Source organism: Legionella pneumophila subsp. fraseri (assembly GCF_000586315.1).
In the GTDB taxonomy this organism is placed as follows: domain Bacteria; phylum Pseudomonadota; class Gammaproteobacteria; order Legionellales; family Legionellaceae; genus Legionella; species Legionella pneumophila_B.
On the sequence record NZ_JFIM01000032.1, the window covers coordinates 1 to 48,118 of the forward strand.

Here is a 48,118-nt window from a genome sequence, read left to right on the forward strand (position 1 = left end):
TTACATACAAGATGTGTAGTAGATTCAGGGACAAGCCAAGGCAAGTAGGCGGGGGCAATTGTCAACACGCCCTAAATTCATCCTATGCCAAATAATAAAGACACTTGAGCATAATAAGTTGGATACAGAGGCAAAGAATCGTTCCAATTGGCAAATCAGCCATTCTCTTTTACCAGGTTAAATCAAATTGTGCCAAGGGAAAATAATTACTTCCTTCTTTATCAGGCCTACTTTCAATTAAATAAAATTTATTAATGGGAACTGGTGTAATGAGAGGAAATTTCATTTGCAACAATTGTTGAAGTTTTGGGCTGAAATTCACCACTCTACCTACAGTCAAATGCCCTCTGAAAGGACGCTTTTCTACAGGATAATTTAAACCACCTATCGCCTGACCGATCATTCGAGACAAATCCCTTAGTCTATCTTGTGGACCTACAGATAATGAAATAAGTCTTGGATTTTTGGGAGAAGGGAACCACTCTAAAACACCCAATTCTAAATCAAATTGCTTTATATGATTAAGTTCATTACTTACTCTTTCAATCAAGACCTGAATATGTTCTGTTTCCAGTCTCTGTAAAAATTGCAAGGTGATATGCAAATGGATTGGCTTTGTCCACCTTATGGAGTGAACTGGTACCATCTGCCTCAATGGCTCCAGATTACTTGAGATATTGTCCTGTACCGATGATGGTAGTGAAATAGCAAAAAAAGCACGTATAGCGTTCATAATATTCGTCGTCTATTGGAAAAATATTGCAATTCACAAAGTAAATTCCGAAAAAGAAGCGTTTTTTCCAAATTAATCATCAAGATCGTTGTTGTTTTTCAACTTTTTGCTGCCTGTCAACAACACCGACTACTTTGTGTAACATCTCTGCCAGTAATTCCGTTATATCATCTATGGTAATAATACCAACGAGCTCATCATCATTATCGACAACAGGTAATCGGCGAACTCCTTTTTCTTGCATAAGCGCTAATGAATCAATAAGGCTATCCTCTTCTCTGGCTAACAAAACTGAGCGAGTGACTATGTCTTGGACTGCTAATTCTTCAGGATTAACATCTAAGGCCATGACTTCTACAACCAGATCTCTATCTGTAACAATTCCAATCGGAACCCGACGTCGTTTAAGCTCTTCGACTAAAACGATATCGCCAACATGATGAGCACGCATCAGTTCAGCAGCTTGTTTTACAGACTCATCACCATTCATCATTACCACATCCCTGTTACAGAACTCTCCAATTCTCATAATGTCCTCCAGGCAAGCTATTAAATCAATATCATCGAGTCAAATATTGTTACTTTTTGAATACGTTAAGTAAGTATAACCCACCCTACTATAATTGTAAGATAGAGGATAAAAACAGGATGAATACCCATGCATGCCATGATCATGGAAAAACCGGGATGTGCATTGCAATATCAAGAAGTCAATAAACCTAATCCAAATGAAAATGAACTTTTAATTAAAGTATCGGCTTGTGGGATTTGTAGAACTGACTTGCATGTGGTCGATGGTGAATTGAAAAATCCCAAAATTCCACTTATTCCAGGCCACCAAATTGTAGGAACTGTTGAACAGATTGGTTCCGCTGTGAGGCAATTTGCGATTGGACAACGAGTTGGAGTCCCCTGGTTAGGTGGCAGTTGCGGGATCTGTAATTTTTGCACTTCTGGCCGGGAAAATTTATGTGATCAAGCCTGCTTTACCGGATATCAAATAGATGGTGGTTTCGCTGAGTTCTGTGTGGCAAATTACCATTTTTGCTTTCCTATTCCCGAGGGGTACCCAGATCATCAGGCAGCACCATTATTTTGTGCCGGTTTAATTGGATATCGTGCCATGTTAAAAGCTGGTAATGCAGATCATTTAGGTCTATATGGATTTGGAGCAGCAGCACATATATTAATTCAAGTAGCTTGCCAAAAAGGAATAAAAGTTTATGCGTTTACAAGCCCAGGTGATCAGAAATCTCAAAAATTTGCATACCGATTAGGCGCTGTCTGGGCTGGAGATTCGACGCAATCACCACCTCATCTTCTTGATGCAGCAATCATTTTTGCACCCGTTGGTGCATTAGTTCCCCTGGCTCTTCGCCATACTGTGAAAGGAGGTATTGTTGTTTGTGCTGGTATCCATATGTCAAATATTCCCAGCTTCCCTTATGAAATATTGTGGGGTGAACGCACTGTTTGTTCAATTGCTAACCTGACTCGCAAAGATGGGGAAGAATTTCTATTCCTCGCCCCTACAATTCCAGTTAAAACAAAAGTTCAAACCTATCCCCTTACTGAAGTTAATCGAGCACTGGATGATTTAAGACATGGCAGGTATAGAGGAGCCGGGGTTATTGTTATGAAATAAAGCTATAATTATCAAAAGCTATTACAACAAACTAAAATCATTGGGGGAATACTTGATTGATTGTAAGGAATATTCAAATCATGAACGCTCTAATGACCAATCTTGAACACCCAGTCCAAATTCCAAGTGGCCATTATTTTCTTAATGGATTGCTCTATATTCCTGAGAATGCTCAAGGAATAGTATTGTTTGTTCATGGCAGTGGAAGCAGTCGATTTAGTGTCCGCAACCAATTTGTTGCGCAATCTTTGAATCAAGCCTGTCTGGCTACTTTATTATTTGATTTGTTAACTCCAGATGAAGAAAACATCGATAATTACACTCGTGAATATCGCTTTAATATCCCCCTGCTTGCATCGCGCCTCGTAGAAGCAACTCACTGGTGTCTTAATGAGCTTCAATCCTTCTGCTTGCCAATTGGTTATTTTGGTGCAAGCACAGGAGGAGGGGCTGCTCTGGTTGCAGCGGCTCAAGTACCAGATAAAATCAAGGCGATCGTATCCCGAGGAGGGCGTCCTGATTTGGCAAGAACGTATTTATCATCGGTTAGCGCTCCTACCCTGTTGATTGTAGGTGAATATGATGAAGTAGTAATTGAATTAAACCGACAATCCCTGGCAAAACTAAACTGTAATAAACTATTAAAAATAGTCCCTGGTGCAACTCATTTATTTGAAGAGCCCGGTGCTTTGAAAGAAGTAGCTCGCCTCGCTAAAAATTGGTTTAGGCAATATTTAACCATACCAAATAAAGACAAAAAATACTAAATTCAATCACTATGAAATAATTTTATAATTATTGAAAATAATTTACCCAGATACTATATTTACATTGATAAGCTGGTGAATATTACTTTAGGTGTTTTTAACAACTAACTGATACTTCAATTTATGGAATAAGGAGGTGACATCATGGGCAGCTTAAGAAAACATCAACCAGGTAAAACAACTGATCTTCTGATGAGTCCATTTTTAAGACTTCAGCAAGAGGTCAATCATGCTATGAGTGATTTTTATAATTTATTTGACCCTCAAAGAAGTGCCAATCTTGAGCAATTCGAGCATATTTCTCTTACTCCGTCTTTGGATATCGTTGAAGACAAAGATAACTTCAAAATAGAAGTAGAAATGCCTGGTATGGGTGAAGAAGATATTAAAGTATCTTTTTGTGAAAACAGATTAACCATTGAAGGAGAGAAAACAACTTCTAAAAAAGATGAAAATAAAAATTATATCAGTCGTGAAATTAGCTATGGGCGATATGAACGCACCATTTCCTTACCGCTATCTGCGGATGTGGATAAAGCAACAGCCTCTTTTAAAAAGGGTATGTTATGGATCACAATACCTAAAAAAACTGCAGCGAAGGAAAATGTAAAAACAATTAAAATTGAAAAAGCAAAATAATTAATCCAATCAGGGTCAGGCTCCAAAGTGATGGAGTCAGCCCCGTTCTCACTTCTTGACTTTATTTTCCCAAAAGGTAGCTAATAACATAAGAATAATACCTATGAGAGCGCCTATCGCTGACCCAATACCCGGTTCTTTTAAACTTCCTATGACGGAACCTAAAATCATTCCAATGGATATTTCAATACTAATCCATAATGAGCTTATTAATACTTCGTGTATGTTATCGCGAGATACTGTTTTTGGTAAAGTAGGTTTTCTGTAAACATGAAAGGTGGTAACCAGGCCAGTAATCGCGCTACCCAAAGCAGCCCCTATAACCACTCCAATAATAGCCCCGGCAACCATATTGAGATCAAAAATACCTATATTAAAACCCAATAACTGATTAGGACATTCCATACATATTTGAAACGCGCGCCCCATGAATCCACCGGAAAATAACCCGGAAGCACCGCCACTCACCCCTCCCAAAAATGCCCCGACAACCATTGCAATGTAGACATTAGGGTTATATATGATGTTCTTTATTGTCTTAATAACACTCATATTCAAATGATATTCTTTAGTTAATTGGTTTATCAAATAGCTTATCTCATTTTTCTTTTATGTCACAAGTTGTATCAAATGCTGAACGCTGAATCGAATCTATTATTGTAAAATTTGAATAAAACGATAAATTGACACTCTTTTGCAAAGATCAAATTAAAAATTAGTTTCATTGATCCGAATTCTTTTTATGATAATTTAATTGAAACAACCCATCGATTGCTCAAATTACTATGAAATTTCCTTTTCAAATAATCGAATTAACGCACCCTGTTTCACCTGATTCCCCTGGCTGGGATCTGGATTGTAGATTTAATCACAGTAATTTTCTTGATTATGAAGAATGTACAACGGAGATAAAATTCAGAGTTCAACAAATACACTCACCTTTGGGGATTGGAACTCATATGGATGCTCCATCTCATTGTATTCCAGGAGCCGCCTCTATTACTGATCTTGATCTGCACTGTAATTATCTGCTCACAGAAAGTGTGCTGATTAATGTCTGTCATCAGGCAGATGAACATTATCAGATTAGCACACAGGATATCCTGGATTTCGAAGCAAGATATAGGAAATTAAAAAAAAATGAGTTTGTACTTTTTTATACCGGGTGGGATAAACATTGGTCTAATCCTGACAAATATCGCAATAATTTGATTTTTCCGAGTATTAGTGCTCACGCAGCCCAACTATTGCTTGAAAGAAATATTGCTGGCATTGGCATAGACACGCTTTCTCCTGATACTGCAGACTCAGGTTATCCTGTGCATCAACTGTTATTACAAGCAGGTAAATACATTATTGAAAACGTTGCCAATGCGAATTACATGCCACCGATTGGCGCCTGGACTCTTGCCCTGCCATGGAAAATAATCAATGCTACTGAATCACCAGTCCAATTGATCGGACTGGTGCGATAATTTATAGTTCATTGATTATTCAGTAGGTTTGCTTCCTTTTAATTAACCCTTATATTGAAAAATTGCCAGGGGTCAGATAAGTCCACTTCTTCAGGATAGAGCTCCCCTCTATTTTTTAAGGGGGTCCAATCCGTGTAATAACCACCGACTTTTCCAAGATACGGTTTGGCAATATCAATAATATATTGATGATCAATTTCCTCTGGTTCTACAATACCCTCATCAGGATGCTCTATTGCCCAGATTATTCCTGAAATCATGCTGGCTACAACTTGTAAACTGGTTGCATTATTATAGGGAGCAATTTGCCTTGCTTCCTGGATAGAAAGGGTTGAACCATACCAATATGCCCCTCTTTTATTACCCATCAACAACACACCCAATTCATCACATCCATCGATGATTTCGTTTAGAATCAGGCGATTCTTGTTTTGTGGTTTCCATTCATTACTTTTTAATTCAAAAATAGAGAGCCTGGCATCGGGACAAGGATTATAGGCATAGTGAACTGTTGGCCTATACAATAATTCAGATCCATTTTTTAATGTTAAAAAATTGGTAAGTGAAATAGTTTCTGCATGAGTAATTAAAAACCCGTGAAAAGCGCCCAATGTTGGAGTCCATGAACGAACCATTACACTAGCGCTCGGGCGAGACAGATAGATTGCACATTGAGGTCCATTACTATGAGAATAAGCATCATGTGGCCAATGAACTTCATGAGTACCCCACCCGATTTCAGCAGGTTGCAGTCCCTCCAAAATCAAGCCGTTAGCAGACCAGGTATTAACGAACTCACCTGGTGATTTTGGAGGGTAAGTTACTTGAGAGTCTTGTTCTGCAACGTGAATTACTTTAATTCCCAAAATCATCGCAAGATTAGCCCATTCTGATGCTTTTTGAGGCCTGTCAATGGTAAGACCATTATCCTTTGCAATATTCAACAAAGCCTCTTTAATAAAATGGGAAACGAGCCCCGGATTGGCTCCGTGAGTAATTAAAGCTGTTTTTTGAGTGTTATCCTTTAAGCGAAGTACTTCTTCTCGCAAAGAATAATTGGTTCGACGATTAAGGGCCAGCTTCTCCATGACAAATTCTTCTTTCCATGGCTCAGTTGCTGCATTGATATACAATGCTCCTTTTTGATTACATAGTATGATCAAGGCAAGACTTGATATGCCGATTGACACATCAATTAAAAAATCGTTTTCTTCCAGTGTACTACCAATTACGTCAAGGTAATTATCAGGAGTAATCTGTTGTAACTTGAATGAAACTCCGTATTTTTGGGCAACCTCAATTCTTGCTCGTTCATCGGCAATGATTGTTACTTGTGATGGTTTAATATCAAATTTATCAAAGATTAAAGGCATTAACGCCTGACCAACGCAACCAAATCCCAATAAGACAAAACGATTTTTAAATAAAATTTTTTTTGTATTATGATTCTTATCCATGATGAATCCTTAACTTCCTGGCCCAGTTTAATCCGAATTTTCAATATTCAACAACTATTCAAGAATAATCATACCCAACAAACACCAAAAACTTTCATCTGGCATACTAATATTGTAGTAGCTATGTGGAATTCAGACAGCCTATTGAGCAAAAAATTAGAGATATCAATTCCCTGGTTGATTTTTACTTACAGGACTTACATGATCTTTAATAAATCCATTAAAATGGAAATTAGAGTTTTACTGGAAAACCAAATGATCCATATTGCGCTTTATCAACCAGAAATTCCACCAAATACCGGTAATATCATTCGACTCTGTGCCAATAGCGGAGCTCAATTGCATTTGATTCACCCATTAGGCTTTACTTTGGAAAATAAGCAAATGCGACGAGCCGGTCTTGATTATCATCAATGGGCTTCAATATTGCATTATGAGAATTGGCAAACCTTCCTGCAGTCTCATTCACAACGACGGTTATTTTGCTCTAGCGCAAAAGGAAAAGTGATGTATAGTGACATCGATTATAAGGAGGAGGACATGGTATTATTTGGCCCGGAATCTTGTGGCTTACCTCAAGAAATCCTAAACCAATACTCAACCATACGGATTCCCATGAGAGAAAATAATCGTAGCCTCAATTTATCAAATGCTGTAGCAATCATATTGTACGAAGCATGGAGACAAATGGATTTCAACATGTAAGCATTGATATGGTAATCCACCTGATAGCAATTGCAGTGATGAAAGAGACCGGTTATGCCAATAGAAGTCTATTATAAACAAGACTACGCCCCACCAAAGTCGAGGCAAAAAGGTTTTGAATGAGGAAGTTTAGATAAAATAAATGACTGAATTAAAAACATTTTTTAACAAAGAGGTTGGGAGGATTTGTAAGTCCTTATAAAGGTGAAACTCCAGCATCCTCAATCACTTCTTCATAAATTAAAACCAGTGCGGCACCTTGATGGACTTCCAGGCTAATTTCAGATGTTTGAGTTCGATTGAAACAGGAGTTTTTTCCGGGAAAAGAAAGAGGCGAGCGCTTTAACTCCCATTTCAGACCATCAGAAGAAAGAACCGCTTCCGGAATCCCTATCAAGGAGATTTTAGTCTGGACAGGTAATATGAAATTAACCTTTAAATTTTCATTAACGACAAAACCTTTGATAGGAGGCGAGTACAAAAGACAGTTTGTTTCCATAAAAATGTTGATGTTATTCAGAATATGATCCAGGTATCCTCCATTTATCCCCACAACGATAGCCGGCAATAGATCATGAGTTTTTAAATAATCCATAGCCTTTTGATAATCCGTACTCCCCTGATCTGGTAAATGCAGAAAAGAATGGTTTTCCAACAAAGCAGGCTGAATAGAGTCCAAATCCCCAGTAATTAAATCAGGAAAAATACCAAGATTACATAACTCATTAGCGGCACCATCAGCTGCAATGACCGGCAGCTTTTTATTATGAAAAAAGTGGGGATCTGGCAAATCACCATTAAGACATAAAATAGAACGATAGTTTTTAAAATTAATTACATCGAGCATCATAACGTCTTTTTAATAAAATCAGCAGAAGGCTCACTATCAAACCCACTACATTGGAACTCGTTACAAAAAATGAGTTTGTGCTGCTTCCATAAATGATCCAAGCCAGCGAACAAACAAGATAATTCACTAACATCATCATGGAAAGATCTTCAGTTGATTTGGTTTTTAAGGATTTAACGATTTGCGGTAAAAGTCCAATAAACGAAGTAATAAAAGCAACTATTCCAGAAAAAATAACAATTGACACATTTTCCTCCGCTCAGACTAATGAGATCAGGTTCAAAGGGTTGGGTGATCCTCTCAGCCAACTTATCAATTGGCACCCCTAATGCTGGACTTATATTTTATCACGAAATGAGCAGACCGCAATTTAATAGCAACAAAATACTCCTTTCTTTTTTTATCAGTTTATGATTAATTAATAATCCTTTAGTTCAAAGAAAGAATTAAGCTCCTCAAATAATTCTCAAATCGGTATTTGACAATAACTCATACAGCAGCTGGAGGCATCACTATGACAGTAGAACTTATTCGAAATGGAGAGACAGATACCAATGATTATGAGGAATATCTGGATTCTTTTGGATACGAAACATTAGAAAAATCCTTGAAAGAAGATGCCAAGTCTATATGCCAATTCTTTTGTAATGAAGAGCTGGTTTTACAAGGTTTAAAAAAATTGGTGACACAATTTTATCAGTTTAACCAACCTGAGAAAAAAACATTAAGACAATTTTTTGATGACTGGGGAAGTAAAAATCATTTTAACCACGAAGCTCAGCCTAATGATAAGATACCTTATGAAACCAGCCCCAATTTCCATTTCCCTAATCACACTCCAGTTTTATGCGGTGAATTAACTGCAGACTTATTCAATAACGTTCTTCTAAAACAGGGTTACTTATCTGCTGATCTTGGCGCAGGCCCCAAGCATGGGAAATGGGCGCATACCATTCAATTTTTTATTCTGGAAGAAGCCAGAAAAACCGGACAATTAAAGCTTCACAGCAATACAGTCTGCGAATTCATTAAAAAAATCTCTCAAATCCATGGCCCATACGAATCATTCAGTTTATGGAGCATTCTCTTTGATTCATTTGACGAAACCTTTACCTGCCCTAATATAATTACTCAAACTTTGACATCACCATGGGATAATTCGAAAGAGGCTCTATTTTTAGCTGATAAATTAAACCATTTCCAAAAAAAATTTGAAAAAGCCGCCTCTGCTGAAAATAATTACAATGCGTATGCCAATAAAAAATACATGAGCAGAATTGATAAAGCGAACTATGTCAAATACAAAGACAAATGCGCAATACTGTGGTTTGCGCCACAGGATAAAAAAACCATCCCCAAACCTTCCTGCCAAGAAGAATTGAAACAAAATCAATTAAGCTTTTTAAAATTAAGCTTATTATAAGAGGATATGACTTTATATCGATAAACTTAAATAAAACATCCCTGGCTTGGATAGCAACTCTTTATCAAAGCAGAAAAATTGTTTTAAATCGATATATTTTGTCATGGCAGATTTGAATCACTGGAAATATTTTCAGAAAAAACTATAGATGCTCACACAAAATCTCAATCTATTTTTATTATAAAAACGAATCTAATTCAATAAATCAGTTTATATAAACGCCTTCACTAGAAAACATTTTTCGCCTTGACCTTGGAGTTTTTCCTAAGTCCTATTATATTTAATAGTATAATATTTAATCTATTTTGGATTAAATAAACCAGGGAAAACGAGATTATGAGCAAATTCCTCGTGTTTATTGGATCAATATTATTTTTTTCTTCCGTTTTAGCAGGAGATATCCCAGAAGTAGACATACAAGATCAACAATCTGATCAGGAACTATGCGCCCAAAAATTTTATAATCAATGCATCAATAAGTGCGAAAAAACAAATTATGGTGATTGCACTCAAGCCTGTGAAGAAAATGCTAAAAATCAATGTCTTTACGCAGGTGAATAACAATGGCTTGCATTGAGGCAATTAAATTAAACCCTATAAATTTTGATAGTGAAAACATTAACTCATTAAAAGTAAACTATATTTCGTCATTTCATGTTATAAATAAAACATTGCATCTGGAATTTTAAAATGCTCCATAATAACAAAATTAACAAACTCGCTGTCTTTTGTGGATCCAACACAGGTTATTCTGAAGTCTATAAACAATCGGCTGAAAACCTGGCTGATGTTCTAAGTAGTAGTGGTATTACCCTGGTTTATGGTGGCTCAAAAAGCGGTTTGATGGGAATAATAGCGAATCGCATGTTAAAAAATGGCTCTAATGTCATCGGTGTTATACCAAAATCTCTTGTTGACACAGAAAAAGCGCACGATGGCTTAACGGAATTACATGTTGTTAATTCAATGTATGAAAGAAAAGTATTGATGTGTAAATTGTCTGATGGGTTTATTCTACTGCCAGGCGGGTCAGGTTCTCTGGATGAATTTTTTGAAATGTTTACCCTGGCACAATTGGGATACCATAAAAAACCTTGCTGCGTACTAAATGCGTCTGGTTACTACGATTACCTTTTGCAATTTTTAGACTATGCTGTTAATCAAGGTTTTTTACACTCAAAAGATCGAAACACGCTCATTGTCAATCAATATCCAGATACACTTATTGAGGATTTATTTGAGTTAATCAATAACCGCAAATAAAAGTTTAGGACAATTAATAAAATAACAAGGAGTTAACCAATGCCAAATAAACTGTTCATAGCTGCTTTCTTATGCAATATCCTTTGGAGCCCAAGCCATCTAGCCTATGCCTCATCAACAGATATCCCCATACTCGGGAAAACCATGACCCAGGCTAAACAACAACAAATGACTCCCAAGCAGGCATTGCAACGTTTAAAAGATGGCAATCAACGCTTCTTAAGCAATAAACCTTTGGCACGAGATTATCTACAACAAGCCAAGCAATCAGCATATGGTCAATATCCTTTTGCGGTCATCTTGAATTGTATGGACTCGCGCAGTGTTCCTGAATTCTTTTTTGATCAAGGATTGGCAGACCTATTTACTTTACGCGTTGCGGGTAATGTTCTCAACGATGACATTTTAGGAAGTATGGAATTTGCAACAAAAGTAGTGGGGGCGCGTTTGGTAGTTGTCCTTGCTCACACTTCCTGTGGTGCTGTTGCAGGGGCATGCAAAGATGTCAAATTAGGACACTTGACTGATGTTATCAATAAAATCCAGCCTGTGGTAAAACCAAGCATGGAAAGCACGGGCATTGATAATTGCTCGGATCCCAAATTGATTGATGACATGGCTAAAGCGAATGCTTTGCATGTTGTGAAAAATATTTTAGAACAAAGCCCAATTTTGAATGAATTGGTTAAGAATAAACAAATTGGGATTGTAGCGGGCCTTCATGATATTAAAACAGGGAAGGTGACTTTTTTTGAAGAAAAACGTTCTGTTCCTGAGTAAAGCAAGTTGGCAGTTGCCAACTTGCTTTAATATTTCCTTCCAAAAGCAAGCCGAATTTGGTTACAATCGTATAATTTTTTACGAATGATTCTTATATGCCTAAATCACATAATTCCATTATATTCCTTGGTTTGCTTTCTGCATTTTCTTTGCTTACCTTTGATCTTTATCAACCATCACTACCTTTCATAACGAATTATTTTAATATCACCCCAAGTATGGGGCAATTAACCTTAAGTATTTATTTGTTAGTCTATGGTATGACTCATCTCTTATGGGGGCCACTTATAGACCATTTTGGACGCCGACGCCTACTCCCTGGAAATCTTTTATTAGCCCTAATTGGGAGTTTAATGTGTGCTTTTGCGCTAAATATCACTATGCTGATTTGTGGTCGTGCCCTACAAGGATTCGCCTTGTGCTGTGCAAATCTCATTGCTTATTCCGCTGCACGTGATTTTGAAGACACGATTGTTCGAGCCAAAGTGCTGTCTTATATTTCCATGACTGTTTCAGTTTCACCGATTGTTGCACCTGTAATTGGTGCTCTTATCTTTCATCATTTTGGCTGGCAAGCTAATTTTATAGTAATGGCAGTTGTAGCCTTTATTCTATTGATACAAACCAAACTCTCCTTATTAGAATCCCCTTTCTGGACACCTCCCCAAGAGCAGTTCTCGGTAAAAAAAATACTCAATGAGTATAAAGCCATACTCAATATACCCTCTCTATGGTGCGCATCATTTATTTTAATGTTTGGTATTTCTGCTGTCATGCTCACAGTAATCAATTCCTCTTACCTCATTATCGAGGTACTCAATTACTCTCCCCTTGCCTATGGACTTATTTTTATTCTGAATGGTTTAAATATTATTTTTGGAAACTATCTGGGTATTTGGCTTCGTGACCGATTACCCATTATAACCACCATCTATTTGGGGAACTGGTTCATTATCCTTGGTGGTACCGCGATGTTGATTACTTCCAAATTGTTTGGATTTAGCCTGTTCGCATTGTCTTTTTCGTTAATTGCCAACTTGGGAATTAGTGTCAGTGCTGCTCCAACGATATCCATCGCTCTGACGGACTTTAAGCAAAATGCAGGCATAGTTATGGCTTTTATGAACACCATACGTTTAATTGGCCCTTCTCTTTTAACTATTCTAACCGGCTATTTGTTGATAACGAATCTTGACGCTCTTCCACTGGGATTAATAGGTTCAGGAATTGGAGCCCTCTTTTTCTCATGGCATTTTAGCCGATTGACCACTGAATCGAGAAACTCGGATATGGATAGCAAAGAGGCAGTGACCTAACAGTCTGTTAACGCTCGCATATTGGATATAAAAATTTTTACATAACTCTCTTGAAACACAGCGCTGCACATTGGTTCTGTGAAGGTAAAACACAGCATGAGTTGATCATTAAGAGTAAGAACATTGAGTAAAACAGGTATGTCTGCATTTTGTCGGGATGTACAAAAATAGCTTTCTTCCCATTTCAAATGACCATATTGAGTATTAAAGGGTAACAAACCAATATTGGTTACGGTCACCCCCATTGAAAAGCGATCCCTATGACCCTCCCATGATGACAAGGCATCCATAATATCCCGCCTGCTGTGATGAACTGGAAATATAGCATCACCAGGCAATCGCTCTTGCTTTAACTGATAGTCATAATCTCTGGCAAGCTCTACAATACCTGATTCTATACTGACTTGTTTATGATACGTAGTCACCACAGACACATAACAACCAAAATAGTCTTCTGGAATAACAGGTTCACACCACTTTCTCAAATTAACCGGAGTGTGCAATGTTGTATCTAAAGGTTGATCAAGCACTTTTGTTAATGTCATTAAGGACAACGCATTAATTAGCGCATTCAGAGAAAAGCTGTGGTTTTTACTGAACGCTTGAAGTGCTCTGGTTTGTTTCAGTGTAACAGAGTGATAATGATTTTTTGTTATTCGTTTGCCAGGAGGGACATAATTATGGTAATAAATCGGAGTAGGTAAAAATGCAGGAGGCAGAGAAGATTTTTGCCCTTTTTTGTGTTGCACCAGCTCCTCAACAGGGGGGTAGAGAGGGAAGGATGGCTTTGAATCACTTTTCTGGTAAATTCTAAAGAGAGTATCGAAAAAATAGGCTACCGAGATGCCATCCCCAATATTATGCCCTGCGATTAACAGGATTTCATGAGAATTACCGTGTTGGTTATAAATAAGAACTGTTCGCCATTGATAATCTTGATTGCGAGGAGGTCGATTTAATTCCAATTCAATCACCTCTTTCCATACAGAGTTTGAAGTCCTTTTTATGATTTGAAATGGTAAATAAACAGCATCACCTTCCTCTACATTAAATTGACACTGTTTATTGCTTTTCATCACTTTAGCTCTAAGCAATGGCTGCTGGATTTGTAATAACCTGAGCGCGTTGGTTAAACGCTCCAAATCCAAATCAGAAACAGTGATTTTTGCAACAGCAGCAATTAAACCATTTCCATGATCTTTATCGTTTCCCCATTGACATAACTCTTCCCAATAACCCAGTTTTCTCGAGCCTGGTTTCATAGACTTTCTCCCAAAGCCCTAGCCACGATGCTAGAAAGTTTTTTTACAGAAAGTAATTTCCATATTATAGGACATACACCTACTTAATTTTTTTGATGAATATCACCTCGAATTAATACTCTAAATTGTAAATAATTGCCTTTTTTAAGTTCTATTTATGAAATATAGCTAAAAAAATTCGTAATTTTATCAAGATATTATCATGTTTTTATTCCTGATTATATTTAGTGATCCTATCTCTTAATGTTCATTTAATACTCTTAATGTAAAATATTCGTCATGACAAAAATTTTACTACAGTAATTTATGACTAAAATATACTTATTAACTGCGCCTTTTGATGAAGAGGCAAAAACTGGTGATGGGCAATACGCAGCCTCTTTGGAATTGGGTTTTGCTGAAAATTACGAAGATATACCTTGTCAATGGTTAAAAAAAGACAAAGGTGATTACTCTATCCCATTTCCAACAGGAACTACTTCCATTCCAGAAGATACTATACCAAGCGCGATAGTATTACAGCCAGTTGCTAACGAAAATACAGTAATAAGCGGTTATAAATTAAAAGATGCCGTTTCATCTCCAGAAAAAGCACAGGAAGTAAATAACAAAACGGTTAGTCCCAGAACACCAAAAATTATTGTAAAGCACGATAACAGCCTGCAATCACTTACAATAATGGATATTTACTCTCAAAAACCTATCCAATTTGATGAGTCAAAAGTTGATGAAATCATTAGCTCTTTGGATACGAAAAAAGTCAAATTAGAAAAAGCTATAGAAGATAATAACGCTGATCTGAGTAAAATTAAGAAACAAAAATCCAAATTAGCGTATTTGACTAGATCATATAAGGAAAACAAAGAGAATATTCAAGATTATTGCACCTTAAATGAATATATTGAGGCTCATTTATTTAATCCTAGTTTTTTAAGCAGACATGAAAAAGCGCTCAATAATTTTAAGGCACTTAAAAGCCAATTTACAGGCCCTGCAAATTTAAAAGAGCTGGAAAAATTAACAGATAAACTGACTGGAATTAAAGAGTACAGCTATGACTTCCACAGTAGCAGTTTACCTTATGATTTAGAGCATGATAAAAGTTTCAGAAGTTTTTATGATTTTGCTGGATTAAAAGAATCTGTTGAAAACATTATCAAGAAGTTAGAGGTACTCAACAGCATCTGTCTGGCTGTAGCGGACAAGTATCCCCATTGCTTTAAAGCGCTAAATGAAACAAAAGACCATCATGATAAATTAAAATTTATCAATATTATTTTCAACGATGGATTTAGCACCACTTATGACCAACAAACCTTTATCAAGGCATTATCAATTCAGAATGTTGAAAAGGCAATTGACGCTTATACAAATGTTAAAAACCAACTGAAAAACACCCAGGATATTATCGCCAATAAAGAGGGATGCAGAAACAAATTAATTTCAGAATTACAAACTTTGATTGCAAAGCACCAAGAGCCTTACCTGTCTGCAAATGAAAAGCTTGGCGGTTTTTATAGTAAAAGAAAGCTCTCTGCAAGTGAAGGGTTTCATTTAGCCTATCAGGCAAACCGACGTGATCCGATAAAACCCGAAGTGATTGCAAACATTATTGCCAAAATGAAACCTATTGATGAGAATACTCATCTTGATATTCATATTCGTCCACCAGATTGTGGAGTATTTATTACTCCCGAAGACATCAAAAAATTTCAAGAGGCGGGTATTAAAGTCAATATCACAATTCATGAATACAAACAAAACTATACTCGACGTTATTTACAACAATATACTCATGATTTAATGCGCCAGGCAAACAGCGTGCAATTCTTTAATGCCGCAGATAGAGAAAATGCGGTCATTGCTGCTACCTATGGTGATTGTGATAAGCGCAATACCACTGAACCGACTGGTGTTGCAAAAAAAATAAGAGAAGTTGGGGAAGATTTTGACTTAGATAAATATCCGGTTGATAAATATGATTTAAAAGGAAAATCTGGATTAACCGTAGCATCACAAAAATTAAGTACTGAACCGGATCATCCTTTGGATGTGGTAGCTAAAGCCCCCAATATCTTATCCTTTGGTACAATTCGTCCTGGCAAAGGATTTGAAGAAGCGTTAAAGCTGGCTCAACTGATCAAAGATGACTCAATTTCTATTCGTGAAAAAATAAAACGAGTACCTGTTGTAAAACTGGCAGGTGACCCACAAGACAAAGGTTTAATGAAGCAAATAGTTGTTGAAAGATTTGGTAAAACAGCGGTCAAAACTTATCAAAAAACTCATCCCTATGATAATCGATTCAATAATAGCCAGCGCAGAGATTATTGGAAAAATTTAGTTAAGGAATTAAATGCAAAGGTTAAGGAAGAAGTGGCTGTTCTTAACAATCCTTACATTGAAATATATCCCTGGTGTGAGCCGCATGAATTGCTGGATTTAAAGCAAAACTGTAAATATGTTTGTCGAATGGACGACATGGGCATGAGAAACAATGGCTCGGCAATTATCAGCGTATTAGACGTTGGTATTGTTTATACTAAATTTGGCTCTGTTACAGACGATATTTTTATTAAGGGCGGCAAATATGGCAATGCCGTTGATATTGGAGAATATCGTTATGGTAAATACAGTCTGTTAAAGAAGGAAAAGGAATTTAAAGAAGAGCATGCGGAAGAACCTCTACCTAAGTGGCTAATCAAAAATCCAGACTCTGCTTATAAGCGACAATCAGAATCCAGAGATCCAAAGGATATTTTAGACTCCATTGTTGCAAGAGAAAAAAATCAATTAACATGTGATAATATAGAAAACTCCGATAATTATCGAACAGTGGTAGAAGCGCAAAAGTTGTTAAAAGAACGCTTTACACTCAAAAATGCTGTAGATCATTTATTAGAGAATATAGGACTCGGTCATTTAATTGCTAAAGAAGAGGTTGATGAGTTATTTGAGACAATTGATCCATTACAGGCTCAAATAGATAATTTAGATGGACTTACTGATATCAAGACCCCGCGCCTAAGTTTGTCACGCTCTTGCCCTGAGTTAGGCTTTTTTGGCTCACGTCGTGGTGACTTGGAGACTAAACAAGAAAATAATAAACTTAAAGAATCAATACTGGTAATTTGATATGCCAAAAGGAAAACCAATGCCTAATACTCTGAAAGAATTGGAAAAATTAATCTGCGATGAAGGCATCACAGATAATGTGATTGCGACTCTATCCAGGCTAAAACCGTTTGATTTAGCCATGCTCAAAGCCACTAGTGACGTCAAAGTTAAAACGCTACTAGATAGCGATCCATTAAAGCCATTCTGGGTCAATAAATTTAATAAATTACGATTAGAGAAAGATCATACTTTTCAATTTAGAAACCCGGATGCGCGATCAAGAGCCGATTTCTATTGTGGCTATGTTTTATATTTAGCGGCATTAAAGGAAAAACAAAAAGAAGACACCAGGAATTATTATGATTATCTTAAACTGTCCTTCTCGACATTTAATTGCTTTTATGCTGCACAGGAAATTTTGACGTTCTTAATTAGCAGTTGTAAAAATGATTCCAAAAGAGAAAATATCGACCTTTTATACAATTGCGTAACTAGCCAAAGTACTCCAATACAAGAACACAAAACACCAGGGTGTTTGTTACTTGCTAATGCGTATTTTTATCTTGCCGGCTTTTATCAACGCCTGAATCTTAAGGCAGAAAGCATTGAATGTTATAGAGAATGCTGGGAACAACTTCATTTGGCGCAATTATTAGAGACAGATTCTGAACGAGAAATTTACAATGCCTACTTTAATAAGGGATTAGCGACCAGTAATGCATTTGGTTTGCATTCCATATCAGAAATTAAAGCTCGATGCCTTGATTTAGCCTCAGAAGCATTACCCTATCCGGTGCGAAATGCCAAGGAAGCAAGTGCGGTAAAGACCTTTGAAAATAGATTTAAAGACAGCATGATGATAGCTGATAAGGGCGATGAGGACAACATAATTCGACCAACTATCTTATAACAGAGTCCGAGAAAAATCAGCTGATATTCTCTTTATGGCATTGTGATATAACGCTAAAACTGACCAATATTATCTTTCAGACTTCTGTATTTTGGATAGAACAATTCATATTAAATTAAAGCTCAATAATATGAGTTTTTACTTATGGAAAAGCAATATTAGTATTAAAAAACAGAGATTATGGTATCCTTGGTATTTGTTTTAATTGGGAGCAATATACATTAACTTATGTCCAGGAAATCGTAGAAATCATAACTCTAATTGGTAGTATCATTCAGGGTTCATCATTGAAATACTCATGATTTACAAGCATTTCTAATCCTATACTTACTGTTCAATGTTCAGGACTAATAAGATTAATACCCAAACAATACCAAAATTTTTTACTCAGATAATTAAGGAATCATGCAAAGGTTAAAAAATATATTTACTGCAATTTACCAATACTTATTAAAAGAAACTGAAGACGCAAGCCATCAAATCACTTTATTTGGCATCGTCATGATGATTAATTACCCTCTTTTCGGAGTTTTCTGGAAACTGGAACATTTTCAACTGACAGAAGAGTTTATTTTACGTATCACCGCGGCTCTCCTCTGCGCCTGTTTGGCATTTAATCAATTTTGGCCAAGACCATTATTAAAATTTCTACCTGTTTTTTGGTATATAGTTCTGCTCTTTTGTTTGCCTTATTTTTTTGCTTATTTGACCCTCATAAATAATGGTTCGACCCTTTGGTTAATGAATTGCGTATCAGCTATCTTTTTTCTTTTATTAGTTTCCAGTGTATTGGGAGCTCTTATATTACTTGTATCAGGTGTTGGGCTTGCTTTTTTTCATTTTTATATTTTATCAAATAATCTGTTTGTCTATATCCCGGGAACTATATCTCTTTTTAGTTTAATTGTTACGTTTATTGCAGCAATCATCATTGGCGCCTTGTTTGCACGAGATAGAGAAATTACCTATGCCGGACGTTTATCAGGTATGCGTATGCTGGCTGGAAGTATCGCTCATGATTTAAGAACGCCACTTGCCAGTATTTATTTACAGGCTGAATTACAGGAATTGATTGTCGAAAGATTAAATAATCCAGAAGTTCAAAAGGACCTGAAGGAAAATTTAAGCAAAATTACTCGTGGCATAGAAATGAGTAATCAATTAATTCGCATGCAACTAAATAATATTCAACGAGACAAATTAGATACCAGTACATTTTCGATTTACTCCATCAAAAAATTGCTCAAAGCGTCTTTAGAAGAATACCCTTTCAAAGAAAACCAAAAATCTTTGATTCATTTAAATGATAAAAATGATTTTTCCATATGGATTGATGAAGTGGGTTTTAAAAATATGATGTGGAATTTGCTAAAAAATAGTCTGGAATATATTGAGGAAACCAATAAAGGGGAAATCTCTATCTGGCTAGAACAAGGATGGGAGAAAGAGAATTTTAATTACCTTCATATAAAGGATACCGCTAAAGGCTTAAATCATAAAGAATATGAAAAAATTTTTGATTTCTTCTATTCTGGCAGAAAAGAAGGGACTGGTTTAGGCTTAGCCTATTGTAAACTTCTGATGCAAGCAGCAGGTGGTGATATTTCCTGTAAAGGGAAAAAAAATGAATTCGCTCATTTCACTTTAAAATTTCCCAAAATTGATTAACTCCTATTTAACATAAGAAATTCTGGCATTTCTTATGTTAAAGAATATTAATTAAATAATACGTTGGAAAACTGTTCCCACATCCTCAACTGATGAGTTTGAATAAAATGAAATGACTCTATCAACCGCTGAGGAGATTCTTCCCATATGGGCACAATCAATTGTAGCGTGGTATCAAAATGATCGACGTGGGTATGAACATTAAAGAAGGTCATGCCATGTTGAGATATTTGCATCGATTTGGCAAGTTCAACAAGAGAAGGATAATCAAGATTATCCAAACGCTCATAAGCTGCAAAAGCACACAAATGATCTTTAGGATCATGTTGCGCCAACCAGGATAAATGAGCTTTATTAAATTCTTTGGCAAAAGGCATATAGTTGGTTTCATTCACTATTTCATCATGAATATCAGCACCGCATTCTTTTGCAAAGCGCTCATAAAGCTTTTCATGAGAAAAACGATTGCCAATTCCAATTTCTTCATAAATATTTTGAATAATAATTTGCTTTGAAGCTTCGTTATCAGCAAAGTTGGCAACATACCACAAAAAATTTATAAAATGTCCTCTCAAATGATAAAAGATTGAGGCAAACATTTTTCTAAGGTTATCATCCCAGGAAATAGTTCGCTTAACGTCAAATAAAGGAACCGACCTCAATGAATTCTTATAATCCAAATCGGATTGAACAAGAAAATGGCTGAGTGATTTTGGTAAATTTATGCTTGTCTCTTCAGGCATGATTCACACTTCATATGAAATAGGTTAAGTCCAGCAAGGTAATTAATCATTATACCATTTGAACATTATTTAATCAATAAAATATTCTTGATCGCTTTAAAAAAACTGATTACTTTATAAAAACAAAAGTATCGTTATTTGTCTTGTTTTTGTCAATTCAAAGCGTAATCATATCTGATATTCAGTTTAAACTTCCACCATAATTTCTTGGATAAATAATAAAATCTTGATTTAATTAAATAGTAAGAAATTGCATCAAAAGCCAATTGCTAACGAAAACAGGAAATTTCTCATTATAGCTATGAGTGTATTTTTTTTCAAAATTGAAATGATGCTTTCATAAAGACGACTGAGACGGAATAATGTTTCTATCAAAATCAAAACCTTTTTCAAGCGATTGGTTTTCTTTTTTATGTTCTCGCCAAAAACGCTGGATTTTTATAATTGCCTCTTCTTTTGCAACAAGCTCAAATCTCACATCTGAGGGATTTTGATAGGGATATATTCGTTTGATTGTTTCATAGTAAGAAAAAGCTAATCTTCGTTGCATTTGACAACCAGGCCGCGCAAGGTCAAGGAGCTTTGCAACAGATTGATAACATTTATCAGATCCAGCAGCACTCAAAATCATTTTCTCGGTTTCATCCAACTGTTGAAAAAATTGCTTATCCAGTTGCTGGGTCCCCTCTATCAAGGTCACTGTAGCATATAATAATTTCTCTAGCTCCCTTAAAGGGCTTGCCTGGTTATAATCACCTAAATCCTGATTGATGCCATCAAGACTCAAGCCCAGTCCCGGAACTAAATCACCGTTTATTTCATAATCTGATTCACCTGAATACATATTGGATTGTTGAGACTGAATACTCAGACTATCCATATTTGAATAATCCGGAGTCATCCAAAACAACGTTTGTTGAATATGTTTTCTCACATTCGCTCTTTGCTTTATAAAAGCAAGCGCTCTGGATTTGGGCATACCAGTTATCAAATTAACTGCTTCAGCACAAGTGGAAAACATCAATTCCCCCAAATGCTCCCAAACCTTTGCTTTACTTTTAGTATCCATTTTGCGGGTCACTTTATCGCCATAGCTGCCAATTGCCAATTGAATAACTAATAGATACTCAGCGATGATATTCAGATACAAATAATTACCAAATACTTTGCGCCGGCTGTTGAACAAGGATCGAACCGAGCCACTCGATTTATCGAGAAATAGAAAAGATGGATGGTAAGCACCCGTTAGCAATTCCTCATGATAATGTTTTGTCCAATCAGAAACTGTCAAAAAGCTGGTCAATGGAAGGCTGTCACCCAAATCAGCAATACCGCTGACTCGTAAGTTAACAAACTCAACTGCCTTCTGCCATTTATCAAGGCGACCCATTTGTGATTGCAAGGCACTTAAAAGCTCAACCAAGGCCTGATATCGGCCCCTGTCTTTCCTTTTACCCTTATCAATATGAGTATGAAACATATCAGCCAGATAAGGAAATACTATACCCTCTCTTAGGAGCACGAAAAGATCATGTACATTTTTCTGCACTGAAGAAGTGAATTGCCTAAGACTTTGCTGCTTATCATGCAGATAAGTAAAATAAGAAGGTGTTGCTTTATAAACATAAATTTCAAGGTTTTTTGCATCACTTATCAAATTCTCGAATTTCTCAAAACCAGGTGATTTCCGGCATTTTTCGAGAATCTCCGCTCGATTAATTGAATACTGGCTGAGAGGGATAGGTAATTGGCTTTGCAAATTCAAACGGCGTTGATGTTTTAACAAATAATCTGCCATTTGAAACTCACTACTTAAAGCAGATTGCGGCTCCCCCTTTTTTTGCACCTTTACGGCAATAATTTCATTGCCTTTATCCGTGCTAAAAAGTAATGTTCTTCCCTGTATGCGCAGTAATTTCCCGTCATTGATATTGAAACGAAACCTATTCTTGACGGAGCCTTTGCCTTTTTGGAAAAAATGTTGAGAGCCAAAATTGACCTCTTTGGGACGTGTTCTTAGCAAGAGATTATCAGTAATGTTCGCATGATAATAATGCGTTGACCTGCTCTCACGGTACATAGGATTCAAAATAGAATCTGATTCATAGGATTGGGTAAGCCAAGCCAGGTAAACCTGATTAGGAAAGAAAAAAGCAGTGGAATCTCTATACTGCTGCATAAATGCACGTTGATTATGTGTCAATGGTTTCTTATTGTTATCCAGTATAAAAGCTCTTATAAAATTGAAATGAAGTTGGTGATTTTTTATCCAGGAAACAATGGGATACTCACTGGTTTTAGTGCATTCAACAGCCATACTCCATATTTTAGATTCATTTTTTTCAAGATAATCAGCCACTTTTTGAGATAAATTAAGATACAGATCTTTACGACCTTTATTTCTCTCACTGGCAGCTATGGTTTTTAGAAAAAGATAATGCGATATAAGATACTGCGCAAGGATGCTCTGCAGTTTTTCATCTAAAACATATTGTTTTAACAATGCAATATAAAGCTCAATCAACTCAAGTCTGGTATCTTCAAAAGGAATTTCCTCCAAGGGAACTGATTGATTATGTCGCTTGCTAACCACTGGCAGTAAGCCTAGATCCTGTGTTTCACTTTCCCCAATTTTTACAAAATATTCTTGTTTCAAAGGAACAGTAGTTAGAGTAGGTGGCGTTGAGGTGCTTAACTGACTAGTATCTGGCTTTTGGTAACCAAATATTCCATCTAATAATTTATCCAGATAACTAAACATAGTTACAACACCTCATTGTATTTTAATTCCCTAAGTGAATCCGTTTCTCTACCTACTTTAAATAAAACAGGCTAAGGTTTACTAGTCTTCTCCATTGTTGGCTGAGTCGTTTGTAGCTCTGGCTTTTTCCAAATCATAAATGGCTTCAGATATTTTTCGACAAAAGAGTCGGTCTTTTCTGTTTTTAATGTCGTTATTGCCTGTGGAGGAGCAATTAGCTTATCTTCCTTTTCTATCTCCTTGTCATCAACTTCCTTAAGATCGATTACTTCATCATCGATTTCCTTCAAATCTTTCATATACCAAGAGGGGGTGGGCACGCTGGTTAACGCGGAATAACAACCGTCCACTGAAAAACCGGCTTGCGCTGTTTTTTTAGCATCGGCCTCTTGCCCAGGAACATTGATATCACCAACGACAGTGAGCGCGCGTTGAACCCGACTTGGATCAACTCCCAAATGAAGCCATTCAGATGAATCAATATAGGGGACTGCTTCACCTGTAGCCGCAAACAAGCCTCGTGCGTAATGCATAATATCCAAGCCGTCTTGTTTGCCAAACAAATGAATCAGTGTAGGTACAATGCCAGAAACACCTTTTGAGTGCCCCAAAAAAACCTCAACCGGGCTCTTGCAGCGCATCAAATCGATCATGTGCGATAAGTGAATTAAATAACCTTCAGGAGTGCCATCAAAACTATCTCCTTCTCTGTCTTCTATACATCGTGAGTACAATTCGATTTCTTCTTCTGAAAAAAGATGGGTCAAATGCTTGCGAGCATATTCTTCGAACTGTTTAGCCCCATACAGATGATAACGATGATAAGCATCACCGTAAGAAGCTTCACTTTCGCGCCCGGCTACAAAAAATAATTGAGCAATGTTTATCTTTTTAAGATCCAGTTCACTGAGATCGGCGATTGTTCGCCCGTCTTGACATACGTGTGGAGAAAGTTGTTTTTTTGAGGAGCAATGCATCAATTGGCTGTACATCAATGTGCGCATAGTATGGGCTAAGCCATGAATGGGGCGATGAAGCTGCTTGCCATCAATTGTAATATACCTTTGCAAGTTATGACCATCCCCTTTTGCAAAGGTCGCTGTTGGATTCTTGTAATTATACTCCCATTCAGAACCCACCTCAGTGTAAGGCTGAGATAAGCGTGTTTTATATACATATTCCGCCGCTTCCAACACATCAGAATCTAGAACTATAGGCACAATGGTCTCCTTCCATAAACAAAATGAGGGTTTATTATATAACAAGTGCAATTATTTATCAATTTATTGCAATAGGTATAAACCAAAAAATTGCAATGATTTAATCCAAAGTCTCATATTCGATTGTTTTAGATAACTCAAATTGTGAGCTCAATTCTTGTATATGAGGAACAATGATTAGTTTTTTATACTGAAAGAAAAAACACAAATCTTATCATCTTTTTAACAATCAGACTTATTTTTAAATACTTATAATGATTTTATAATATACTTATAGTTAGAGCACTAGCATAAGGTGATGAACATGGTTGACAAAATAAAATTCAAAGAGCCGGAGCGATGCGAATATTTACATATCGATAAGGATAATAAAGTCCATATTCTTTTACCTATTGTAGGTGGGGATGAAATAGGATTGGATAATACCTGTGAAACAACAGGTGAGTTATTAGCCTTTTTCTATGGAAAAACGCATGGTGGGACAAAGTATTCTGCTGAACATCACCTAAATGAATATAAAAAGAATCTGGAAGATGATATAAAGGCAATCGGTGTTCAAAGAAAGATTTCACCAAATGCCTATGAAGATCTATTAAAAGAGAAAAAAGAGCGCCTGGAACAAATCGAAAAATATATTGATTTAATCAAAGTACTCAAAGAGAAATTTGATGAGCAAAGAGAAATAGACAAACTACGCACAGAAGGAATTCCGCAATTACCTTCTGGAGTAAAGGAAGTCATTCAATCTTCTGAAAATGCCTTTGCTTTAAGGCTTTCCCCGGATAGACCAGACTCATTTACCCACTTTGATAATCCTCTGTTTAGTCTCAAAAGAAACAGATCTCAATATGAAGCTGGGGATACCAACGGGCAACTGATGGATTAGGGGCTCGTTTGCGTTCTGAGCTTCTACCACCAGATAAAGACACTCCTATTGTTTTTAATAAAAAATCACTGAAGGACAAAATCGTAGATTCTGTTTTAGCGCAACTTGACAAAGATTTTAATACAAAAGATGGCGATCGTGATCAAAAATTTGAGGATATAAAAAAACTCGTTCTAGAAGAGTACAAGAAAATTGATTCCGAACTTCAAGTGGATGAGGATACCTATCACCAACCACTTAACTTGGATTATTTGGAAAACATAGCATGTACGTTAGATGACAACTCCACCGCGAAAGATTGGGTTTATGGAGTTATTGGTGCTACAACAGAAGCTGATTATTGGCCAAAAAAGGAAAGTGAAAGTGGTACTGAAAAAGTTAGTGTATTCTATGAGAAGCAAAAGGAAATAAAATTTGAATCTGATACAAATACAATGTCAATTAAAGTCCAATATCTATTGGCTGAGATTAATTTTTATTGTAAAACCAACAAGTTATCGGACGCTAACTTCGGTGAATTTTTTGATAAAGAGCCCCATGCTACTGAAGTTGCTAAAAGAGTGAAAGAAGGACTTGTTCAAGGAGCAGAGATTGAGCCTATTATTTACAATTACATTAACAGCCACTATGCCGAACTGGGATTAACATCTCAGTTAAGCAGCAAGCAACAAGAGGAAATTACTGAAAAATTTACTCAACGTTATCACATTATTGAGAACTCTCCTCACTTTGATGAATTTTTTGTCGCTGATCCTGATAAAAAAGGGAATATATTCTCCCATCAAGGCAGAATAAGTTGCCATTTCCTGGATTTCTTCGCTCGACAAACCAAAGGCAAACATCCCCTTGGTGATCTTGCAGATCATCAGGAAGCACTCCGGGCAGGAACTTCCAATCGGTTACATCACAAGAATGAGGTAGTCGCTCAAGGGTACGAAAAATTTGATCAATTCAAGAAAGAAGTCGTCAAACTGCTGGCAGAGAGTAAACCAAAAGAATTATTGGATTATTTGGTTGCTACCTCCCCCACAGGTGTTCCTAATTATTCCATGCTCTCAAAGGAAACTCAAAATTATATTGCTTACAACCGTAACTGGCCAGCCATTCAAAAAGAGCTCGAAAAAACTACTGACATACCAGAGAACCAAAAACAAGATCTTGTAAGATTGCTTTCTCGTAATAATCTGCAACACGAGAACCTCAGTGCAATTACCTGGTCAAAATATTCTTCCAAGCCATTATTGGATGTGGAGTTAAATAAAATCGCCGAAGGTTTAGATCTAACTGCTAAAATTTACAATGAAAAAAGAAAAAGTGAATGGTTTAAAGGTTCAAGAAATGCGGCTCGTAAGACCGAATGTGAAGAATTGCAAAGAGTATCTCAAGAAATCAATGCTCTTCTACAAAGTGAATCGTTAACAAAAAGCCAAGTTCTTGAAAAAGTTTTAAACTCCATAGAAGCATTAGATAAAATTGATAGAGACATTTCTGCTGAATATAATTTATTTAAGAGTACTCTGCAAAAAGAAGTACAATCATTTCGAGATCAATTGAAAGATATCTGTCAATTAGATAACTATGCCTTTAAATCAACAAAACTTGATGAAATTATCTCTCTGGAAATGGAAGAACAATTTCAAATGATTAAAAATCCTGCTGTCCAACAAATTGTCCGAGACTTGCCTTCTCATTGTCATAATAATGAAGTGATTGAATTCTTTATGACATTGAATCCTGAAGAAGCAGCTAAAGTAGCCAGTTATTTAAGCCTGGAATATCGTGAGATTAATAAATCCACAGATAAGGATAAGCTCCTGAACGAGGATATCCCCAATTTGTTTAAAGAAGTCAACATGCAGCTATTATCCAAATTAAAAGAAGATAGTGTTCTGGGAGAAGGGGTCTATGAAAAACTTGCTCAACTAGCTGACAAAATACCCCCCGAACATTTTACAAGGAATAATATCAGGAAATGGTCTGCCAATCCTGAAAAGCTTGAGGAGTCCAATCTCGGCGAATTATTAAAATCATCTGATGGCTCACTTTCTGAAATGGCAAGAAAATATAGAGAAACCATCAAAGATATGACAGGAAGAAGCGAGGAGCCACCCAGAGAAACCGTTAAGAGTAATATAACTTGATGCTATGTAATCAAGCGATAGGGAATATAAAAATACCGCTGTATAGGAAGGATATGTGTAATCAAACAAAAAGTTTAATTACAATTCTTTTATGTTGTTTTAAAAACAAAATGTCTTTATAATGAACTTATAAACAAGACACTAGAAAATGGTGATAAACATGGTTGACGTAATCAAATTCAAAGAACCGGAACGTTGTGATTATCTATATGTTGATGAAAACAACAAAGTTCATATCCTTTTACCGATTGTAGGAGGAGATGAAATAGGTTTGGATAATACCTGTCAAACAGCAGTTGAGTTGATCACATTTTTCTATGGTAGTGCGCACGGTGGTGAGACTAAATATTCTGCTGAACACCAACTCAGTGAATACAAAAGGCAATTGGAAGAAGACATCAAAGCCATCAATAGTCAAAAGAAAATTTCACCTCACGCTTATGACGATTTATTAAAAGAGAAAAAGGAACGCTTACAACAAATTGAAAAATACATTGAATTAATTCAAGTACTAAAAAAACAATATGATGAACAAAATGATATCAAGCAACTTCGTACAGGAGGGATTCCACAATTACCCTCTGGGGTAAAGGAAATCATTAAATCCTCTGAAAATGCTTTCGCTGTGAGACTTTCTCCATATGACAACGATAAATTCACTCGCTTTGATGCCCCTTTATTCAATGTGAAAAGAAACATCTCCAAATATGACACGCCCTCAAGACAAGCTCCTATTCCAATATACGAGGGATTAGGTTATCGCCTGCGTTCAACACTGTTCCCGGAAGATAAAACACCAACTCCAATTAATAAAAAATCACTTAGGGATAAAGTTAAAAGCACTGTTCTTAGCCATTATAAAGATGAAGATAGAATTGATGGAGAAAAAAAAGATGAAAAATTAAACGAACTAATTACTAATCTTCAAAACGAACTTGTAAAAGAGTTAGTAAAAAGTGATCCTCAATATTCAAAACTATCTTTATCTAAAGATCCAAGAGGAAAAGAAATAAATTACGATTATTTAGTAAAAAGTTTGATGCTTGTAGATAACGACTCTGAAATTGGTGATTGGATTGATACTATTCTCGACGCTACAGTAGATTCCACTGTCTGGGTAGCTCAAGCATCCAGCCCTTTCTATGATGGTGCAAAAGAAATATCATCAGACCGCGATGCGGACAAGATATCCATCAGAGTTCAGTACCTATTGGCCGAAGCCAATATTTATTGTAAAACAAACAAATTATCGGATGCTAACTTTGGAGAATTTTTCGACAAAGAGCCTCATGCTACTGAAATTGCGAAAAGAGTAAAGGAAGGATTTACGCAAGGTGCAGATATAGAACCAATTATATACGACTATATTAACAGCAACCATGCCGAGCTGGGATTAAAATCTCCGTTAACCGGCAAACAACAACAAGAAATCACTGATAAATTTACAAAACATTATAATACGATTAAGGAATCTCCACATTTTGATGAGTTTTTTGTCGCTGATCCGGATAAAAAAGGCAATATCTTTTCTCATCAAGGCAGAATCAGTTGTCATTTTCTGGATTTCTTTACTCGACAAACCAAAGGCAAACACCCCCTTGGTGATCTTGCTGGTCATCAAGAAGCACTCCAGGAAGAAACATCCAATCGCTTACATCACAAGAATGAGGTGGTGGCTCAGGGATATGAGAAGCTTGATCAATTCAAGAAAGAAATTGTAAAACTGCTGGCTGAGAATAAACCAAAGGAATTATTGGATTATTTGGTTGCTACCTCACCCACAGGTGTTCCAAATTATTCCATGCTTTCAAAAGAAACTCAAAATTACATTGCTTACAATCGTAACTGGCCAGCCATTCAAAAAGAGTTGGAAAAGAGCACTAGTATACCAAAGAATCAAAAACAAGATCTTTTAAGATTGCTTTCTCGTGATAATTTACAACACGATAATCTAAGCGCGATTACCTGGTCAAAATATTCTTCCAAACCATTATTGGATGTGGAATTAAACAAAATCGCCGAAGGATTGGAACTCACTGCTAAAATTTACAATGAAAAAAGAGGGCGCGAATGGTGGTTTAAAGGTTCAAGAAATGATGCCCGTGAGACCCAATGTGAAGAATTGCAAAGAGTATCTAAAGAAATCAATACACTTCTGCAAAGTAAATCGTTAACGAAAAGCCAGGTCCTTGAAAAAGTTTTAAACTCTATAGAAACACTGGATAAAATTGACAGAGACATTTCTGCCGAATCCAATTGGTTTCAAAGTACTCTGCAAAAGGAAGTCCAATTATTTCGGGATCAATTGAAAGATATCTGTCAATTGGATAAGTATGCCTTTAAATCAACAAAACTTGATGAAATTATCTCTCTGGAAATGGAAGAACAATTTCAAAAGATACAAGATCCTACGGTTCAGCAAATTGTCAGGGACTTGCCTTCTCATTGCCATAATGATGAAGCAATTGAATTCTTTAAGACATTGAATCCTGAAGAGGCCGCTAAAGTGGCTAGCTATTTAAGCTTGGAATACAGGGAAATTAATAAATCAACGGATAAGAAAACGCTTCTGGAGCAAGACATCCCCAAACTGTTTAAAGAAGTAAATACCCTGCTGCTCTCCAAATTAAAAGAAGAGAACGCAATTGATGAGAAAATCCATGAAAAACTCAGTCAATTGGCTGACAAAATTCCTCCTGAGCATTTTACAAGAAATAATATCAAAAAATGGTCTGCTACTCCTGAAAAGCTCGAGGAATCAAATCTCAATGAGCTAATAAAATCAGTTCAGAGCACTTCTCCACAAGCAGTAATAGAATTTAGAAAAGCTATGGGTGAAATCAGAGGAAATCATGAACCACCTAGAGATAACCTTGGGCAAAAAATATAGCCTGATGATATTAAATTGATTAAATCATCAGGTATAGAGATACACTATTTAGCTGCGAGAGATTAGCAAGAATATTTTTTTAGTTGCTCTCACAGCTTTCTTCTATCGCTGTAAGTTAACGTAAGTTATGGATAAAATCAGTTGTTATCTCGAACCGATCGGGCTAAGGAGGCATTTATGCCGTCTCGAAGCCTTGTATCAGATCTGATGTTTCATGCCAAGGCTTCGAGAGGATGCTTACGCATCTCCTCAGCCCGAACGTACCCTGGATATCGACTGGTTCTTATATAATCTTTATCTCAGGACTTACGTTAAATGAATTAATGTTTTGCCTTCCTCTTGTCCTGCCAGGTTTGTAGCAATACATAAAAAACAGGCACAAAAACAACTGCGAGGCAAGTTGAGGCAAGCATACCACTGCTCACAGCTATACCAATTGAGCGCCGAGAATTGGCACCTGCCCCTGTTGCAAAAACCAAGGGCATAACCCCCATGATAAATGCAAAAGACGTCATCAGAATAGGGCGAAACCGTGTTTTAGCGCCAATCACTGCCGCTTCAATAACCGATTTATTATGAATTTCACGTTGTTCACGCGCTACTTCAACAATCAAAATAGCATTTTTTGTAGCCAGTGCAATCAGAAGCAACAAGCCAATTTGAGTATACATATTATTATCCATGCCCAAACTGCCAAGAGCTAATACTGTTCCGACCAAAGTCAAAGGGACACTCAGGATAATCGCAGATGGAATAAGCCAGTTTTCATATTGACCTGATAAAATTAAATAAACCAAAACTAAAGATAAGGCAAAAATAAAATAACTGAGGTTACCGGCCACTTTTTCCTGGTAAGCCGTACTGGTCCATTCATAAGATATTCCTGGGGGCAATTGTTCCTTTGCCAATTCTTCCATAACCTGGATTCCCTGACCTGAGCTATAACCTCTAGCAGCAACCCCATTTATGTTACTTGAAGGATAAAGGTTATATAAAGAAATAATTGAGGGGCCTACTGCAGGATCTACGTCTGTCAGAGTACCTAAAGGCACCATGGAACCGGATTGATTTCTTACATAGTAGTTTCTTAAATCTTCGCTGCTAATCCGTGAGGACGCATCAGCCTGCACATAGACTGGAAATACCTGACCAAATTTTGTAAACAGATTGACATAAGAAGAGCCTAAATAAGTTTGCAAAGTATCAAAGGCGTCTGCGACGCGCACGCCTAAGGATTCGGCTTTGGTTCTGTTAATAGGTGCTGAAACTTGAGGTACACTCGCGCGAAAGGTCGTCATCAGGTTTTGCAACTGCGGGTATTGATGTCCTGTATTGATCATTTGATCAGTAGCTTGTTGTAATTTCCTGTAATCAAAAGTACCGTCTTGTAATTCAACTTGCATTTGAAATCCCCCTGACATCCCCAAGCCTTGGATAGGAGGCGGCACAACCACCAACACTTTTGCATCGAGGGTTTCTTTGGCCATCGCATTGAATTTGGTATAAAGAGCTCGTAAATTTTCTGACTTTCCTCTGACGCTCCAATCTTTGAATATAACGTAGATGACACCGGCATTAGGGAGCAGAGAATTGTTATCCAATAATGAAATACCATCAATGGCTATCACATTATCTACCCCCCCGACTTCCGATGCTTTTTTAGCTAATCTACTCACGACTTCATCGGTACGTCCCAAACTGGCGCCATCCGGCAACTGAACACTTAACATCAAATAACCTTGATCTTCCATGGGAATGAAGCCGGTTGGAATACGCGTCAGACCATAAATGGCACAAGCCACCAGAATGATTCCAATAAAACAAACTTTGCCACTACGATGCACAAGCCTTTCAATAAACCCTACATAAGCTGATTCAATGGGATTATAAATTCGATCAAATGCCTGAAAAAATATATTCTTCGGTTTACTCGTATCAGGAGCTTTTAACCATAAAGCACATTGAGTCGGCTTTAACGTCATGGCATTAATTGCGCTTATAAAGGCAGTTGCAGCAATAACCAAAGCAAACTGCGCATACATTGACCCCGTTAAACCGGGCATAAAACCAGCCGGTACAAAAACAGCCATTAATACCAAAGTAATACCAATGATTGGGCCAAATAATTCTTTCATTGCAAGTATGGCCGATTCTTTAGGTGATAGGCCTTTTTCAATATGTTGAGTCACACCCTCAACAATAACGATGGCATCATCCACCACAATTCCAATAGCCAGCACCAAAGCAAACAAAGTGAGCAAATTAATGCTATAGCCAAGCAGCAGCATGGCAAAAAATGTTCCAATGATAGTCACCGGAACCGTTGTCGCAGGTACTAGTGAAGCCCTAAAATTTTGTAGAAATACAACAATCACTATTAAAACCAAAATTCCTGCCTCAAAGAGCGTTTTGTATACCTCTTCAATCGATGCCTTGACGAAAACAGTGGTATCAAATGGAATAGAATATTCAAGCCCCGGAGGAAACTGTTTCGCCATTTTCGCCACCGCTTTACGAACCTCTTTTGCAACATCCAACGCATTGGCGCCAGGAAGTTGAAAGATACCTATAGCTGCTGTCGGTTTACCATTAAGATTAGCAAGCTGATTGTAACTCTCGGATCCCAGCTCAACTCGCCCTACATCACGAATACGTACTACCTGAGCGGAGCTACTGGCAGAAGAATTTTCATCAGGTGAGGTATCAATCGTTTTAATAATAATGTTTTCAAACTCCTTGGGATCAGAGAGTTGTCCAGGCACATTCACAGTAAATTGATAGGCTTGTTTACCAACAGTTGGAGGAGCGCCCAGTTGTCCCGCTGAAACCTCTTTGTTCTGGTAACTGATGGCATTTAAGACATCACTTGGATTCAAAGAAAAAGCAAGCATTTTTTTAGGATCGAGCCAAACCCGCATCGCATAACTTCCTGAACCAAAAACCACGACATTACCTACTCCTGGCAAACGGGATAACTCATCTTGCATATTAATAGTCGCATAGCTATCGAGAAACACGCCGTCGTATTCATTATTTTTTGAAGTCAAAGTAATAAATTGGAGAATAGCAGTCGATTTTTGCTGAACGACCACTCCTTGCTTTTGCACTGATTCGGGCAATTGAGCCATCGCCGCCTGTACTCGATTTTGCACCAGCACCTGAGCATAGTTCAGATCAGTGCCTATGGCAAACGTGACAATTAAAGTATAAGTACCGCCACTGGTGCTTGTCGATTGCATGTACAGCATGTCCTCAACCCCATTGACTTGTTGCTCAATTGGCAAAGCGACAGTATTAATCAACGTTTTTGCATCTGCACCAGGATAGCTGGTGGTAACCTGGATAGTAGGAGGAACAATGGCAGGATATTGAGACACAGGCAAAACAGCAATCGCTATTATTCCTATAAATACAATAAACAAGGCGATGACATTGGCCAGAACAGGTCTTTCAATAAAAAATTTGGAAATCATTTCAGTTGTTTCGCTCCCTGAATAACGGGTCTTAAATTCTTACAGTTTTTTGGCCATAATTACTCAGATTGCTCCGTTTTAGGCGTAACCTGATGATTGGGAGTCGCATTTTGCAACCCGGAAACAATCACTCTATCTTGAGCATCGAGACCTTTAGTAATAGCCCTTACCCCATTTTCTAGCCCGCCAAGTGTTACACGTTTGGTAAGCACATAATTATCTTTATCAACCACAAGGACATAGGGACCAATTTGATCGTATTGAACAGAGGTGTCAGGTATTGTTAATTTTGGAGAAGGTTCAGATATCGGTACCCTGACTTGCACAAATAAACCAGGCACCAGGGGATATCCCTTGTTAGGTAACAAGGCACGAAACTCCATGGTTCCAGTGGAAGCGTTTAAACCAGTATTTACAAAATCCAATGTTCCCTTATGAGGAAATCCCTTTTCATCTTGCAAAGCCACTTCAACAGGGATTTTGACCAGTTCCATTGGTTTATATCCTCTCTTGCGCGCTGCATTTCTAATCCTGATTAAATCCAGTTCATTTAAATTAAAATAAACATAAATAGGGTCAATTTGTTCTATGGTAGCCAAATCTGTTGCTGCACCATGTCCAACCAAATTCCCCACATCGACCATATGTCTTCCCATCCGTCCATCGAAAGGAGCTGAAAGGTGGGTATAACCATAGGTAATTGCGGCATTCTTGGCATCGGCTTCCGCTTTATCCACTTCCGCCTGGGCTTCTTCAACTTTGGCTTTCCATTTTTCAACACTGTTAAGCGAAGTGGCATTTTGTTTATACATGCGTTGCTGCCTGGCATACTCCGATTTGGCATACGCATAATTCGCTTTTTGAGCCGCCACCTTGGCTTCAGCAGCTCGCAATTGCTCAAGATAGGGCTCGGGTTCAATAATGAATAATTCCTGATTTTTTTTGACAAAAGCGCCGTCAGTAAATTTTATGGCGTCCAAATAACCTTCAATACGCGCCACCAAATCCACAGATTGAAATGCTACTGTATTGCCTGTCTGGGTAACATACTGCCCCATATTCACTAATTTGGGCTTTTGAACGATCACGACTGGTGGTGCCAGTGTTGGTACCTGGGTTCTTGAAAAATGGTCATATACTAAATAAACAAAGACAATACCAAAAAATACAATAGCTACGGTTTTAACTAAATTTTGTTTATTTTGAGAGTTCATTCTCATCACCAGGTTGGTAAATATAGTTGTTTCATTCGTTGCCCGTTGGAGTCTGGAGGCAAATGATTTTCTTGCTTCAATAAACTGCCCCAGTTAGTACGAGCAGCCATTTCACTTTTTATTTGATTTGAAACAATATCATTCTTGCCTCGTATTTGCCAACCGCCTCCAAGAGAGCGGTATAAGCCAACCAGAGCTAGAGACAACTCTCCTGTGGCATTGACCAGCGAAGTTTGTACTCGCAATTGTTGCTGTTCTGCATTCAATACAGTGGTATAATTTGCCTCTCCTTCTTTATATCGTACTAAAGCCAGTCTTGTCGATTCTATGGCAGCAGCATTGGCTGTTTTAAGTGAAGAGACTGTTTTTTGCCCCTCAACATAGCGAGTAATGTTATCTTGAACTTCCTGCTGCACTTTGAGCACCAAATTAAGATAGTTGAGCAAGGCTTGTTGGAAAGCAGCATCCTGAGCCCGCACCGCATTCGTGATTTGGCCATAGTTTAATAAAGGCCATGTCAGTGACGGACCTGCGACTATATTGCGATTAGACCAGTTAAATATGTCACTAATGGTAGAATTGCCGATATTATTTGAAGCAAAAACAAAAGTCCCGACTAATGAAAGTGAAGGATAAAGATTAGCCTTCACGGCGCCAATTGCGGCTGATTGGGCTATAGCCTCCATTCTGGCTTGATAGACATCCGGCCTTCGCGCTATCACTTCTTTGGGAATTCCAACTTCCACTATCGCCGAAGCTTTTGGTATCCCTTTATTTTTTTTAAGCAAGCCATCCACTTTATCGGGAGTGGTGCCAAGCAATACAGCCAAAATATCTTTTTGATGTTGGAGGTCACTGACGTATTGAGGCAGTTTTGATTGGGTTTCCGCAAGTTCTGTTGCCGCTTGTTCCACATCCAGTAAACTGGTTTGACCACCATAATAACGGTCCTTTGCGATTTTAAGACTCATGGCCTGCACCTGGATATTCGCTTTTGTTACTTTGATTAATTCTTCGCTGGTGCGGATTTTAATAAAAGTACTGGCAATATCTGACGTGAGAGTAACCAATGCGGAATCATAAGCGGCTAGAGAAGCTAGGAACAGGGCATCATTAGATTGAATGGCTCTTCGGTATTTTCCCCAAAAATCAAGTTCCCAGCTTGCGGAAAATCCAAGACTGGCCGTTAAAAAATCGGGGGGAAGAAGCCCCTGTAATTGATTGCCCCCAATTCGATTATAATTATAATCTCCTACCATAGCTTGTTGCTGGGGATAAAGCTCCCCAACGGATTGAGCAAGTTGAGCTCTTGCTTGCAAAACTCGTACTCCTGCCATTTGCAAGGAAAGATTGTTGTGATAACCGTTATCGATTAATGCGGTTAAAGTGGGATCATTAAAGACTTTCCACCAATTCGCATTTTGAAAAGCGGATTGTTTTATTGCAGGGCTTGAAGTAAGCCAATAATTGGCCGCATCTTTTTTGGGCTCTTTAAAATTTGGCCCGACCAGACAGGAGCTTAGAATCAAACAACTTAAGAGAACAAGGATTTTCAACATGTATACCAGTATTTCCCTATCTGTTCAAAAGCAGCTTATGTAGATTGAAGATGGATTTGAACTATTGGTTCATCAATCATTAGATATTATCTATGAATACTCAATTGAACAAGTATCCTGAAGAAACAAATTCTTACTAATTGATCAACCATCTGGTGATTCAACCTGCCTAAATTTCCCTGTCTGATATTTAAAACTCTGTCTCAATACGTACCACTTGATAAGAAGGGCTTTCATAGGGATGAGCTTTTTTTAAAGCAGCAACAACCTCTTTGATTTTCTCTCCGGCGCAAATCGTTTCCACCTTGTATTCCGGCACTTTTTCCAATTGATTAATTTCTCCAATAAATGCCTGACTACCTGGTAAAGGCATAAACTGACCTTCACCTAAAGTTTGCCAGGCACAATGAATATAATTATCAACATGCCCTGCGCCTGCCGCAAAAACCGCATTTTTTACTACGTCAAGATGAGTTTCTGGAACATGAAAATACAACATATACATGATGGCTATGCCTCCTTTGATATTTATTACCACACAAGATAGAAATGCCAGTAATTATCGTAATTCAGGAGAGGCAAAGGAAGCATCCGGGGTAAAATTTTTCTCTTGATAGGCCAGAAACAAAAAGCCCACCACGCCAACAGCCAATGTCACAGGAATCACCCCAACTCCATAAACAAAAGCGCGAGCTGCATGTGTTCCCCCATACATATTGACGACATAACCAATCACAGAATGAAAACCATACCCAAAAATCATAATAATCATATTGGCAATTGCAGTAGTAAGCCCCGCAAGATTATCGGGAACATAAGTGGATACTTTATAAATCGCCAAAATTTGATAAGAGCAACAAATACCAACCAGGATAAAACTTATTGTTATACTTGGAACAGTCAGAACACCTCCGACAAGCAGAGCAAATACCAAAAACATAACCACGCCTGATGCGATGATAGTTCCAAGGTAATACCCTGTTTTTTCTGCAATTAGACTCAAGGCCGGAGCACCAAAACACATGCCAATATAGATCATTGAAGGAAGATAATTTGCCGTGTTTGTGTTCAAACTGTATGCCATTTTTAAAAAGCCAGAGCCCCATACATCAGAAAAACCTTCAAGTGGCCCCAGCATCAATCCTGCAAAACAACACAATAGGATCACTTTACTATTACCAAAAACCATTCTGATATTAGAAATCACGCTATCCTGACGAGAAGGCTGTACATCGGGAATGATCAGATAGGTAATACCAGCCAGCACTAGTCCTATGCCTACAAATATTTCCACCACCATTTTATAGCCCATAAGTTGACACATATAACTTACAGGACCTCCACCATATACCGCGCCAATAAGTCCTATCATGACTGAAAAACTCAGCATCCTTGGGAAATGTTTCTCCTTAAAAGTCATGCGTATTATTTTAAATGTTCCTAAAATGGCAGCCGATGAACCTATACCAATAAGAGCTCTTCCTATCACTGGATAAACCCAATTTTCGGCAAACAAAATGGGAAGTAAACCAATCACAGTCAACATGATGCATCCTGTCATCACTTTTCTTGGGCCAAAACGATCGAGCATAATCCCAATAGGCAAATGCATCAAAGAATAACCAATGTAATAAATACCGGAAAATTGCCCAAAAATTGTAGCATCAATGTGAAATTGCTGAGTAATATCGTCCAGCATAATATTGGGCATAACTCTTAGAACATATTGATAAGCGTAAAATATGGATACTATGATCCAAACAAACCACGCAGTAATTCGCGAAACAGACATAATCACCCTCAGAAAAGCAGATAAAAGATCACAGAGATCAAATAATTGTCATAAGGTATTTTATCTTACTTCCATTGAAATTGGATTGCAAAAAACAAAATAAACCCCCTCTATTTTGAACTATAATTCTAATTTAATAGATTTTTTTGGAATATAATTCTATATTAAGAAATATCAATGCCATTTTCATTGCATAAATTATGATACTCGATCGTACTGATAAAAAAATACTTGAAATACTCCAATCAAATTGCGAAATCAATAACCAGGAATTGGCCGACCTTGTGGCGTTATCACCTTCTTCCTGCCTGCGTCGAGTCAAATTATTAACAGATAATGGTTATATTAAGAAACAGGTTGCCCTGCTTGAGCCAGAAAAAATAGGATTAAAATTGACCGTCATTGTTTTAGTAGGGTTAAACAACCATCAGCCTGAGATTATGAATCAATTTGAAAAAACCATTCAACTTTTCCCTGAAGTCATTCAATGTTACCTGATTACAGGTCAATCTGCTGATTATTTATTGAAGATAATTGTGCCTGATTTAAACGCTTATCAAGCGTTTTTATTAGGAAAATTAACTCGCATCAATGGCGTTGCAAGTGTTCATTCCAGCTTTATATTACGCAATGTTTCTGACACGACCGCCCTACCCCTTGATCATTTGGATTAGGGCACTGTTCTTCGAATATTACATTATTCAATAAATACTAACTCGAAAGTCATTGGCTCTACCTTTAAAATCAAAAATTCTATAAAAAATAGATAAAAATAGAACAAATTTATTAATTTAATGCTTATTTTTATAGGTTTTAATCTGAATTTGAATTATAATTGCTGACCTAATTTAAGTTAAATTGGAGTAAAAAATGTCAATGACTCTCTCGTTAGGTCAAAAATACGGCTCATTCTTTTGGGGATGTACTAAATTTGCTGTTTCCCCCTATACCAATACTTTTCTATCCATCGTCAAATCGAAAGAGGTTGAAGAGGCAGATTGTTTATCCAAGGCTCTTGCTGCCAGCATTGTCTGCGGAGTTCTCACTTTTGTTGTTCCGGTATTACCAGTTCTATGCGCTTTTACGTTTACCCTGTCTTCAATAGCCATGTTGCTTGCGGTAGCCAGCATGTTCGTGACTTATCCGATTGCAATACTTGGTGATGCACTGTGCGGACCAGAATTGTCTGACGATTACCATTATTCTTTCTAATCAGTTTTAAGATAATTTCATTTGAAATAATCATAAGTATCAACAATCAGGAAGAGTATTTTTAAACTCGTAAAAAATACTCTTCCTGATTGATATTGAGAAAAAATGAACCCCGCCACCAACAAAAGCCCTTAATTTACTCACTGTGAAGCATATGTGTTTGATATGATCAAAAAGCATATGCTAAGATATGCTGATTTTGATTCAAAAAGGTAAAAACATGTCTAAATTCCCACATAAAACTCCTGAAACACTTCGTCAATATTTCCGAGGAAAAAGCCTGGAACAATTAATAGAAATTAATCGCTCCTATGGGCCTCATTTTGAAAATCTGGAAAACACGATTGATAGACTGACTCAAGAGATATCCACTCGTGAAGAAAAACTATCCGGACTTTTAAAAGGACGGGAAGAGCTTTCTCAAAATTATGGAAAAATCGTTATTGAACAAGAACAATATGAAAACAATCGCTCATCGATTATGAGCGACTCTTGTACTGGAGCAGAACGCTATTTAGCACTCGCAGCTCTTGGGATGTCACCTTTCGATTGCTACCATAACAATAGCTGGAATTTACAAAATGAAATCGACACGACATACAAAAAATTAAATGAATTAAATTCACATCTTGCTTTCTGGAAAAATCAAAAATCAAAAGCAGTTTCTGAGTTAAAAATATTAAACCCCATTATCGATGAAAAAAGAAGAGAACTCGAAGTCGCTCCTCAGTTTACATTGAGTTCAAGATAAGCCTAACCCGGGTTAATCTTAATTATAATCCGGGTGATTATCCCAATCATTCAATCCCTGTCCTATTTCACCTTGCCCTGTCTTACTCATCATCCATATGCAAGGAGTTTATTTTTAGTTTGTTACATGCGTCCAATATTTCTCTGATACAATCCCCATGATCATCGAGGTAATGAAAATCATAATTCATAAAAACATCATGATGCTCAGTATTCAGCGTACATTGGGTATGGGTACTTGACGCAATTTTTTCCTTATCAAAAATCTCGATCTTATAAACGACACTTCCTTCTTTATATATGCGACATTCTGTATCTTTATCATCCAAAAAGGCTACGTGTAAAAAGCCCATGTTAAAACAAGGGCAGGCAAATAGCTCGCTTGAACTGACGAAGAAAAAAAGAAATAAGGCAAAGAATATCTTGCTATAGTGAGCTTTAGTGGTTTGCATATTCTTCCCTGATTAACTGTCTTTTGTCTAATTGTAGACCATTATTAGTCTATAATTTAATGAACAGGATAATCTTTACAGGGAACTGTTATGTTAAGTTGGGCACTTATTTTTTTTATCATTGCAATTATTGCAGCCGCGTTTGGATTTGGCGGCATTGCAGTGGCTGCCGCTGGAATTGCAAAAATATTATTCTTTCTATTTTTGGTGATGTTTGTCATATTTCTTATTATGGGATTAATCGGGCGTCGTGGCCCTCCCCCTGTTTAGCAAAAATATGAAACTCAAACACCTGGTTGAATAGTATAGATTATTGTGACTTTCCACGCATGTCGATATCCCAAATATCGACAACAACATTATTTTCTGTGATATAAAACTTATCATACAAGTTTATTGTCGGATCACAATGAGGAACGATAAGCTCTAAAACATCGCCATTTTGCAGGAAATGACTTCCGCCTTCACAAGAAAATACCTTGCCATGCTCATCTCCAAACCCACCCCAATCATAAACCAGTCCGGGATGACTAATAATATGTGGTTTATGATGGGGATCGACATAAATCGATTTCGTTCCTGCATCAACAGTGGCGTGCTCTTTACGATTACTGCTTATCACACTCGTTAAAAGAGTCATCGAGTTTTTAAACAGGGAAAATCTCGACGGATGAATTTTTGAACCAATTGCACCATACTCAACATCCATTACAGTATATGAGCCAGGTTGGATTTCTGTTACTTCGCTCGCTTCGACATCAATATCGAAAGTACCAGTTCCGGTACCGGTTAATATTTCACAAGGAAGATCAGCATCTCTAAAATTCTGAACAATCTTGCTGGCCATTTCCATAATGCTTAGAGAAAACGCTCTTCTTTCTTCATAGTTTTGGATGTGTTGCAAATGGCCTGCATAACATTGAACTCCTTTTAGCTTGAGCCAATTCATCCCATTGATGAAATGACCGTATTCCAATGCTTTCTCGGGATGAATGCCGGTTCGGCCAATACCTGAATCTATATCAAGCAAGACATGAACTGGCTGGTTTAGAGATTTACCGAGTTCATTAAGCGTGCGAATATTATCCTTGTTATCCACAACCAGCATTAAATCAGGCGCTGATTTAAGACAATTAAATAATCTTGAATACTTGGCCTCGGATACAATCGGTGAAGTAATCAAAACATTTGTAATTCGTTTAGATATCAAGACTTCAGCCTCTGATAGCTTGGCAGCAGAAATCCCTATTGCCCCATATTCAAGTTGTAAACGTGCGATTTGAGAACATTTATGCGTTTTACAATGTGGCCTTATTCCTATATCCCAGTTGAAGCCATGTTGTTGCATCATTTTTAAGTTGTATTTCAGCTTTTCATAATCAATCACAAGACATGGGGTATTTAGTTCTCTCTTATGAAGCCCAATGAATTTTTCTTTCATGAGATTATTCACTCACAATGATCGACAAATGCGTTTTATGACATAAATTACTTGTGTTTGCCATAATTAAGCTTTTATTAAAATATTTTTTAAAAACCTAAGCATCGTAATGCCCAAAGTTCAAGATAAAATTGCAAGGCTGACTGCTATTGGCAAGCTCCTCGAACTCTATGATTTTATATGTTTGTTTCTTACATCAACCACCATTTTGATTAAAAAAAGCATCAAGACATAATCATACCTCCTGACAACCAAAACAATTAACGCCAGTAAGTCGTCTGTTGATTCAAGGTCAAAGCAAACTATGTTTTATCATAGGAGTTTAGATAAACCAAATGAGCAAATTAAAAACATTCCTTAACGAAAAGATTGGGATAGAGTTAGTAAGTCCTGCAAGTAGTAACAGAGTCCAACCTCAAAAGTCAGACCCATTGTTACTCTAAAAAAATTTGTCAAAATTATTACTGAGGGCCCGATTTTTTCGTTTCATCTTCTCTCGGAGTTGCTGATGGCTCTGTCGTAGTACTATGAGAAAAAAGACTGAACATGCCACGCACAAGATCACTTATTGCAGTTGTAGTTTCAACTTTTGCTTTGGAACGGCTCGCGACATTTTCCAGTGTATCCAATTTACCGCTTTTATCCAGAGCTAAAACAGGACCATTAAATACAAGGCCATTTTCTCTGACATAATCACCCCAGTCACTCATACCTTTCCTGTCTTTAGTAAAAGACTCTGGAGGCAAATATCGACCCCATTTTTTATCATAGACACCAGTTGCGCCTGTAACTTGCTTCATGGTATCGGTGCTAGCGGCTTTAACACCATCATCTGTTTGACGAGCGCCGCCCCAATAATCATTTCCAGGCCAGGAAAAATGATCCCAGGCAACAATTGAAACGAGTATGTGTGTGTCTGGATTACTGCCTAAGGGGTAGGCAAGTTGCCCTGTTGAGCCACGAACCACACCAGAAGGACTCACGCGAAAAGACATATGGCCAATCTTCTTTTCAGCTGGTTCATCTCCCAGATAAGGATCATAATGAATGATATCGATGAAAGGTAACGAATCCTTATGCTTCTCAAAAATATGGATTAATGCATTTCTGACATAGGGTTTAATCACATCATAATAAGCGCCTGAAAAACACCCTGTTCCTATTCCAGGAATAGTAATTGCTGCCTTCTTTTCATTTTGTCGCGCCAACTCATTAAAATGGATCAGTTGAGGTAATAAACGTCGCTCATACAAAGCGTTTAATTTGTCTTGATTTAGTTTGCCGCTATCAAGCACTTCATTCATATCTGAAGTCGGTCCACTGCCCGAAGCCAAGAGGGCGCCTGGCACATACGCCAAATAACCGGAAATTGGCTCTGGGTGATTCTTGAAAGAGGAGCCATGCCCGCCGTCATTGTACATAGTGACTGGCATATTGACGCTAATATCTCCAAGAATACTCTCTTCTACCAATGTCCAATCAGACCCATCATGATAAACTTGGCTTTCAGCAAAAACCTGTGGTTTTTTAGACTGGATTAATAATTGAGTAAATGTGGTGATATCCATTTCAGAAATACTTTTTTCTTGTTTACTTATTTCTTCAAGAAAAAATTTACCAGGCTTAGCGAGCCCTTTTTCAATATTCTGTTTGTATTGTAAAATTTTATTCAGGGTTTCTTTACTGAGCAATAATTGATAGGCCATTATATTCTCACTTAATCCAAAAATTGTATTAATGTTTCTTACCACGAAGTCCTTACAATAAGCATGCTTACTGGAAATCTTCCCCTACAGATGTGTTGATTGCACTGAAACAATCGCAACTCTATTTCCTCAATTAAAGGAATTTAATTAATCAATATGCGTATAATAATAACACATAATGACTGCTATTCCAATCAGTAAAAACCTGATATGCCGTTTTCAAAACTGGAATGTGGCCTGATAAATATATATATGCCTAGTTTTATTGCAAATACTTTTTTAGTCATTTAAAAATTTTTTAATTAGATGCATAACCCAAATTCATTAGCCTTCTTGCCTAAGCTGATTATTTTAGGGCAAGGCACAAACATTTCGAGGAGTGTAGTTTACATACAAACACCTCAGAAACATTTGCGGGCGGGTTATGCAAGAGATCTATTGTAAACGAGTGCTTTTGTCATCTTGTCTTTGAACTTCATCCAATTGCTCAGAATCTAATGTCTCCTTTGCTTCACTGTCTTGCTTTTTACTAGGCTTGTCAGTATCGACAGCTGATTTGCGAACGTCTGCTGTCTCATCAGATGATGAAGTATTTTTAGGACCGGGGTGTGTTACCTTTCTTAAAGAGAGGCTGTTTTTATGTAAATGATCTATTTGCTCAAATCTATCTTTTAACTCAGTGACTAGCATTGTGGCCGGACTAGACGATTTTTGATAGTCTTCTTTCAAAAAACGAAAGGTAATCAAGTATAAAAGATAATTTCCCAGGTTCTTCAGCATAGAGCCAAGACCACGATTACTTTTTTGCTCTTCCGATTCAATATCATGAATCAATTGATTAGACTCACTTTTAAAAGCATCATAGCTTTTTTTGCCTGCAGACCAATCCTGAAATACCTCATTTAATTTATGAAGTGTCTCTCTGTGGCGACCTGTATTTTCAACATTCTGGTTGAGTTTATTTAAGACAGTCTCAAAATTCTTTACTTCCTCTTGAAGTTTTTCTTTATTCTTAAATCGATCCAGTAGTTCATGATGCATTGCTGATCGGATTGTCATACCAAAAACATAATCCTGAGCTTTACGAAATTCTGCGTGCGTTTCATCCAGTACACCATAATTTAATTTAATGTTTGCTTCATCAAAAGTGGATTGAATAAACGGTTCTGTCAAAACATCAACAACTTCACTATAGCTGTGATAACCTTCCTTAATATAACTGGAAATCCATAAATTAATGATCTGGTTTACTTTCTTTTCAATGTCTTTGTCTGTTTTATGCTTTTCAATATAGTCTTTTAACACCACCATGAGTGAATAAGTTGTACCAGACAGCGACGCAACAAAAGGAGTAGTAGGCTTTGTTTTTGAATATCCACCCACTACTTTCTCATTAATAGCTATTTTGGGCACATCTCTGGCAGGCACCAGATTATCAGAAAAATTGGGGGAGTTAGGTTTCATAATTCCCGGATTCGCAGAGGGAGTATTCCCCAATTCTTCTCTGGATCTGTCCTTTTTGGGGTATCGCTCTGATTGCGCTTTTAAAGACAGCTCAACATTATCATTCAGCATGACAAAGGATAAAATGAATTGCTTGGCCTCATCCAACGTTTTGATTTCGGTCTCATGAGTTACTGCATACTCAGGTTTTACCGCATTATAACTGTCTCTCAACTCATTAAATACAGAAAGATCACTCTCTTGCTTAATGACCGATTCAAGGTGATCTGCATACAAGGTTTCATAAAGCCTTCTGCTTTCATTGTCTTTAGGATTGCTTTTTAATCTAGGAGCGACCTCTACCAGCCTCTGGACAACTTTTTGACTTAATAAGGATTCATTTTTTTTACAGAAATCTAATATTTTTTCAATTGCTTCCTTGTAATTCTGCTTAAAATATAGTCTTTCTATGTCTTCAAAAAAACCAGCAAATTCTCTCTTTTTACCGAGTGATTTTTCAAGATACTTAACTGAGAGCAATATAAAATCAGACTCATCTAACTTTGGGGAGTCTAATGATAATGAAATACTGAGTTCTATTTTTTGGTATGACATGGGACTTCTGCTAAATTGACCAATTTTTAAATTATATAGTACAAAATATAACAAAGTGTTTAATAAAAGTAAATACCATATCCCAAATAAGCACACAATACACTTTGGTTAATTTTCTAAATGAGCATAGGAAATTAATGAGAAGTAACAACGCAATGAGTTCTATTTTTGCGCTTATACTATACTTCACAGACATAGAAACAGAAATTGAGAAGCCAGCATGTTTCCACGCATTTGTTGCTATAACCAATACCCTGGGTTGTATCAAGATTTTGATGCGATGCGGGAAGATTTGCAGCGAATTCAGAAGATGGGTTTTAAGCAAGTTTGGGTCAACCCATTTTATACGCCTTGCCAATATAATCCTATCCCTAACATGGCTAATCGTATTCATAGTCCTTATGCCATGCAGGATGAATCAATTTATCCTCGCTATGCCAAAAATGAAAAAAGTGTTCAGCAATACACTGCAAAAGCAAATGAGCTTGGTTTAATGCCCGTATTTGATTTGGTCGCAAGACACTTGGCAGTAGATCATCGTTTTGTGAATGGCGATAAATTTTTTCTTGAAAAATACAATATCGATACAAAAAAATGGTTTAAACGTCACCCAAATGGAAATTTGGTGATGCATAACATGGACGAAAATTACAATCCATTGACCAATAATCCCTGGTGTGATGTGGCAACGTTTAACTATGATGATCCTGTCATTCGCGAACAAATCATTGAATATTATTGGAAACCATTTATCGAGCATAATATTGAGCATCTTGGCTTTCAGGGAATACGTATTGATGCGCCAGCCATGGTAAATAACAAGGTATTGTCTCGGCTAACAGAAATTGCAAAGGAGGCTTGCCAACGCAAATTTCAACGTGACCCACTGATTATTGGAGAAACGATAGGCAGGGGTTATATGGAAGAAAATCTTGCTTTGAAAGGTATTGTAACCCACACGATGAATAGTGTGTTCTGGATGCCCGGCCCCGAAGGTGGGTATGGCTATTCATTTGACTTGTGGCAACAGGATGACAATTGGTTTACTCAAAATAAAGGATTATTACAGCAGGTTGGTCCTACAATTGGTTTTCCTGGCTCTCATGATGAACCACGCTATACTCAGCAACTGATGGAAAAAGGTATCCAGGATGATGAATTGCTTGCAAAACGCATGCGCGAAAAATTGGCTGTCAGCGCATTTTGTTCTGATGGCGGCTGGATTTTACAATACGGCGATGAATATGGCGCTACCAAACCAGTGAATGTTTTTGATCCAACCCCTGTTGAATATCATCAACAAAAGCATCTGAGACGATTTGATTTGTCAGACTATATCTCTGAAATTAATAAAACTCTGGCTCAGCTACCCAATCCTCACTTCCCTGAATGGACTCAACGTGTTTTTCTTCCAGATCATCCTGAGTTAGTAACTTTTATTGTTCACCAAGGTTGGGGTTATACAGGTACTCCACTCGTTGTTGTGGCAAACACCGATCCGTCTCAGGAAATCCTATTAACAGAAAAAGATCTTGGCGAGATAATGCTGGCAAACGGACGAAATAATACAGTGGAAAAACAGATGAAACCTAAAGCTCTTTATTTATGCGGCGCGGTTCGCGCATCACCTGAGTTGAAAAAAGAGACCCAAATTGTTACATCCAGACCAGCTACAAGTGAAAAGTCCCCCCATTTTTTCCAGAGTCATCCTGAAGAAAAGCAAATGAGCGAAAAACTGCCTTTAGAGAAAACACCACCTAAATTTAAATAGGGCGTGTTGACAATTGCCCCCGCCTACGTGCCTCGGCTT

General features: G+C 37.3%; 40 protein-coding genes and 1 riboswitch. Of the genes, 21 read left to right on the plus strand and 19 right to left on the minus strand.

Annotated features, from left to right (window positions below; translation table 11 throughout):
- Positions 1 to 169: 169 nt before the first annotated feature.
- Together thpR and CC34_RS0108130 are read right to left on the minus strand one after the other, a co-directional pair.
- The gene (gene thpR / locus CC34_RS0108125) at positions 170 to 733 is read right to left on the minus strand and encodes an RNA 2',3'-cyclic phosphodiesterase (RefSeq protein WP_027228497.1); all 564 of its coding nucleotides are present in this window, start codon (positions 731 to 733) and stop codon (positions 170 to 172) included.
- A 79-nt stretch (positions 734 to 812) separates the two neighbouring features.
- Entirely contained in the window at positions 813 to 1,262 is a 450-nt protein-coding gene (locus CC34_RS0108130) for a CBS domain-containing protein (RefSeq protein WP_027228496.1), read from the minus strand.
- A 129-nt stretch (positions 1,263 to 1,391) separates the two neighbouring features.
- Between CC34_RS0108130 and CC34_RS0108135 the strand changes: the two genes are divergently transcribed.
- The 3 genes from CC34_RS0108135 to CC34_RS0108145 all read left to right on the plus strand — a co-directional run bounded on the left by CC34_RS0108135 (position 1,392) and on the right by CC34_RS0108145 (position 3,784).
- The gene (locus CC34_RS0108135; protein ID WP_027228495.1) at positions 1,392 to 2,378 is read left to right on the plus strand and encodes a zinc-dependent alcohol dehydrogenase family protein; all 987 of its coding nucleotides are present in this window, start codon (positions 1,392 to 1,394) and stop codon (positions 2,376 to 2,378) included.
- An 80-nt stretch (positions 2,379 to 2,458) separates the two neighbouring features.
- Complete coding sequence (locus CC34_RS0108140) at positions 2,459 to 3,145, plus strand: dienelactone hydrolase family protein (RefSeq protein WP_027228494.1); 687 nt, start codon at positions 2,459 to 2,461, stop codon at positions 3,143 to 3,145.
- A gap of 144 nt (positions 3,146 to 3,289) precedes the next feature.
- Complete coding sequence (locus CC34_RS0108145) at positions 3,290 to 3,784, plus strand: Hsp20/alpha crystallin family protein (RefSeq protein WP_027228493.1); 495 nt, start codon at positions 3,290 to 3,292, stop codon at positions 3,782 to 3,784.
- A 48-nt stretch (positions 3,785 to 3,832) separates the two neighbouring features.
- On the opposite strand, the gene CC34_RS0108150 is transcribed toward CC34_RS0108145, so the two are convergent.
- A complete protein-coding gene (locus CC34_RS0108150) occupies positions 3,833 to 4,372 on the minus strand; it encodes a hypothetical protein (RefSeq protein ID WP_229309794.1) in 540 nt (179 codons plus the stop codon).
- Positions 4,373 to 4,569: 197 nt separating this feature from the next.
- On the opposite strand from CC34_RS0108150, the gene CC34_RS0108155 reads away from it, so the two are divergent.
- Positions 4,570 to 5,259 carry a cyclase family protein gene (locus CC34_RS0108155; protein ID WP_027228491.1) on the plus strand — a complete coding sequence of 230 codons (690 nt, stop codon included), beginning with the start codon at positions 4,570 to 4,572 and terminating at the stop codon, positions 5,257 to 5,259.
- A 38-nt stretch (positions 5,260 to 5,297) separates the two neighbouring features.
- Here CC34_RS0108155 and CC34_RS0108160 read toward each other — a convergent pair whose 3' ends face one another.
- Positions 5,298 to 6,716 carry a homospermidine synthase gene (locus CC34_RS0108160; RefSeq protein WP_050598208.1) on the minus strand — a complete coding sequence of 473 codons (1,419 nt, stop codon included), beginning with the start codon at positions 6,714 to 6,716 and terminating at the stop codon, positions 5,298 to 5,300.
- 255 nt (positions 6,717 to 6,971) lie between these two features.
- On the opposite strand from CC34_RS0108160, the gene CC34_RS0108165 reads away from it, so the two are divergent.
- Positions 6,972 to 7,421: a tRNA (cytidine(34)-2'-O)-methyltransferase gene (locus CC34_RS0108165; RefSeq protein ID WP_027228489.1), complete on the plus strand. Its 450-nt coding sequence runs from the start codon at positions 6,972 to 6,974 to the stop codon at positions 7,419 to 7,421.
- 196 nt (positions 7,422 to 7,617) lie between these two features.
- Here CC34_RS0108165 and CC34_RS0108170 read toward each other — a convergent pair whose 3' ends face one another.
- The gene (locus CC34_RS0108170; protein WP_032830355.1) at positions 7,618 to 8,268 is read right to left on the minus strand and encodes a thiamine diphosphokinase; all 651 of its coding nucleotides are present in this window, start codon (positions 8,266 to 8,268) and stop codon (positions 7,618 to 7,620) included.
- Complete coding sequence (locus CC34_RS0108175) at positions 8,252 to 8,518, minus strand: SemiSWEET family sugar transporter (protein ID WP_027228487.1); 267 nt, start codon at positions 8,516 to 8,518, stop codon at positions 8,252 to 8,254. Before CC34_RS0108175 ends, CC34_RS0108170 begins: the two co-directional genes overlap by 17 nt.
- Positions 8,505 to 8,608: riboswitch (TPP riboswitch) on the minus strand. It overlaps the preceding gene by 14 nt.
- Before the next feature lie 141 nt (positions 8,609 to 8,749).
- On the opposite strand from CC34_RS0108175, the gene CC34_RS0108180 reads away from it, so the two are divergent.
- The 5 genes from CC34_RS0108180 (at position 8,750) to CC34_RS0108205 (ending at position 13,053) form a co-directional block, all read left to right on the plus strand.
- Positions 8,750 to 9,694: a LirA/MavJ family T4SS effector gene (locus tag CC34_RS0108180; protein WP_080272258.1), complete on the plus strand. Its 945-nt coding sequence runs from the start codon at positions 8,750 to 8,752 to the stop codon at positions 9,692 to 9,694.
- Between the two features lie 336 nt (positions 9,695 to 10,030).
- Entirely contained in the window at positions 10,031 to 10,255 is a 225-nt protein-coding gene (locus CC34_RS0108185) for a hypothetical protein (RefSeq protein WP_011947421.1), read from the plus strand.
- Positions 10,256 to 10,384: 129 nt separating this feature from the next.
- A complete protein-coding gene (locus tag CC34_RS0108195; protein ID WP_028378808.1) occupies positions 10,385 to 10,957 on the plus strand; it encodes an LOG family protein in 573 nt (190 codons plus the stop codon).
- Between the two features lie 39 nt (positions 10,958 to 10,996).
- Positions 10,997 to 11,737 carry a carbonic anhydrase gene (locus tag CC34_RS0108200; protein WP_027228484.1) on the plus strand — a complete coding sequence of 247 codons (741 nt, stop codon included), beginning with the start codon at positions 10,997 to 10,999 and terminating at the stop codon, positions 11,735 to 11,737.
- Between the two features lie 95 nt (positions 11,738 to 11,832).
- The gene (locus CC34_RS0108205) at positions 11,833 to 13,053 is read left to right on the plus strand and encodes an MFS transporter (RefSeq protein WP_027228483.1); all 1,221 of its coding nucleotides are present in this window, start codon (positions 11,833 to 11,835) and stop codon (positions 13,051 to 13,053) included.
- Here the strand turns inward: CC34_RS0108205 and CC34_RS1000000117390 are convergent.
- Positions 13,050 to 14,315, minus strand: a complete 1,266-nt coding sequence (locus tag CC34_RS1000000117390) for a phthiocerol/phthiodiolone dimycocerosyl transferase family protein (protein ID WP_027228482.1) — start codon at positions 14,313 to 14,315, stop codon at positions 13,050 to 13,052. The genes CC34_RS0108205 and CC34_RS1000000117390 overlap by 4 nt on opposite strands.
- Before the next feature lie 306 nt (positions 14,316 to 14,621).
- On the opposite strand from CC34_RS1000000117390, the gene ceg32 reads away from it, so the two are divergent.
- The 3 genes from ceg32 to CC34_RS0108225 all read left to right on the plus strand — a co-directional run bounded on the left by ceg32 (position 14,622) and on the right by CC34_RS0108225 (position 20,010).
- Entirely contained in the window at positions 14,622 to 17,450 is a 2,829-nt protein-coding gene (ceg32, locus tag CC34_RS0108215) for a Dot/Icm T4SS effector Ceg32/SidI (protein ID WP_027228481.1), read from the plus strand.
- A 1-nt stretch (position 17,451) separates the two neighbouring features.
- Positions 17,452 to 18,342: a Dot/Icm T4SS effector metaeffector MesI gene (gene mesI, locus CC34_RS0108220; protein WP_080272257.1), complete on the plus strand. Its 891-nt coding sequence runs from the start codon at positions 17,452 to 17,454 to the stop codon at positions 18,340 to 18,342.
- Positions 18,343 to 18,747: 405 nt separating this feature from the next.
- A complete protein-coding gene (locus CC34_RS0108225) occupies positions 18,748 to 20,010 on the plus strand; it encodes a sensor histidine kinase (RefSeq protein WP_027228479.1) in 1,263 nt (420 codons plus the stop codon).
- Positions 20,011 to 20,057: 47 nt separating this feature from the next.
- Here CC34_RS0108225 and CC34_RS0108230 read toward each other — a convergent pair whose 3' ends face one another.
- The 3 genes from CC34_RS0108230 to CC34_RS0108240 form a co-directional block, all read right to left on the minus strand.
- Complete coding sequence (locus CC34_RS0108230; protein WP_027228478.1) at positions 20,058 to 20,753, minus strand: iron-containing redox enzyme family protein; 696 nt, start codon at positions 20,751 to 20,753, stop codon at positions 20,058 to 20,060.
- A gap of 337 nt (positions 20,754 to 21,090) precedes the next feature.
- The gene (locus CC34_RS0108235) at positions 21,091 to 23,514 is read right to left on the minus strand and encodes a SidJ family T4SS effector polyglutamylation protein (RefSeq protein ID WP_027228477.1); all 2,424 of its coding nucleotides are present in this window, start codon (positions 23,512 to 23,514) and stop codon (positions 21,091 to 21,093) included.
- Between the two features lie 71 nt (positions 23,515 to 23,585).
- Positions 23,586 to 24,779 (minus strand): SidE phosphodiesterase domain-containing protein, encoded by a 1,194-nt coding sequence (locus CC34_RS0108240; RefSeq protein ID WP_080272262.1) that lies wholly within the window; start codon positions 24,777 to 24,779, stop codon positions 23,586 to 23,588.
- Between the two features lie 259 nt (positions 24,780 to 25,038).
- Here CC34_RS0108240 and CC34_RS1000000117800 point away from each other — a divergent pair, with 259 nt between their 5' ends.
- From CC34_RS1000000117800 to sidC, 3 genes are all read left to right on the plus strand, one after another.
- Positions 25,039 to 25,620, plus strand: a complete 582-nt coding sequence (locus CC34_RS1000000117800) for a hypothetical protein (protein WP_371904246.1) — start codon at positions 25,039 to 25,041, stop codon at positions 25,618 to 25,620.
- Positions 25,621 to 25,628: 8 nt separating this feature from the next.
- Positions 25,629 to 27,761, plus strand: coding sequence for a protein SdcA (locus CC34_RS01000000116250; RefSeq protein WP_394342611.1), 2,133 nt, complete (start codon positions 25,629 to 25,631; stop codon positions 27,759 to 27,761).
- A gap of 148 nt (positions 27,762 to 27,909) precedes the next feature.
- Complete coding sequence (gene sidC, locus CC34_RS0108250; protein ID WP_080272256.1) at positions 27,910 to 30,651, plus strand: Dot/Icm T4SS effector SidC; 2,742 nt, start codon at positions 27,910 to 27,912, stop codon at positions 30,649 to 30,651.
- 320 nt (positions 30,652 to 30,971) lie between these two features.
- On the opposite strand, the gene CC34_RS0108255 is transcribed toward sidC, so the two are convergent.
- The 5 genes from CC34_RS0108255 to CC34_RS0108275 all read right to left on the minus strand — a co-directional run bounded on the left by CC34_RS0108255 (position 30,972) and on the right by CC34_RS0108275 (position 38,689).
- Positions 30,972 to 34,124, minus strand: coding sequence for an efflux RND transporter permease subunit (locus CC34_RS0108255; protein ID WP_027228474.1), 3,153 nt, complete (start codon positions 34,122 to 34,124; stop codon positions 30,972 to 30,974).
- 59 nt (positions 34,125 to 34,183) lie between these two features.
- A complete protein-coding gene (locus tag CC34_RS0108260; RefSeq protein WP_028378681.1) occupies positions 34,184 to 35,338 on the minus strand; it encodes an efflux RND transporter periplasmic adaptor subunit in 1,155 nt (384 codons plus the stop codon).
- 5 nt (positions 35,339 to 35,343) lie between these two features.
- Positions 35,344 to 36,897, minus strand: a complete 1,554-nt coding sequence (locus tag CC34_RS0108265; RefSeq protein ID WP_028379387.1) for an efflux transporter outer membrane subunit — start codon at positions 36,895 to 36,897, stop codon at positions 35,344 to 35,346.
- A 190-nt stretch (positions 36,898 to 37,087) separates the two neighbouring features.
- Positions 37,088 to 37,402, minus strand: a complete 315-nt coding sequence (locus tag CC34_RS0108270) for a YqfO family protein (protein WP_011216397.1) — start codon at positions 37,400 to 37,402, stop codon at positions 37,088 to 37,090.
- Positions 37,403 to 37,456: 54 nt separating this feature from the next.
- Positions 37,457 to 38,689 carry an MFS transporter gene (locus tag CC34_RS0108275; protein ID WP_028379388.1) on the minus strand — a complete coding sequence of 411 codons (1,233 nt, stop codon included), beginning with the start codon at positions 38,687 to 38,689 and terminating at the stop codon, positions 37,457 to 37,459.
- Positions 38,690 to 38,889: 200 nt separating this feature from the next.
- Here CC34_RS0108275 and CC34_RS0108280 point away from each other — a divergent pair, with 200 nt between their 5' ends.
- From CC34_RS0108280 to CC34_RS0108290, 3 genes are all read left to right on the plus strand, one after another.
- Complete coding sequence (locus CC34_RS0108280) at positions 38,890 to 39,363, plus strand: Lrp/AsnC family transcriptional regulator (protein WP_028379389.1); 474 nt, start codon at positions 38,890 to 38,892, stop codon at positions 39,361 to 39,363.
- A 196-nt stretch (positions 39,364 to 39,559) separates the two neighbouring features.
- Positions 39,560 to 39,901 carry a hypothetical protein gene (locus CC34_RS0108285; RefSeq protein ID WP_010948220.1) on the plus strand — a complete coding sequence of 114 codons (342 nt, stop codon included), beginning with the start codon at positions 39,560 to 39,562 and terminating at the stop codon, positions 39,899 to 39,901.
- A gap of 220 nt (positions 39,902 to 40,121) precedes the next feature.
- On the plus strand, positions 40,122 to 40,652 hold the full coding sequence (locus CC34_RS0108290) for a hypothetical protein (protein WP_028379390.1): 531 nt from the start codon (positions 40,122 to 40,124) through the stop codon (positions 40,650 to 40,652).
- An 82-nt stretch (positions 40,653 to 40,734) separates the two neighbouring features.
- Here the strand turns inward: CC34_RS0108290 and CC34_RS0108295 are convergent, their stop codons facing one another.
- Positions 40,735 to 41,103, minus strand: a complete 369-nt coding sequence (locus CC34_RS0108295) for a hypothetical protein (RefSeq protein WP_028379391.1) — start codon at positions 41,101 to 41,103, stop codon at positions 40,735 to 40,737.
- A gap of 90 nt (positions 41,104 to 41,193) precedes the next feature.
- On the opposite strand from CC34_RS0108295, the gene CC34_RS0108300 reads away from it, so the two are divergent.
- On the plus strand, positions 41,194 to 41,373 hold the full coding sequence (locus CC34_RS0108300) for a DUF1328 family protein (protein ID WP_011216402.1): 180 nt from the start codon (positions 41,194 to 41,196) through the stop codon (positions 41,371 to 41,373).
- 40 nt (positions 41,374 to 41,413) lie between these two features.
- Here the strand turns inward: CC34_RS0108300 and CC34_RS0108305 are convergent, their stop codons facing one another.
- The 3 genes from CC34_RS0108305 to CC34_RS0108315 all read right to left on the minus strand — a co-directional run bounded on the left by CC34_RS0108305 (position 41,414) and on the right by CC34_RS0108315 (position 46,362).
- Positions 41,414 to 42,544 (minus strand): DSD1 family PLP-dependent enzyme, encoded by a 1,131-nt coding sequence (locus CC34_RS0108305; RefSeq protein WP_028379392.1) that lies wholly within the window; start codon positions 42,542 to 42,544, stop codon positions 41,414 to 41,416.
- A gap of 461 nt (positions 42,545 to 43,005) precedes the next feature.
- On the minus strand, positions 43,006 to 44,250 hold the full coding sequence (locus tag CC34_RS0108310) for a hypothetical protein (RefSeq protein ID WP_028379393.1): 1,245 nt from the start codon (positions 44,248 to 44,250) through the stop codon (positions 43,006 to 43,008).
- 435 nt (positions 44,251 to 44,685) lie between these two features.
- Positions 44,686 to 46,362, minus strand: coding sequence for a type IV secretion protein Dot (locus tag CC34_RS0108315; protein ID WP_080274170.1), 1,677 nt, complete (start codon positions 46,360 to 46,362; stop codon positions 44,686 to 44,688).
- Between the two features lie 166 nt (positions 46,363 to 46,528).
- Here CC34_RS0108315 and CC34_RS0108320 point away from each other — a divergent pair, with 166 nt between their 5' ends.
- Complete coding sequence (locus CC34_RS0108320; protein ID WP_028379395.1) at positions 46,529 to 48,079, plus strand: alpha-amylase family glycosyl hydrolase; 1,551 nt, start codon at positions 46,529 to 46,531, stop codon at positions 48,077 to 48,079.
- Positions 48,080 to 48,118 lie beyond the last annotated feature (39 nt).

Bases quoted from the DNA above. Each gene is read 5' to 3' on its own strand.
- CC34_RS0108130 (WP_027228496.1), bottom strand. From the start codon at position 1,262: ATGAGAATTGGAGAGTTCTGTAACAGGGATGTGGTAATGATGAATGGT.
- CC34_RS0108275 (WP_028379388.1), bottom strand. From the start codon at position 38,689: ATGTCTGTTTCGCGAATTACTGCGTGGTTTGTTTGGATCATAGTATCC.
- CC34_RS0108155 (WP_027228491.1), top strand. From the start codon at position 4,570: ATGAAATTTCCTTTTCAAATAATCGAATTAACGCACCCTGTTTCACCT.
- CC34_RS0108140 (WP_027228494.1), top strand. From the start codon at position 2,459: ATGAACGCTCTAATGACCAATCTTGAACACCCAGTCCAAATTCCAAGT.
- CC34_RS0108260 (WP_028378681.1), bottom strand. From the start codon at position 35,338: ATGAACTCTCAAAATAAACAAAATTTAGTTAAAACCGTAGCTATTGTA.
- CC34_RS0108185 (WP_011947421.1), top strand. From the start codon at position 10,031: ATGAGCAAATTCCTCGTGTTTATTGGATCAATATTATTTTTTTCTTCC.
- mesI (WP_080272257.1), top strand. From the start codon at position 17,452: ATGCCAAAAGGAAAACCAATGCCTAATACTCTGAAAGAATTGGAAAAA.
- CC34_RS0108255 (WP_027228474.1), bottom strand. From the start codon at position 34,124: ATGATTTCCAAATTTTTTATTGAAAGACCTGTTCTGGCCAATGTCATC.
- CC34_RS0108205 (WP_027228483.1), top strand. From the start codon at position 11,833: ATGCCTAAATCACATAATTCCATTATATTCCTTGGTTTGCTTTCTGCA.
- CC34_RS0108295 (WP_028379391.1), bottom strand. From the start codon at position 41,103: ATGCAAACCACTAAAGCTCACTATAGCAAGATATTCTTTGCCTTATTT.
- CC34_RS0108195 (WP_028378808.1), top strand. From the start codon at position 10,385: ATGCTCCATAATAACAAAATTAACAAACTCGCTGTCTTTTGTGGATCC.
- CC34_RS1000000117800 (WP_371904246.1), top strand. From the start codon at position 25,039: ATGGTTGACAAAATAAAATTCAAAGAGCCGGAGCGATGCGAATATTTA.
- CC34_RS0108145 (WP_027228493.1), top strand. From the start codon at position 3,290: ATGGGCAGCTTAAGAAAACATCAACCAGGTAAAACAACTGATCTTCTG.
- CC34_RS0108235 (WP_027228477.1), bottom strand. From the start codon at position 23,514: ATGTTTAGTTATCTGGATAAATTATTAGATGGAATATTTGGTTACCAA.
- CC34_RS0108300 (WP_011216402.1), top strand. From the start codon at position 41,194: ATGTTAAGTTGGGCACTTATTTTTTTTATCATTGCAATTATTGCAGCC.
- sidC (WP_080272256.1), top strand. From the start codon at position 27,910: ATGGTGATAAACATGGTTGACGTAATCAAATTCAAAGAACCGGAACGT.
- CC34_RS0108230 (WP_027228478.1), bottom strand. From the start codon at position 20,753: ATGCCTGAAGAGACAAGCATAAATTTACCAAAATCACTCAGCCATTTT.
- CC34_RS0108305 (WP_028379392.1), bottom strand. From the start codon at position 42,544: ATGAAAGAAAAATTCATTGGGCTTCATAAGAGAGAACTAAATACCCCA.
- CC34_RS0108290 (WP_028379390.1), top strand. From the start codon at position 40,122: ATGTCTAAATTCCCACATAAAACTCCTGAAACACTTCGTCAATATTTC.
- CC34_RS0108225 (WP_027228479.1), top strand. From the start codon at position 18,748: ATGCAAAGGTTAAAAAATATATTTACTGCAATTTACCAATACTTATTA.
- ceg32 (WP_027228481.1), top strand. From the start codon at position 14,622: ATGACTAAAATATACTTATTAACTGCGCCTTTTGATGAAGAGGCAAAA.
- CC34_RS0108160 (WP_050598208.1), bottom strand. From the start codon at position 6,716: ATGGATAAGAATCATAATACAAAAAAAATTTTATTTAAAAATCGTTTT.
- CC34_RS0108320 (WP_028379395.1), top strand. From the start codon at position 46,529: ATGTTTCCACGCATTTGTTGCTATAACCAATACCCTGGGTTGTATCAA.
- CC34_RS1000000117390 (WP_027228482.1), bottom strand. From the start codon at position 14,315: ATGAAACCAGGCTCGAGAAAACTGGGTTATTGGGAAGAGTTATGTCAA.
- CC34_RS0108165 (WP_027228489.1), top strand. From the start codon at position 6,972: ATGATCCATATTGCGCTTTATCAACCAGAAATTCCACCAAATACCGGT.
- thpR (WP_027228497.1), bottom strand. From the start codon at position 733: ATGAACGCTATACGTGCTTTTTTTGCTATTTCACTACCATCATCGGTA.
- CC34_RS0108170 (WP_032830355.1), bottom strand. From the start codon at position 8,268: ATGCTCGATGTAATTAATTTTAAAAACTATCGTTCTATTTTATGTCTT.
- CC34_RS0108280 (WP_028379389.1), top strand. From the start codon at position 38,890: ATGATACTCGATCGTACTGATAAAAAAATACTTGAAATACTCCAATCA.
- CC34_RS0108270 (WP_011216397.1), bottom strand. From the start codon at position 37,402: ATGTATATGTTGTATTTTCATGTTCCAGAAACTCATCTTGACGTAGTA.
- CC34_RS0108265 (WP_028379387.1), bottom strand. From the start codon at position 36,897: ATGTTGAAAATCCTTGTTCTCTTAAGTTGTTTGATTCTAAGCTCCTGT.
- CC34_RS0108310 (WP_028379393.1), bottom strand. From the start codon at position 44,250: ATGGCCTATCAATTATTGCTCAGTAAAGAAACCCTGAATAAAATTTTA.
- CC34_RS0108135 (WP_027228495.1), top strand. From the start codon at position 1,392: ATGCATGCCATGATCATGGAAAAACCGGGATGTGCATTGCAATATCAA.
- CC34_RS0108200 (WP_027228484.1), top strand. From the start codon at position 10,997: ATGCCAAATAAACTGTTCATAGCTGCTTTCTTATGCAATATCCTTTGG.
- CC34_RS0108285 (WP_010948220.1), top strand. From the start codon at position 39,560: ATGTCAATGACTCTCTCGTTAGGTCAAAAATACGGCTCATTCTTTTGG.